The organism is Stenotrophomonas sp. YJH_SMC_65, from assembly GCF_059369475.1.
The window spans coordinates 1-57,671 of sequence record NZ_JCAFSR010000013.1 but is presented as its reverse complement, the minus strand read 5'-3'; the positions used below and the strand labels follow the sequence as shown (position 1 = coordinate 57,671).

Annotated in this window: 41 protein-coding genes and 1 pseudogene (1 of these 42 running past the window's edge); 29 read left to right on the top strand and 13 right to left on the bottom strand. The window is 68.1% G+C overall.

The features are described 5' to 3' along the window. The 6 genes from AC5P7A_RS19490 to AC5P7A_RS19465 form a co-directional block, all read left to right on the top strand. Positions 1-299, top strand: the 3' portion of a protein-coding gene (locus tag AC5P7A_RS19490) for a type II secretion system protein M (RefSeq protein WP_014647368.1). It extends 229 nt beyond the left edge of the window; only the last 299 of its 528 coding nucleotides appear in the window; the start codon falls outside the window, past its left edge; the stop codon is at positions 297-299. Continuing rightward, positions 296-2,677: a type II secretion system secretin GspD gene (gene gspD, locus AC5P7A_RS19485; protein ID WP_126412407.1), complete on the top strand. Its 2,382-nt coding sequence runs from the start codon at positions 296-298 to the stop codon at positions 2,675-2,677. The genes AC5P7A_RS19490 and gspD overlap by 4 nt, the downstream gene beginning before the upstream one ends. Then, entirely contained in the window at positions 2,674-4,107 is a 1,434-nt protein-coding gene (gene gspE / locus AC5P7A_RS19480) for a type II secretion system ATPase GspE (RefSeq protein WP_495220520.1), read from the top strand. Before gspD ends, gspE begins: the two co-directional genes overlap by 4 nt. Positions 4,108-4,114: 7 nt before the next feature. Further along, positions 4,115-5,314, top strand: a complete 1,200-nt coding sequence (gene gspF / locus AC5P7A_RS19475) for a type II secretion system inner membrane protein GspF (RefSeq protein ID WP_197621105.1) — start codon at positions 4,115-4,117, stop codon at positions 5,312-5,314. A gap of 311 nt (positions 5,315-5,625) precedes the next feature. Continuing rightward, a complete protein-coding gene (locus AC5P7A_RS19470) occupies positions 5,626-6,801 on the top strand; it encodes a substrate-binding domain-containing protein (protein WP_014647364.1) in 1,176 nt (391 codons plus the stop codon). A gap of 199 nt (positions 6,802-7,000) precedes the next feature. Then, a complete protein-coding gene (locus tag AC5P7A_RS19465) occupies positions 7,001-19,384 on the top strand; it encodes a putative filamentous hemagglutinin family protein (protein ID WP_495220519.1) in 12,384 nt (4,127 codons plus the stop codon). A gap of 343 nt (positions 19,385-19,727) precedes the next feature. Here AC5P7A_RS19465 and AC5P7A_RS19460 read toward each other — a convergent pair whose 3' ends face one another. Genes AC5P7A_RS19460 through gspH form a run of 3 tightly spaced genes read right to left on the bottom strand, consistent with a single transcriptional unit; the run spans position 19,728 to position 21,144 of the window. Next, the gene (locus tag AC5P7A_RS19460) at positions 19,728-20,342 is read right to left on the bottom strand and encodes a prepilin-type N-terminal cleavage/methylation domain-containing protein (protein WP_346601182.1); all 615 of its coding nucleotides are present in this window, start codon (positions 20,340-20,342) and stop codon (positions 19,728-19,730) included. Then, a complete protein-coding gene (gene gspI / locus AC5P7A_RS19455) occupies positions 20,339-20,689 on the bottom strand; it encodes a type II secretion system minor pseudopilin GspI (protein WP_153643303.1) in 351 nt (116 codons plus the stop codon). Before gspI ends, AC5P7A_RS19460 begins: the two co-directional genes overlap by 4 nt. 8 nt (positions 20,690-20,697) lie before the next feature. Further along, complete coding sequence (gene gspH, locus AC5P7A_RS19450; protein ID WP_046430958.1) at positions 20,698-21,144, bottom strand: type II secretion system minor pseudopilin GspH; 447 nt, start codon at positions 21,142-21,144, stop codon at positions 20,698-20,700. A gap of 103 nt (positions 21,145-21,247) precedes the next feature. On the opposite strand from gspH, the gene AC5P7A_RS19445 reads away from it, so the two are divergent. Continuing rightward, positions 21,248-21,724 carry a general secretion pathway protein gene (locus tag AC5P7A_RS19445; protein WP_014647359.1) on the top strand — a complete coding sequence of 159 codons (477 nt, stop codon included), beginning with the start codon at positions 21,248-21,250 and terminating at the stop codon, positions 21,722-21,724. A gap of 90 nt (positions 21,725-21,814) precedes the next feature. Here AC5P7A_RS19445 and AC5P7A_RS19440 read toward each other — a convergent pair whose 3' ends face one another. Beyond that, a complete protein-coding gene (locus AC5P7A_RS19440) occupies positions 21,815-22,150 on the bottom strand; it encodes a hypothetical protein (RefSeq protein WP_111207000.1) in 336 nt (111 codons plus the stop codon). A 201-nt stretch (positions 22,151-22,351) separates the two neighbouring features. On the opposite strand from AC5P7A_RS19440, the gene AC5P7A_RS19435 reads away from it, so the two are divergent. From AC5P7A_RS19435 to AC5P7A_RS19410, 6 genes are all read left to right on the top strand, one after another. Continuing rightward, positions 22,352-23,968, top strand: a complete 1,617-nt coding sequence (locus AC5P7A_RS19435) for a ShlB/FhaC/HecB family hemolysin secretion/activation protein (RefSeq protein ID WP_495220518.1) — start codon at positions 22,352-22,354, stop codon at positions 23,966-23,968. Between the two features lie 38 nt (positions 23,969-24,006). After that, positions 24,007-25,791, top strand: coding sequence for a DUF2341 domain-containing protein (locus tag AC5P7A_RS19430; protein ID WP_111207002.1), 1,785 nt, complete (start codon positions 24,007-24,009; stop codon positions 25,789-25,791). A 10-nt stretch (positions 25,792-25,801) separates the two neighbouring features. After that, the gene (locus AC5P7A_RS19425; RefSeq protein ID WP_005409874.1) at positions 25,802-26,215 is read left to right on the top strand and encodes an ExbD/TolR family protein; all 414 of its coding nucleotides are present in this window, start codon (positions 25,802-25,804) and stop codon (positions 26,213-26,215) included. A 39-nt stretch (positions 26,216-26,254) separates the two neighbouring features. Beyond that, positions 26,255-26,920 (top strand): cell envelope integrity protein TolA, encoded by a 666-nt coding sequence (gene tolA / locus AC5P7A_RS19420; protein WP_136191784.1) that lies wholly within the window; start codon positions 26,255-26,257, stop codon positions 26,918-26,920. A gap of 42 nt (positions 26,921-26,962) precedes the next feature. Beyond that, positions 26,963-28,708, top strand: coding sequence for a putative porin (locus AC5P7A_RS19415; protein ID WP_111207007.1), 1,746 nt, complete (start codon positions 26,963-26,965; stop codon positions 28,706-28,708). Between the two features lie 97 nt (positions 28,709-28,805). Then, on the top strand, positions 28,806-29,135 hold the full coding sequence (locus AC5P7A_RS19410) for a hypothetical protein (RefSeq protein ID WP_005409871.1): 330 nt from the start codon (positions 28,806-28,808) through the stop codon (positions 29,133-29,135). Positions 29,136-29,143: 8 nt separating this feature from the next. On the opposite strand, the gene AC5P7A_RS19405 is transcribed toward AC5P7A_RS19410, so the two are convergent. The 4 genes from AC5P7A_RS19405 to AC5P7A_RS19390 form a co-directional block, all read right to left on the bottom strand. After that, a complete protein-coding gene (locus AC5P7A_RS19405; RefSeq protein WP_014647353.1) occupies positions 29,144-29,542 on the bottom strand; it encodes an OsmC family protein in 399 nt (132 codons plus the stop codon). Between the two features lie 117 nt (positions 29,543-29,659). Further along, positions 29,660-30,301, bottom strand: a complete 642-nt coding sequence (locus AC5P7A_RS19400; RefSeq protein ID WP_032962577.1) for a hydrolase — start codon at positions 30,299-30,301, stop codon at positions 29,660-29,662. Positions 30,302-30,356: 55 nt separating this feature from the next. Then, a complete protein-coding gene (locus AC5P7A_RS19395) occupies positions 30,357-31,037 on the bottom strand; it encodes a hydrolase (protein WP_014647352.1) in 681 nt (226 codons plus the stop codon). 71 nt (positions 31,038-31,108) lie between these two features. Continuing rightward, positions 31,109-31,975 carry a pirin family protein gene (locus AC5P7A_RS19390; RefSeq protein WP_014647351.1) on the bottom strand — a complete coding sequence of 289 codons (867 nt, stop codon included), beginning with the start codon at positions 31,973-31,975 and terminating at the stop codon, positions 31,109-31,111. Between the two features lie 149 nt (positions 31,976-32,124). Between AC5P7A_RS19390 and AC5P7A_RS19385 the strand changes: the two genes are divergently transcribed. The 10 genes from AC5P7A_RS19385 (at position 32,125) to AC5P7A_RS19340 (ending at position 43,567) form a co-directional block, all read left to right on the top strand. Next, positions 32,125-33,051, top strand: a complete 927-nt coding sequence (locus AC5P7A_RS19385; protein ID WP_014647350.1) for a LysR family transcriptional regulator — start codon at positions 32,125-32,127, stop codon at positions 33,049-33,051. 130 nt (positions 33,052-33,181) lie between these two features. After that, entirely contained in the window at positions 33,182-33,685 is a 504-nt protein-coding gene (locus tag AC5P7A_RS19380; protein ID WP_014647349.1) for an RNA polymerase sigma factor, read from the top strand. 82 nt (positions 33,686-33,767) lie between these two features. Beyond that, entirely contained in the window at positions 33,768-34,724 is a 957-nt protein-coding gene (locus AC5P7A_RS19375; protein ID WP_495220517.1) for a FecR family protein, read from the top strand. Between the two features lie 183 nt (positions 34,725-34,907). Next, complete coding sequence (locus tag AC5P7A_RS19370; protein ID WP_495220516.1) at positions 34,908-38,024, top strand: TonB-dependent receptor; 3,117 nt, start codon at positions 34,908-34,910, stop codon at positions 38,022-38,024. 52 nt (positions 38,025-38,076) lie between these two features. After that, positions 38,077-38,841 carry a Slam-dependent surface lipoprotein gene (locus AC5P7A_RS19365; RefSeq protein WP_014647346.1) on the top strand — a complete coding sequence of 255 codons (765 nt, stop codon included), beginning with the start codon at positions 38,077-38,079 and terminating at the stop codon, positions 38,839-38,841. An 89-nt stretch (positions 38,842-38,930) separates the two neighbouring features. Continuing rightward, entirely contained in the window at positions 38,931-40,385 is a 1,455-nt protein-coding gene (locus AC5P7A_RS19360) for a surface lipoprotein assembly modifier (RefSeq protein ID WP_495220515.1), read from the top strand. A 136-nt stretch (positions 40,386-40,521) separates the two neighbouring features. Then, positions 40,522-40,926, top strand: a complete 405-nt coding sequence (locus tag AC5P7A_RS19355) for a response regulator (protein ID WP_014647345.1) — start codon at positions 40,522-40,524, stop codon at positions 40,924-40,926. Positions 40,927-40,935: 9 nt separating this feature from the next. Further along, a complete protein-coding gene (locus AC5P7A_RS19350) occupies positions 40,936-42,522 on the top strand; it encodes a sensor histidine kinase (RefSeq protein WP_329767871.1) in 1,587 nt (528 codons plus the stop codon). A 70-nt stretch (positions 42,523-42,592) separates the two neighbouring features. After that, positions 42,593-42,934: a type II toxin-antitoxin system prevent-host-death family antitoxin gene (locus AC5P7A_RS19345; RefSeq protein ID WP_014647343.1), complete on the top strand. Its 342-nt coding sequence runs from the start codon at positions 42,593-42,595 to the stop codon at positions 42,932-42,934. Positions 42,935-42,937: 3 nt separating this feature from the next. Continuing rightward, positions 42,938-43,567 (top strand): ATPase, encoded by a 630-nt coding sequence (locus AC5P7A_RS19340; protein WP_014647342.1) that lies wholly within the window; start codon positions 42,938-42,940, stop codon positions 43,565-43,567. A 72-nt stretch (positions 43,568-43,639) separates the two neighbouring features. On the opposite strand, the gene proP is transcribed toward AC5P7A_RS19340, so the two are convergent. Further along, the gene (gene proP / locus AC5P7A_RS19335; RefSeq protein WP_046430926.1) at positions 43,640-45,130 is read right to left on the bottom strand and encodes a glycine betaine/L-proline transporter ProP; all 1,491 of its coding nucleotides are present in this window, start codon (positions 45,128-45,130) and stop codon (positions 43,640-43,642) included. Between the two features lie 569 nt (positions 45,131-45,699). On the opposite strand from proP, the gene AC5P7A_RS19330 reads away from it, so the two are divergent. Continuing rightward, the gene (locus tag AC5P7A_RS19330) at positions 45,700-46,116 is read left to right on the top strand and encodes a host attachment family protein (RefSeq protein ID WP_014647339.1); all 417 of its coding nucleotides are present in this window, start codon (positions 45,700-45,702) and stop codon (positions 46,114-46,116) included. A gap of 5 nt (positions 46,117-46,121) precedes the next feature. Next, complete coding sequence (locus AC5P7A_RS19325; protein WP_134808940.1) at positions 46,122-46,445, top strand: thioredoxin family protein; 324 nt, start codon at positions 46,122-46,124, stop codon at positions 46,443-46,445. 59 nt (positions 46,446-46,504) lie between these two features. Here AC5P7A_RS19325 and AC5P7A_RS19320 read toward each other — a convergent pair whose 3' ends face one another. Next, complete coding sequence (locus AC5P7A_RS19320; RefSeq protein WP_014647337.1) at positions 46,505-46,750, bottom strand: hypothetical protein; 246 nt, start codon at positions 46,748-46,750, stop codon at positions 46,505-46,507. Positions 46,751-47,209: 459 nt separating this feature from the next. Here AC5P7A_RS19320 and AC5P7A_RS19315 point away from each other — a divergent pair, with 459 nt between their 5' ends. Beyond that, positions 47,210-49,561 carry a GH92 family glycosyl hydrolase gene (locus AC5P7A_RS19315; protein ID WP_495220514.1) on the top strand — a complete coding sequence of 784 codons (2,352 nt, stop codon included), beginning with the start codon at positions 47,210-47,212 and terminating at the stop codon, positions 49,559-49,561. Between the two features lie 143 nt (positions 49,562-49,704). Here AC5P7A_RS19315 and AC5P7A_RS19310 read toward each other — a convergent pair whose 3' ends face one another. Then, complete coding sequence (locus AC5P7A_RS19310; protein ID WP_014647335.1) at positions 49,705-51,078, bottom strand: sensor histidine kinase; 1,374 nt, start codon at positions 51,076-51,078, stop codon at positions 49,705-49,707. Beyond that, on the bottom strand, positions 51,071-51,745 hold the full coding sequence (locus AC5P7A_RS19305; RefSeq protein WP_495220513.1) for a response regulator: 675 nt from the start codon (positions 51,743-51,745) through the stop codon (positions 51,071-51,073). The genes AC5P7A_RS19310 and AC5P7A_RS19305 overlap by 8 nt, the downstream gene beginning before the upstream one ends. Before the next feature lie 62 nt (positions 51,746-51,807). Between AC5P7A_RS19305 and AC5P7A_RS19300 the strand changes: the two genes are divergently transcribed. The 3 genes from AC5P7A_RS19300 to AC5P7A_RS19290 are packed head-to-tail and all read left to right on the top strand — an operon-like array spanning position 51,808 to position 57,298. Next, positions 51,808-53,055, top strand: a complete 1,248-nt coding sequence (locus tag AC5P7A_RS19300) for a TolC family protein (protein WP_495220512.1) — start codon at positions 51,808-51,810, stop codon at positions 53,053-53,055. Then, the gene (locus AC5P7A_RS19295; protein WP_495220511.1) at positions 53,052-54,224 is read left to right on the top strand and encodes an efflux RND transporter periplasmic adaptor subunit; all 1,173 of its coding nucleotides are present in this window, start codon (positions 53,052-53,054) and stop codon (positions 54,222-54,224) included. The genes AC5P7A_RS19300 and AC5P7A_RS19295 overlap by 4 nt, the downstream gene beginning before the upstream one ends. Next, on the top strand, positions 54,221-57,298 hold the full coding sequence (locus AC5P7A_RS19290) for an efflux RND transporter permease subunit (RefSeq protein WP_495220510.1): 3,078 nt from the start codon (positions 54,221-54,223) through the stop codon (positions 57,296-57,298). Before AC5P7A_RS19295 ends, AC5P7A_RS19290 begins: the two co-directional genes overlap by 4 nt. Positions 57,299-57,415: 117 nt before the next feature. On the opposite strand, the pseudogene AC5P7A_RS19285 reads toward AC5P7A_RS19290, so the two are convergent. After that, positions 57,416-57,502, bottom strand: a pseudogene (locus AC5P7A_RS19285) (3-ketoacyl-ACP reductase); the annotation flags it as partial. Between the last annotated feature and the right edge of the window lie 169 nt (positions 57,503-57,671).

The following is a 57,671-nucleotide window of genomic DNA, read 5'->3' as shown; positions in this document are numbered from 1 at the left end:
TCCGTGAGCGCCAGCAGCTGGCGCAGGGCCAGCATCCGACACTTCCTGGGCTGCGCGATGGAATCAAGACCGCCGGCCTTGCCGACGGCCTGCATATCGAAGCGCGTGACGGGCGCTGGCACCTGCAGGTGCAGGCGGTGCCCGCCGATGCGCTATGGAACTGGCTGCTGCCGCTGCTGGCCGACCCGGCCATCGAGCTGCAGCAGCTGCAACTGACACGCACAGGGGACGCGAACATGCCGGCGGCACGGATTTCCGGAAACATCGTGATGGTGGCCACCGCGGGTGCCCATCCATGAGGGCGATGCGCAGCCTTGCCTGCAGTACTGCATTGGCCCTGATCGTGGGCATGGCCCACGTGCCGGCGCCGGTGGCAGCGCAGGACACACGCGATGAGCCGGTGCAGCTGAACCTGGTGGATACCGATATCGGTGGCGTGCTGCGGATGGCGGCACGGTTCACCGGCCGCCAGTTCCTGGTCGACCCACGGGTGACCGGCAAGATGACGGTGGTCTCCGATGGCCCGGTCAGCCGTACCCAGGCCTATCAGCTGCTGCTGGGCGCGCTGCGCATGCGCGGCTTCGCCGTGGTCGAGAATGGCGGCGTCAGCCGGGTGGTGCCGCAGGCCGACGCCAAGCTGCTCGGTGGCCGGGTGGGCAGTGGCGGTGCAGGAGGCGAGGTCGCCACGCGCACCTTTCCGCTGCGCTACGAGAACGCCGCCGCGCTGGTGGCGGTGCTGCGGCCGATGATCAGCCCGGACAATCCGATCACGGCGAACCCGGGCAACAACACTCTGGTGATCACCGACTATGCCGACAACCTGGAGCGCATCGCGCGGGTGATCGCCAGCGTCGACACGCCGGCCGGCATGGACACCGATGTGGTGAAGCTGCAGCAGGGCATCGCCGTAGACGTCGCGGCGATGGTCGCGCCGCTGCTGGATGCGCAGGGCGCAGAGCCCAGCCAGAAGGTGGTGGTGATGGCCGACCCGCGCAGCAACAGCGTGCTGCTGCGTTCCAGCAGTCCCGGGCGCACCCGTCTGGCCCGGCAGCTGGTGGAGAAGCTGGACCGCGCGCAGGACGAGTCCGGCAACCTGCATGTGGTCTACCTGCGCAATGCCCAGGCCAATCAGCTCGCCGGCGTGCTGCGCGGCGTGGTTGCGGGGCAGAGCGATGCGCCGGCAGTGGGCAGCAATGAAGGCATCACGCCACTGCCTGGCGATGCAAGCCGTTCCGCACCGGCGCAGCCGTCGCAGCCACAACAGGCCAGGACCGGCAGCAATGCGCTGGAATCGCAGCGGCTGGATCCGAACCGCCGCGACCCGATCGACGCCGGGAGCACCGGCTTCAGCCAGAACGGCATTTCGGTACAGGCGGACGTGGCCACCAACACGCTGTTGATCTCGGCGCCGGAACCGGTGTACCGCAACCTGCGCCGGGTGATCGACCAGCTTGACCAGCGCCGTGCACAGGTGCTGGTGGAAAGCCTGATCGTGGAGGTCAACCAGACCGACGCGGCCGAACTGGGCGTGCAGTGGATGCTGGGCAATGGCCGCACCTTCGGCGGCACCCACTTCGGCGGCACCAGCGGTGGCAGCGGGCTGAACACCACCGCGCGCACCACCCTGGACGTGCTGCCCAAGGATGGCCTGAAGATCGGGGTGATCGACGGCACCATCAACTTGCCCGGCGTCGGCCAGATCCTCAACATGAAGGCGCTGGCCAACGCGCTGCAGAGCAAGGGCGGTGCCAACATCCTGTCCACGCCGAACCTGATGACGCTGGACAACGAGGCGGCCAGCATCATGGTCGGGCAGACCGTGCCGTTTGTGAGCGGCCGCTACGTGACCGACGGTGGCGGCGGCAGCAACAATCCATTCCAGACCATCGTGCGCGAGGACGTGGGCCTGAAGCTGCGGGTACGCCCGCAGATTTCCGAGGGCGGCACGGTGAAGCTGGACATCTACCAGGAAGTCAGCAGCATCGATGCGCAGAGCGCGAACAGCACGGCCGGCATCATCACCAACAAGCGCGCACTGGATACCAGCGTGCTGCTGGACGATGGCCAGATCATGGTGCTGGGTGGCCTGCTGGAGGACAGCGTCAGCCAAGGCCGTGACGCGGTGCCGGGGCTGGGGAAGATTCCGGTGCTGGGTGCCTTGTTCCGCAGCGACACGCGCAGGCGCGCCAAGACCAACCTGATGGTGTTCCTGCGTCCGCACGTGGTGCGTGACCCGGCCGCCGGCCAGCGCCTGACCCGCGACCGCTATGACTACATGCGCAACGCGCAGGCTGGCGCGCAACCGGTGCAGAGCTGGGCATTGCCGGCGCTGTCGGCACCGCAGCTGCCGCCGCAGGACCTTTCTGTACTCGGCCAGGGCAATGCGCGCGATGGCCAGGGCCAGCCGCTGCAGAACACCAGCCTGGCAGTGTTGTATCCGGCCGGTGACGGCGATGCGCAGCTGGTGCAGTTCGCACAGGGGCTGGACCCGACCCGTGCCCGCCAGGGCGTGGCGCAGGTGCGGGCGCTGGGCCTGCAGGCCTATGCCGAGGCGACGCCGGGCGAGAGTGGCCAGCGCCTGCGGGTGCGGCTGCCACGCGACCCGGCGACGCTGGACCCGGCACTGCAGCAACTGCGCGGGCTGGGCTACACGCCGGAACTGGTGATCGGACCGTGAGCGCCGCCGCGCCACTGCCGTACGCCTGGGTGCGCAGCCATGGGGTGATGCTGTCCGAGGTTGGCGGTGAGCCTGTGCTGCTGGGTACCGTCGATACCGCAGCGTGGGCTGTGGCCGAACTGCGCCGCCGGCATGGACCATTGCCCTTCCAGGCACTGGATGCCACGACGTGGCAGCAGCGGTTGGCTGAGCAGTACCGTGACGGCGGCGACGCCGCTGCCGTGGTCGGTGCCGCCGAGAGCGAAGTCGATCTGGACCGGCTGATGCAGGACATGCCGGAAGTCACCGATCTGCTGGACGCGCAGGATGATGCGCCGGTGATCCGCATGATCAACGCGCTGCTGGCGCAGGCCGCACGTGATGGCGCCAGCGATCTGCACATCGAGCCGTTCGAGACCCATTCGGTGGTGCGCTACCGGGTGGACGGCACGCTGCGCGACATGGTGCAGCCACGGCGCGCACTGCACGCAGCGCTGGTATCGCGCATCAAGATCATGGCCCACCTGGACATCGCCGAGAAGCGCCTGCCGCAGGACGGGCGCATCGCGATCCGCGTGGGTGGGCGTCCGCTGGATATCCGAGTCTCCACGGTGCCGACCGGGCATGGCGAGCGCGCCGTGCTGCGACTGCTGGAGAAGGATGCCGGCCGTCTGCAGCTGCAGCGCCTGGGCATGGCCGATGACACCCTGGCCACGTTCACCGGATTGATCCGGCAGCCGCATGGCATCGTGCTGGTCACCGGCCCGACCGGTAGTGGCAAGACCACCTCGCTGTACGCCGCGTTGGGCCAGCTCGACAGCAGCACCAGCAACATCCTCACCGTGGAGGACCCGGTGGAGTACGACTTCGCCGGCATCGGCCAGATCCAGGTGAACGCGCGCATCGGCATGAGCTTCGGCACCGCGCTGCGCGCGATCCTGCGCCAGGACCCGGACACCATCATGATCGGCGAGATCCGCGACCTGGAGACCGCACAGATTGCGGTGCAGTCGTCGCTGACCGGCCATGGCGTGCTGGCGTCCCTGCATACCAACGACGCGATTTCGGCAGTGACGCGCCTGGCCGACATGGGGGTGGAACCGTTCCTGCTGGCCTCGTCGCTGCGCGGTGTGCTGGCGCAGCGGCTGGTGCGGCGGCTGTGCACCCACTGCCGGCGTGCCGAGGTGGATGGGGACGGCCGTACCGTATGGCGCGCGGTGGGTTGCGCGGCCTGTGCCAACAGCGGCTACCGGGGGCGTACCGGCATCCACGAGTTGTTCGTGGTGGACGATCGCGTGCGTACGCTGATCCATGAAGGGCAGGGTGAACCTGCACTGCGCGAGGCGGCGCGGCGTGCCGGCATGCGGACCTTGCGTCAGGACGGCCAGCGTTGGGTCGACAGCGGGGTGACCACGCTGGAAGAGATCCTGCGCGTCACCGGCGACGACTGAGGCTTGCATGGCGCTGTTCGACTACCAGGCCGCCAACGCGCAGGGCCGCATCGAGAAGGGCCAGCTGGACGCTGACAGCCCGCGCGGTGCGCGGCAGTTGCTGCGCGGTCGTGGGCTGACACCCGTGCAGGTCAGCGTGGCGCGCAGTGCCGGCAGTGGCTGGGCTGCCCGGCGGCTGTCTGCCAGCGAGCTGGCCTGGGCCACGCGCCAGCTGGCCAGCCTGCTGGCCGCCAGCCTGCCGTTGGAAGGCGCCTTGAGTGCGGTGATCGAGCAGGCCGAACGCCCGCACGTGGCCCAGGCGCTCACCGCAGTACGCGCCGACGTGCGTGCCGGCCAGCGCCTGACCGTGGCGCTGGCAGCGCGGCCGCGCGATTTCCCGCCGATCTATCGGGCGCTGGTGGGTGCAGGTGAGGATTCCGGCGATCTGGCACGGGTGATGGAGCGCCTGGCCGACTACATCGAAGAGCGCAATGCGCTGCAGGCCAAGGTACTGACCGCCTTCATCTACCCGGCGGCGATCAGCCTGGTATCAGTGGCGATCGTGATCTTCCTGCTCAGCTACGTGGTGCCGCAGGTGGTGACCGCGTTCGTTCAGGCACGGCAGACGCTGCCGATGCTGACCCAGGTGATGCTGGCCGCCAGCGCGTTCGTACGCAGCTGGGGCGTGTGGGCAGCGCTGGGCATGGCTGCGCTGGTGGTGGCCTGGCGGCTGGCATTGCGGCGGCCGGAACTGCGCCTGCGCTGGGACGCGATGCTGCTGCGGGTCCCGATGGTCGGGCGCTTCGTGCTGGGTGTGAACAGTGCGCGCTTTGCCTCGACGCTGGCGATCCTGCTGGACGCCGGTGTGCCGCTGCTGCGTGCGCTCGAAGCGGCGCGGCAGACGCTTGGCAATGCGTTGCTGGCGCGCTGTGCCGATGATGTGGCTGCTCGCGTACGCGAAGGTGCGGCACTGGGTGCTGCGTTGAAGGTACAGAAGGTCTATCCGCCGATCCTGGTGCATCTGGTGGCCAGCGGCGAGAAGACCGGTTCGCTGGCGCCACTGCTCGAACGCGCCGCGCAGACGATCTCGCGCGAGATCGAGCGTCGCGCGATGGCGCTGACCGCACTGCTGGAACCGACCATGATCCTGGTGATGGGCGGCGTGGTGCTGACGATCGTGCTGGCCGTGCTGATGCCGATCATGGAAATGAACCAGCTGGTGCAGTGATGCGCAACGCGCATCACGGGTGGAGTCGACTGTCAGTCGACTGCTTCCCAAGCACACTTCGACAGGACCAGCGCTCCGTGCACCAGTCGACGAACAGTCGACTCTACCCGGTCGCCGTCTTCGATTCTCCACACAATCCTCCACACCTTTTTCCGATCTTCCACAGGTTTCTTAAGCGGCCTGTCATCGGCGCGGACCAGCATGGACACGTCGCCGCAGAGTGGGCTGGGAGGCCCTCGGCGGCAGCAGGCGTGTAGTGACCGTTCCTCCCTTGGTGTTTCCCTTCGCAGTAAACCCTTCAGGAGAAGATCATGAACAAGTGCAAGACCCTGGCCGCGCTGGTTGCCACCGCGCTGCTCGCTACCGTGGGCGCCGCCTCGGCGCAGACCGTGACCGGCGGCGGTGCCTCGTTGCCGGCCGACCTCTACAAGGGTTCGTCCGACAGCATCCTGCCGGCGAACTTCAGCTACGCCGTGACCGGTTCGGGCACCGGCAAGAAGGCCTTCCTGGAAAACAACTCGCTGCTGTTCTCGACCACCGGCACCGTGCACTTCGCCGGCAGCGATTCGGTACTGAGCGGCACCGAGCTGAACACCTACACCACCAACTTCAACCAGCCGACCAATGCCAACCGCTACGGCGCGCTGATCCAGGTGCCGTCGGTGGCCACCTCGGTCACCATCCCGTTCAACAAGGCCGGTTCGGCGGTGAACCTGAGCGTGGCGCAGATCTGCGGCGTGTTCTCGGGCGCGATCAGCGACTGGTCGACCATCGATGCCAACCGCAGCGGCCCGATCCAGGTGGTGTACCGCGCGGAAAGCAGCGGCACCAGCGAAATGTTCAGCCGCTTCCTGACCGCGGCCTGTGCCGCTGAGAATGCTGACACCTCGAAGCTGGTGGGCGGCAAGTTCGCCATCAAGTCGACCTTCGCCGACCTGTACAAGCGCGATGCCAACGGCAACCTGCCGGCGTTCCTGGTGGCCGCCCCGGCCACCGGCGGCACCTCGCTGTACAACACTGTCTACGCGGCTGAAGGCCGCATCGGCTACGTTGGCCCGGACGTGATCCCGAACCTGACCGATGCGACCAAGGTCGCCAAGGTCAAGGGCTTCTCGCCGGACCAGGTGAGCGTGCAGGCCACCCTGGACACCGTCGCTCCGCCGACCGGCACCGATGCAGAGAACCCCGCCAACTGGGTGCCGGTGTTCGGCAACCCGTCGGCCGGCTATCCGATCGCCGGCTACACCAACCTGGTGATCGGCCAGTGCTACAAGGATTCGAGCGTCGCCACCAGCCTGCGCGGCTTCCTGGCGCGCCACTATCCGGCGACCTACACCGTCGCGTATGAGAAGTCGATCACCGACCACGGCTTCATCCCGCTGACCAAGGCCTGGCGCGATGCGATCCGCAACCGTTTCGTGCTGGCCAGCAGCACTGCCGGCCTGAACAACCCCAGCACCTGCGCCGGCATCGGCCGTCCGCTGTAATCCGCAGCACGGGTTGAATCCTGCTTGACCCGACGCCGGCCTCTGGGCCGGCGTCGCCATTTCCGCGACGGTGCCGCTGTTGCAGCGTTTGGCTGTCGGCTTCGTCTCGCGTGAACCGTCTATCAATGGCAGGGCATGCGTTGCGTGTGCCTCCCCGATCGTCGCCGCAGCTGCGGCCCACCAGGTTGATGAGGTTCCGATGTCGCACCCGCTCCCGTCCGCTGTTCATCCGACCGCGTCGATGCGCCGCAATCATCCGATGGCGTGGGCCATCGCGGTCGCACTGGGGAGCATGGTAGCCCCGGCCAGCCAGGCGCAGCAGGCGTTCACTCCGGGCTGGTTCGCCGAACGGGGTGCGGCCCAGGGCAGCGCGGCACAGAGTGGCCGGATGCCCAACGGCGTGCCGATCCAGTTCCAGTTGCCGGCCCAGCAGCAGGATGCGGCACGGCAGAAGCTGCAGCAGTCGATCGACAATCTTGGCACTGCGGCGCAGGCGATTGCCCTGCAGCAGCGCCTGCAGGAACAGGCCCGGCAGGCGCGCCGCGAGGCTGGCTTCATCGTCGCCGATGGCCTCGGCAAGGACGGCCTGAGCGTCGACCAGAACCCGCTGACCCGTGGCTGGCTCAATGCGCGCGACGCGATCCAGTCGCAGGGCAGCGACGGGAGGGTGCAGGTCACGGTAGAGCAGACCGCGGACAAGGCGATCCTGAACTGGGAGACCTTCAACATCGGCGGCAACACCACGCTGAATTTCCTGCAGAACCCTGACTGGGCCGTACTGAACCGCGTCAACGATCCGCAGGCGCGGCCCAGCCAGATCCTGGGCCAGCTGAAGGCCAGTGGCACGGTGTTCGTGGCCAACCGCAACGGCGTGGTGTTCGGCAACAACAGCCAGGTCAATGTACGCAATCTGCTGGCGGCTGCAGCACGGATCAGCGATGCGCAGTTCCGCGACAACGGCCTGTACAGCCCCGACGCCAGCAGCAGCGCGCTCAGCGATGCATTCGGCAAGGTCATGGTGGAGCGGGGCGCGCGCATCGCGACCCATGAGCCGACCAGTGCGACGCGCGGCGGTGGCTACGTGCTGCTGGCCGGGCACAGCGTGGACAATGCTGGCCAGATCGAAGCGCGCAAGGGCCAGGTGCAGCTCGCAGCAGGTGACAGTTTCGTGATCCGGCGCGGCGTGGGTACGGCCACCAACACCAGTTCCACCACCCGCGGCAATGAAATCGCGCCGCGCTTCATCGCTGGCAGCAGGGCTGGCAGCGTGCGCAATACCGGTCTGCTGCGCGCACTCGAGGGTGACGTGACCCTGGCCGGACGCAGCGTCGAGCAGGCCGGTGTGGCCGTGGCCAGCACCACGCTTGCACAGCGCGGCACCGTGCATCTTCTGGCCTCGGCCAGTGATGCAGGCAGCAGCGTCACGCTTGCTGACGGAGCCACCACGGCGGTGCTGATCGAGGACGATGGCAAGACCACGGTGCTGGATACGCAGCGCGACGCTCTAATCAAGGAATCGGCCGAGCAGGACGCGATCCGCGCTGGCGCGCGTTCGGCAACCTTCGACAATCTGTCCCAGCACAATGATCGCCGGGACCAGTCGCGGGTGGAGATCGTCTCGGGTGGCAACATCCATTTCAGCGCGGATTCGCTGACGGTTGCCACGGGCGGCCAGATCATTGCCGATGCGGCGGCCCGTAGCTACGTGGACGATGCCGCGCGCGTGGACGTGTCCGGCGCAGTGGGCGTGCAGGTGTCGATGGAGAGCAACAATGTCCAGGTCAAGGTGCAGGGCAACGAACTGCGCGATGCCCTGGACAACCGCGACAGCGGCAAGCTGACCAGCAGCGAAGTCTGGGTCGACCGCCGCAGGCTGGTCCACGTTCCGGCCGGTACCGGGGGCTACGAGGGTGAGCGCTGGTACGCCGCAGGCGGCTTGCTGGAAGTGGGGGGCTACCTCGACAACCAGGGTCACTCGATCGGCGAATGGGCTGCGCAGGGAGGCACCGTCCTGCTGGGCGGCAGGGAAGTGATCACGCAGGGTGGCTCACGCATCAACCTTGCCGGCGGCAGCCTGGATGTGCAGAGCGGCGTGGTCCGGCAGAGCTGGGTGCGCGGCGTTGATGGCCAGGTCTACCGTCTTGATGAGGCGCCAGCGGAGATGCTGTTCGATGGCCTGTACAGCGGCCATGAGGTGAAGCAGGAACGCTGGGGCATCACCGAGACCTTCCGTGATCCGATCGTATTCGCGGCGCAGCGGGTCGATAACGGGTACACGGTCGGCCGCGATGCAGGACGGCTGATCGTCTCCGCACCGACCGCGGTGCTGGATGGAAAGGTTGAGACTGCCACCTTCCAGGGCGCGCAGCAGAACCGCAGGCCGGATGCCGCGCTGGATGGCTATGCACAGGCGCAGACGGCGGTCGCGCGCAATGCACAGTTGTACCTGGGGCGCTACGACGGCCAGGGCCGCAGTGGTGTGTTCGGCTCGGATGTGCGCCTGGGTGACAAGGCTCCGACGAAGACGGCGTGGTCGCTGGCGGCTCCGGTCAACGAGGAGCGGCGTGACACGGTGTGGCTGGATATCGCAGAGCTGAGTGCCCAGCAGTGGGGGCGGATCGACCTGGCGACCGCCGATCGCATCCGCATCGACGGCAGCCTTCGGCTTCAGGCCGGCGGGCAGCTCAACCTGACCGGCAGCGAGGTGGAGCTGGCAGGCGACATCGGCATTGCCGGCGGCCAGTTGTCGGCGGGCAACCTGCTGGATGTCCAGGGCCGGCCGACGGCGCTGCTGCACGATGGCCGCGCCCGCACCGTCATTGCCGACGGCACGCGGATCGACCTCTCCGGCGAATGGAGCAACGCCTCACTGGCGATGCCGCGCGACGCGAGCGGTGCCTGGACGGATGGCGGCCGCCTGAGCCTGGGCAACAGTCATGACGTGGCCGTGGGCGCCAAGGCAACGGTTGAGGTCGAGGCCGGTGCTGCGCTGGACCTGCGCGGCAAGGCCCATATCGGCAAAGGCGGCAGCGTCAGCCTGCAGGCGAACAGCAGTACGGTGACGACCGACGGCAGTGGCCGGGTGCAACTGGGTGAGGGAAGCCGGTTCAGTGGTCGAGGACAGGGCGGTGGTTCTTTCTCGCTGGGGACCGGTGGCCAGGTGCGGGTGGGCGATGCGGACCTGGCGGGCGCGTCGCTGCGACTGGACCCCGGCCTGTTCGGCAGTGGCTTCGCGCAGTACGACATCAATGGCCACCACGGCGTGGAGGTGGCCGATGGCGCGCGGCTGGTCGCTGCCCTGCCAGGCCTGCGCCTGACCCAGGACGCGCGGATGGCGACCGACCGGGCGTCCGCACTGGCGGCGTGGGACGCGCCGCTGTACAGCGCCGATCCGTCGAGCGGGCGCGTCAGCCAGCGCGCGGGTGCGAGCATCAGCCTGCGTTCGGAGCGCAACAGCGTGGGCGGTGACCTGCGGGTCGGCAAGGATGCACTGGTGGCGGTCGATCCAGGGCAGACGATCTCGCTGCTTGGTGCGGGCAACATCGATGTTGAAGGCACGCTGCGCGCGAAGGGCGGACGCATCCTGATCGACGATGTGCGCCCGGAGAACGCGCTGTACGCCGGGCAGCGCACCGAACGCACCTGGCGTTTCGCCGAAGGCGCGCTGCTGGATGCCGATGCAGACGCGATTTCGCTGCCCGATTCCAGCGGCCGTCTGCGCGGGCAGGTGCGCGCGGGTGGACGCATCGAGATTGGCGGGGCGCTGGACTGGGAGACCACAGCGTTCGTCGACAACCGACCACCGGAAGCCTTCGTGGTGGTCGAACGCGGTGCGCGCCTGCAGGCGCGGGGCGCGTCGGCCGAGCTGGACGTCGACGGCCAGGGCCGCGTGCGCGTGGACAGCGATGGCGGGCAGATCGTGCTGCGCTCGGCCAATGCGCTGTACCTGGACGGCGGGATGGATGCGGCCGCCGGCGGTGCCGGCGCACGCGGCGGCACCCTGGGGCTGGCCTTTGGCGGCAGCATCCATGCACGTGGCGCCAGCGAGGAGGTACTGCGGTCACGTGCGATCACCCTCAGCCAGCACAGCGCACCGGGGCAGCCACTGCCGGCCACATTGGAGTATGGCCACGCCGCGTTGTCGGTCGAGCAGCTGCAGGCTGGCGGTTTCGACAATCTGTCCGTGTTCGGTGACATCCGCGCGGTCGGCGACGTCGACCTGCGCCTGGCCCAGAGCCTGCGCATCCACGGCCAGGGTACTTCGAGCCTGGGCATGGCCGTGGATGCCGGGCCATCGTCGGGGCTGCGACTGAGTGCGCCCTACGTTCGCCTGGCGCAGGCACGCTGGCGCCAGATGCCGGGCGAGAACCTGCAGGGCACCGCCGCGGTCGCTTCGTCCGGGCCGGAAGATCACGCGCTGGCGGTGCACGCCGGGCTGATCGACATCCGCGACGTCACCTGGCTGCCGGGTTTCAAGCATGTGGCGCTGGAAAGCCGCAGTGACGTGCGCCTGACCAACGGCATTGCCAGCAGTGGCAACACCAGCGCGTTGATGACGGCTGGTTCGATGGACGTGACCGCTGCGCGCCTGTATCCCACCACAGGCGCGGTCGGCACGCTGGTGGCCGGCGCGTCGGCGCAGACCGTGCAGACCGCTGATTACTGGTCCGATCCGGATGCCGTGCTGCGCATCCACGGCACCGGTGCGGACACGAAGCCGGCGCCGGAATCGGCGCTGGGTACGCTTCGCCTGGTGGCCGCCACGGTGCAGCAGGGCGGCAACGTACAGGCGCCGATGGGCACGCTGCAGCTGGGTGGCCTGATACAGAACGGAACCGTCGGCAGCCGGGTGGAACTGCTGCCAGGCAGCGTAACTTCGACCAGCGGCGCCGGCTTGTCGCTGCCCTATGGTGGCACCGTCGATGGTGTTGACTGGCGGGTCGGTACGCGCAGCCTGGGTTCGCTGACGCCGGCCGGCATCTCCTCGATGGGGGTGACACTGAAGGCCAACGAGATCGAGGTGGCGCCGGGGGCCCTGCTGGACATGTCCGGCGGTGGTGAGTTGACCGGCGCCGCCTTCGTGTCAGGACGCGGTGGCTCTGTCGACGTCCTGCGTACGGCGTTGGCCGACGCCAACCCGCGCTACGGGTTCAGTGCGTCGGGCAACCCGGTGTACGCGATCGTACCGGGACGCGCCGGGGCGTTCGCCCCCAGTGGCGAAGAAGGGTTCGCAACTCCGGCGGTGGGCCAGCAGATCACCGTGCCGGCTGGCGTGCCCGGCCTGGCGGCCGGCACCTACACGCTGATGCCGGCAAGCTATGCGCTGCAGCCCGGCGCATTCCGGGTGGAGCTGGGCGCCACCGGCACCTCCGGCATCGTGCAACCGATTGCGACCGGCACCGGCACCTGGCGTGTGTCCGGGCAGCAGCGCACGGCGCTGGGCGCGGCAATCTCGCCGTTGCTCACCGACATCCTGCTGACTCCCGCGGCCGTGGTACGCCGGCACTCGGGCTACAACGAAACCTCCTACAACAGCTTCGCGCAATCGGTAGCTGACCGCCGCGGCGAGTCGCGTGGCTGGCAGACCATCGATGCGCTCGGGTTGACCCTTGCGCTGGGCGAAGGTGCAGGTCGTGCAGACACGCCTGCCATCCACTTCGCCGGCACCGCGCGGTTCGCGGCTGCCACCGACAAGGGGCGTGGTGGCACGCTGGCAGCCACGTTGGCGAGCCCGGCGGTCGGTTCGCTGGAGATCGTCGATGGCAGCGCGCCATCGCAGGCGCGTGATCGCGGCGCCACCTTCAGCGACGACGCGCTCAATGCCTTCCTGCCGGCGCGGATGATGATCGGCGGGCAGTTCAACCAGGAGGCCTCGCAGGTTGCGGTGACCGGCCAGGCGCGCAGCGTGGCGATCCGTTCCGGCGTCACCTTGAACGCACCGGAAGTGCTGGTGGCAGCGGCCTCCGGTGGCAGTGGCGTGCTGGTCGAGGCCGGTGCGACCCTCGATACACTGCCGTTCGCATCCGCCAACGCGAATGCCAGCGCGACGCTGCCTTACCAGGTCTCCGGCGGCCTGCTGGCGGTGTCCAACCAGCGCCTGAACCTGATCACCGGCACCACCGGGGTGGAGGCCGGTCCGGTGGCGATCGACATCGGCGGATGCCAGGCGGCGTGCGACGGCCAGACGCGGCTGGTTTCCGATGGCAGCATCGCGGTAGCGACCGATGGCGCGCTGCAGATGCGCGACTCGGCCAGCTATGGCACCCGCCAGCTCGGCCTGAGCATGGCGGCGCTGAACCTCGGCAGTGCCGAAGCGATCGCCCAGGCCGCTGCGGCCGGGGCGCTGCCCAGTGGCATGACCATGAACCAGTCCGTGCTGCAACAACTGCTGCGCGGCAATGATGCGACCGGCGCGCCGGCGCTGGACACGTTGAGTCTGGTCGCGCGGGAGTCTGTCAACGTGTTCGGCAGCGTCGACCTGGATGCGCGCGACAGTGCCACCGGCCGCAGTGGCCTGCAGACGCTTGTGCTCGGTGCGCAGGCCATCCGCGGCTACGGTGCGGCGACCGACCGCGCGCGCATCCTGGTGGACACGCTGGTCTGGGACGGCTCATTGGCGGCGGGCCAGGCGCCGGGCAGCGACGCGACGGTGCCGCCGGCCGATCCGATGGTGGACCGGCTCGGGGCCGGGCAACTGGACATCGTCACCCGGCAGCTGCAGCTGGGGCGGGCGCCATTCAGCCGTCCCAGCTCTGAAGTACCTGCGAACCGGCAGGTGCTCGGCTTCAGTGCGCTGAACCTGAGGGCTTCGGAGCAGCTGTCGTTCTCCGCGCAGGGCACGCTGGACGTATTCCAGCAGCGTGGCGACTATCTGGCCGACAAGGGGTGGCAGTACAGCGGAGGCAACCTCGGTATCGATACACCGCTGTTGGCCGCCGATCCCGCCGCGCAGCTGCGCGTGCGCACCGGCGGCGACTTCCGCCTGCAGGGGGGCGCCGGCAGGGCGGGTGGCGATGCACTGGGCAGTGAGCTGAGCATCGACGCCAACCGGATCACGCTGGACAGCACGGTCGCGCTGGCGTCCGGACGGCTGTCGGCGAACGCACGCCAGGGCATCACGCTTGGCAGCCGGGCCGAGTTGGATCTGGCCGGACGCAAGGTCTCGCTGTACGACGTGGACAAGTTCAGCTGGGGCGGCGATATCCTGCTGTCCAGCGACACGGGTGACATCCGCGCCGATGCGGCCTCCCGCATCGATGTTTCCGCACGCAACAACCGCGGCGGACGCCTGACGGTCACCGCAATGGCCGGCCGAGCCGATCTGGCCGGTGTTCTGCAGGGTGCCGCCACTGGTCGTTACGATGCCGGTGGCACGCTGGTGCCCTATGACGGTGGCGAACTGGTGGTGCGGGCACGCCAGCTGCAGGACTTCGCCGGCCTCAACCAGCGATTGACTGCCGGCGGCGTCGTCGGCGGTCGCAGCTTCCAGATCGGTGAGGGCGATCTGCGGATCGGCGACGAAGTGAAGGCGCGCCGGGTCGATATCAGCGTCGATGCGGGCAGCCTGACCGTGGCCGGCCGCATCGATGCCAGCGGCGAGCAGGTCGGCAGCATCCGCCTGTACGCCCGCGATCAGTTGCAGGTGGACGGCACTTTGGACGCGCACGGTACCGGCCTGCGCGTGGACAGCCATGGCAAGATCATCGACAGTCCCAACCGGGCCATCATCACGCTGGGCAGCGTCGAAGGTGCCGTCGGCCTGGGCAGCGCGGCGCAGCTGGACCTGCGTGCGGGCAGCGACGTTGCCGTTGGTGGACGTCCTGGCCAGAACGATGGCACCCCGCGCGGCACGCTGAAGATCGATGTGCCGCGGCTGGGCAGCAACGACGCGGCGATTGCCGCGGCCACCGGCCTGCGCATCGATGGCGCGGCCGACATCCAGCTCAATGGTGTTCGCCGCTACGACGATGCGCCCCTGGCAACCACCGCTGACGTGCGCGGCAACCGCGCGCAGCTGGTCACCCAGCAGTGGCTGGACCGGGTGGTCGATCCGCACAGCGTGGCCTGGATCGATGGTGCGCTGGGCAACGCGGATCTGCAGCAGCGCACGCGGGCGCTGGGCGATGTCCGCCTTCGTCCCGGCGTGCAGGTGCTGGCGCGGCGCAGCGACGCCAACCCGGACGGCGACCTGACCATCGCCGGCGACATCGATCTGTCCGGCTACCGTTATGGCCCCGATGCCAACCGCGCCGATCCATCGCGGCGTGGCTTCGGCGAATCGGCCTCGCTGGTGCTGCGCGCCGAAGGCAACATCAACGTCTACGGCAGCATCAACGATGGGTTCGCAGCGCCGCCGTCCACGCCGGATGAGGGCGGCTGGCAGCTGTACGAGGGCCGCAATGGCAGCGCGGGGCACACCCCCTTTGGCGGTGGGCTGGTGGTGCCGGTGGACGGAGTGAAGCTGCAGCCCGGCACCGAGTTCCAGGCCGGCACCCGCCTGAACTATGACGTGCCGGTCGAATCGGTAACGCTTCCGGTCGGTACCGTGCTGCCCGCGCCGATGGTGATCTCGCAGAACCTGCGGCTGCCTGCAGGCACGGTGCTGGGTGCGGCGGTGACCACCGACTCCGGGCAGACGCTGGCCGCGGGCACCGTGCTGCAGGAGCCGCTGATGCTGGCGGCCGGTGCGCGGCTGGGAGCCGGCTTCCGCCTGCGCAGTGCGGTACAGATGGCGGCACAGGAGTGGCCCGCCGGCGCGGTGCTGCCGGTTGCGCTGCGCCTGGCACGCGAAGTCGCGCTCAAGGTGGGCGCGTACATCCCGTCGTTGACCAAGGTGGAGCTGCCCGGCGACGCGCCGGTGAATCTGAGGCCGGCCGATGCCGGCGGCAACCAGGGGCGCAACTGGGCGCTGGCGCCGATGCTGGCCGAGGGCACCACCTCCTGGGACCTGACCGTTGTTGCCGGCGCCGATGCCGGGGCAGCCGACCCACGCAGCCGGCGCTGGGGCAGCGATGGCAGCGTGGTGCTGGCCGATACCCACCAGGGCTCGATCGGCACGGTCAAGACGGAAATCATCTGGGTGGGGGATCGCGCGTTGACCGAGCAGGCATCGTTGGACTGGATCGGCGACACCTCCTATGCAGGCCGTCCGATCGCGGAGCTGGCCGACATGTTCGGCTTCACCGAAGACGAGTTCTGCGCGATGTCGGCCGACTACTGCGGCCCGGCACCCCGCCAGGTGGCCGCGCAGGGCTCGCTGGATTACTGGGGCGACGAGTCCTACGCAGGCACTCCTGCGAAGGACTTCGCCGCGATGTTTGGCATGACCGAAGACGAGTTCTGCAGCACCGCGCCCACCTACTGCGCCGGCGGCGGCACGCAGACCGAAGTGACCACTTACGGCAAGCGCGCAGGGACGCCGGCGTGGAGCGTACTGCGCACCGGCAGGGGCGACATGGAACTGCTCGCGGCCGGTGACGTCGTGATGAAGTCAGGCTATGGCGTCTACACCGCCGGCACTCCCGCCGCGCTGGGTGGGGGCCGCGACGCTGCCTTCAATTCGCCCCGTGCAGCGGCCCCTTGGAACACCGCAGTGCTGGGACCGAACCTGGTGCCGGGCAGCTATGACGCCGCGATGGCAAGCTACCAGGCCTGGTATCCGGATCATGGTGGCAACCTGCGCGTCGAAGCCGGGCGCGATATCGTCGGCGACGCCTGGACCGCGCGCGCAGAGTCGGGCAGCAGCGATCGCGACTGGGCGCTGTACTCCAGTGCCGCGGTCGGCAACTGGCTGTGGCGGCAGGGTACCGGCGGCACCACTGGGGTGGAGCCGGTGCCGACCAGCTGGTGGGTGAACTTTGGCGCCTACACCAACGTGTCCGCTGCCGCTGGCGCCTCTCCACGGATGGTTGGTTTCACCGGCTTCGGCACATTGGGCGGGGGCAACCTGACGCTGGAGGCCGGGCGTGACGCCGGCGTGCGCGATGCGATAGGTGACGCGTTGGTCTCGACGATCGCACCGCGCTCGGGTGCGATCATTGCTGCGGTGGGATCGACCGGCCGGGTCAGCGATGGCCAGCTGCACCTGACCGGCGGCGGCGACCTGCAGCTGCGTATCGGTGGCGCGCTGAATCCGAACCTGCAGGCGACGATCTCCAGCCTCAACCCCTCCAGGGCGGGACAGAATCTCGACCTCAACGGTACCTTCAGCAACCTGCGTGGGAGCCTGCAGCTCGATGCGGGGCGCATCGGTGCAATGGGCGTCACCCTGGAAAGCTACGCGACGCTGGGTAAGCAGCGGGCGGCAGACCTGTTTGCGCCTGACGCCGCCCGCGCGATGGGCGGGCCGGTGCTGGTGCTGGGCGACGCCGCCGCGCAGCTGCAGGCGCGGGGCGATGTGGTGCTCGGCGGCGTCGCCGATGCCGGCCGGGTTCCGCTGGCCAACTACAGCGCGGTGCTGCAGGATGACGGCGCGCGCGCTGCAGGCAGTACGTGGTTCTCCCTGTGGACCGCCAACACGGCCGTGGATCTGTTCAGTGCCGGTGGTGACCTCGCGCCAGGCCTCGCCGGGCCGGAAAACGTGACGGGCAGCAATCTGTGGCGGGAGCAGGTCCAGCTTGTTGTGCGTGGCGGCGATGATCTGCTGAATTACTGGCTCTATCCTTCGCGCTTCAGCGCCATTGCTGCGCAGGGTGACATCAAGCTGGACCGGATCAGCACCACGCCGGGGACGCAGGATGTGATTCTGCTGGCACCCTCGGCGACAGGACGGCTGGACGTCCTGGCCGGCGGAGGCATCTTCGCCCAGCCTGGCGCGACCCAGATCGCGCGCTCGGCCAGTGACGCGCGCCTGCCGGGACCCTTCGACCCGGCATTCATGGCCGAGCAGGGGGATTCCGCAGGCAATGTGACCCGCTCGCGGCACAACCTGTCCGTCGACGGCAACACGGCATCGCCGGCGGGGTCGCTTCCACTGTTCGCATTCGGTCCGAATACGCCGCTGTCCACTGTGTCTGCGGCACTGGCGCCGAGCCGCTTCTACGCGGTGCAGGGCGACATCATGGGTCTGGCCACCGGCGCCCAGCGCACGCTGAATGTCAACGCGGGGCAGCGCACGCAACTGAACTGGTTCGAGGCCGCCGGCGCCGTGCAACTGCGGGCAGGCCGGGACATCCTCGGGGTGTCGATGACCGCGTTGAACACCGCACCCAGCGACATCACGGTGGCGACGGCGGGCCGCGACATCGTGCATCTGAATGCGACCATTGCCGGCCCTGGCAACGTCGAGATCAGTGCCGGCCGCCAGCTGCGCCAGGAGGATGCGGGCAGCATCGCCAGCCTCGGTGGCATCGTGCAGGGCGACACCCGTCCCGGCGCCAGCATCGCGCTGACGGCCGGCAACCAGCAGATCGACTTCGCGGCCCTGCGTGCCCGTTATCTGCACCCTGCCAACCTTGCCGATCCCGCGCAATCGCTTGCATCGCAGCCGGGCAAGGCAGTCAAGGTCTACAACCAGGAGCTGAAGCAGTGGCTGCAGCAGCGCTTCGGCGTGGCGGCCGACGGCGACGGGGCGCTGGCCGCGTTCGATGCGCTGCCGCAGGAACAGCAGCGCATCTTCCTGCGCCAGGTCTATTACGCCGAGCTGCGCGAAGGTGGACGCGAGTATACCGATGCAGAAGGGCCCCGCTTCGGCTCCTACCTGCGTGGGCGCGAAGCCATCGCCACGCTGATGCCGGACAGGAATGCGGCCGGTGCGACGATCGACCGTACCGGCGATATCGTGGTGTACGGTGGCTCCGGCGTGCGTACCGAGGCGGGCGGCAACATCGAACTGATGGCACCGGGTGGGCAGATCGTGATCGGTGTGCAGGGCGTGGTGCCACCCGCCAGCGCCGGCCTTGTCACCCAGGGGCAAGGTGATATCCGGCTGTTCAGCCAGGACAGCGTGCTGCTCGGCCTGTCGCGGGTGATGACCACCTTCGGTGGCGACATCCTGGCGTGGTCGGAGCAGGGTGACATCAATGCCGGTCGTGGTTCGCGGACGACGTTGCTGTACACGCCACCGCGCCGCGTCTATGACGGCTGGGGCAATGTGATCCTGTCGCCGCAGGCCCCGGCCAGCGGTGCCGGCATCGCGACCTTGAACCCCATTGCCGAAGTACCGCCGGGCGACGTCGACCTGATCGCACCGCTGGGCACCATCGATGCGGGCGAGGCCGGTATCCGCGTCTCGGGCAACATCAACCTGGCGGCGCTGCAGGTGCTCAACGCGGCCAACATCCAGGTGCAGGGCGAGAGCAAGGGCCTGCCGGTGCTGGCATCGGTGAACGTCAATGCGCTGGCCTCGGCCAGTGCGGCAGCCAACAGCGCCAGCCAGGCGGCACAGGATGTGATGCGCAAGAGCCAGGACGAGGCACGGCGCAACCAGCCGTCGGTGATCAGCGTGCAGATTCTGGGCTTCGGCAGTGGTACCAGCGCCATCAATCCGCCGGCGCGTGGCAACACTGCCAACAGCGGTTATGACGCCAACAGTGCCTTCCAGTTCCCGCAGGCAAGGCGCGACGAGGGCACGCAGCGCCGATAGGTGCCGTCCTTGGTCGGCACACGTTGCTGCCCACCAAGGTCGGCAGTAGATCCACGCCATGCGTGGATGCGACCGGGCCAGCCGCCACGGAACGGCAGCGGCCCCAGCCAGGATGGCACGGACGGCAGGGAGCGGCCATCAGCGGTGAGGACCACCGACACGGCGCCGCCGGGCGCAGGAGCGCGCCCGGCGGCAGGCTCGGCAGTAGGTCCACGGCATGCGCAGATGCCCGGACCAGCCTCAGTGCCGACCAACGGTCGGCACCCACCAGGGCAGGCCGGGCAGTAGAAGCCGCTCGGCAGTAGATCCACGCCATGCGTGGATGCGGTGCCACGAACGAACCCTAAAGCTCCAGCACGCGCCGGTAGCTCAGCGGTCCACGCCCGTCACGCAGGCCCAGCCGCAGTTCCAGCCCGGTGGCCGGCAGCACCTCGCCCTCGCTCGGCAGCATCGCCCAGCCGGCCCCGGGCTGCCAGGCGCGCACCTCGAACCGCTGCACATCCTTTGCCACTGCAATGCCTTCCGAAGGAACCGGCGCGGGCAGGGGATAGCGGTCCGTCGCCGTACCGCTGGCGCGCCACAGCGTGTTGCCTTGCCGCCACCAGCGCACCCGCTGCCAGCGCAGCCCATCACTGTCGACGCTGCGGGTGATCTCCAGCGCAAAGCTGCCATCCGGATGCCGTTCGCTCACCAGCGAAGGCGGCAACAGTCGCTGCGCACGATCCGCCGGGCGCACAGCGCCGTTCATCAGCGCATCGTCGGCACGCATCTCGATATCGCGCTGGAACTGCTGCAGCACGCGCAGTGCCGTCGTGGTCTCGGCATCGGCCCGGCGCAGGCGCTGGTCGCTGCTGGCCACGCTGTCGAGCGCTCGCCAGCAGATCAGCGCCAGCACGCCCATGATGGTGATCGCGATCATCACCTCGATAAGGGTGAAGCCTGCGGCGGTACGCTTCATTGCGCCGCGGTCCACGGCAGCTGCATCCGCGCCAGCGACTGCCGCGGTGCATCTTCGGCAGCCACGCTGAGTTCCAGTTGCGGCTGTCCGTCACTCCCCGTGCCGATATGCTGCAGCACCAGGAAACTGCTTCGCCCCTGCACGCAGCGCAGTCGTGCATCCTGCGGCGGCTGCCCGGCCAGGCGCAGCTCCTGCCAGCGGTCCTGCGCACACAACAGCGCCAGGCGACGGTCGCGCAGGCGTGACTGATCGTCGGTGGCCACCGCGACCGAGCGCATGACCGCAGCCAGCGCAATCGAAACGATCGCCAGTGCGATCAGCACTTCGATCAAGGTGAATCCGCGCATGTTCCGCTTCACTGCACGACCTGCAACTGTCCGCTGCCATCGTCACGAAGACGCAGCTGGCGGCCCTGCAACGACAACGTCAGTTCCCATGCCACGCCGATCCACTCCGGGCTCAGTTCAACCGGGGTGGCCGGCTGCACCACGATGCCGGCCGGTTGCCATGACTGTGGGCGCAGCAGGTCGTCGCGTTGCACGTCCACCCAGCGGGTGCCTTCGCGCCTGCTGAACCGGTAGCCGGCGGCGTCGGCCTGCCAGCGCAGGGGGCGGCCATCGATGCGGGCCTCGTCGCGCGCCACCTGCAGGCGCTGCGCCAGTCGTTCGGCCTCCTGCCGCAGCTGGCGCGCGGGGTCGAGCAGGCCGCCCAGGCCCAGGCCGATGCCCGCCGTGCAGATGCCGATGATCACCAGCACCACCATCAGTTCCAGCAGGGTGAAACCACGCGGCACGTGCTGCATCGACGTTGCCTCCTGTCCAGGTCGATGCCTGCCAGCGTAGGCCCGCATGATGAAACAAAAGCGTCAGCGGCGGCTGCTAGCGTGGGCGGACACGAACGTGGCGATGGTGCGGAACATGGATGGCAGGCGCTGGGATCGCAATCGGATGTTGACCCTGCTGGCGGCCACCCTGCTGCTGGCGGTGGTGGCCTATTGGAGCGTCACCCTGTCTGCGGTGGCGCCTGCGGCGGCAGCCAGCGAAGCGCATGCCGATGCGCCGGCCCGGCCGCTGTTCGATGCGGTGGCCAGTCTGCCGCTGGTGCGGCTGCTGTCGCCCGGTGCGGTGCAGACCGAGGTGGTCGTGCTGGGTGTGATGGCGGGTGACCACGCGCCCCTGGCCCTGTTGTCGGTGGATGGACGCCCGCCGGAGGCTTACGCGCCCGGCCAGCGGCTTGGGCCCTGTACGGTGCTGGCCAGCATCAGCGCCAACGCGGTGGAACTGAACCAGGCTGGGCAATCGCGCAGCCTGCCGGTGCCCGCGCTGCCACCGGTGCCGAACGATGGCATCGTGCCGGCCGCTCCGCAGGGCGGCGCTCGGTAGAGCCGAGCCCGCGCTCGGCTGCCTCTGCATGGCCGTTGAAAGGTGTGCAGGCGCAGCCGGGCGTGGGCTCGGCTCTGCAGATGCATGGGTTCATCGCGCCGGACGCTGCGGTACCACGGACCGCCCGAAGGCATCGCCCATGCGTTGCCGCGTGCCTTCCAGGTTGTACTGCATCAGCTGGTTGCCGGGCTGCCGCATCAGGCGTTCGGCATCCGGCAGCGCCGCTGACTTCGCCGATTTCGGCGCCGGCGCCAGCCTGCGTTGCAGGCATTCCCACGCCGGGATGCGCTCGCCGTTGACCTGTACTTCGATGCACGGCGCAGCACCGTCCTGCTTCTTCGCCTCTCCGGCCCAGGCCGATGGCAACGCCAGCAACAAGGCAAGGGCGAGGGCAGGGCGAAGGCCCGTCTTCAATGGCTCACTCATCTCGAATCTCCTGCAACAACCGACGCTCTGCAATGAAGACGTGTGGCGAGGGCAGTCTACGCCGGCGAGTGCTCTGGCGCTGTCACAAGATGACAGTGCTGTCACAAAACTGGTGGCGGTTTTGACGCGACGTGCACGTCCTGTTGGTAGACCCACGCGCCGCTCCCTGGCCACTCCCTCCGATACGACGCGATGCCTTCGATGACTCCTGTTCCGTGCCGAGCCGTCCGCTTTCCGTTGCGCCTGCATCCGCTGGTGCTGGCGCTGGCCGCGATGCCGCTGCCATTGTTCGCGCAGGAGGCAGCGCCTGCGCCCAGCGTGAACATCAATGAATACATCGTGCGCGGCAACACCGTGCTCGATCCGCGTCAGATCGAACGGGCGGTAGAGCCGTTCCTCGGCCCGGGCAGGACCCTGGCCGATGTCGAGAAGGCGCGCGATGCGGTCCACGCGCTGTACCAGCAGGCGGGCTACCAGTCGGTCTACGTCGAACTCCCCGAGCAGCAGGTCAGTGGCGGCGTGGTGCTGCTGAAGGTGCAGCAGACGCCGATCGGCCAGCTGCGCGTGGTCGGCACCCGCCACGAATCGCCCGACCGCATACGCGATCGCGTACCGGCACTGGCCGAGGGCAAGGTGCCGGACTTCGACCAGGCCCAGAAGGAACTGACCGCACTGAACGAAGGCGGGCGTCGCCAGGTGATGCCGCTGGTGCGCGAAGGCCAGGTGCCGGGCACGATGGATGTGGACCTGCAGGTCGAGGAGAAGTCGCCGTGGCGTGCCAGCGCGTCACTCAACAACGACCACAGTGCCGACACCGAGAAGCTGCGCCTGAGTGCGTCGCTGGCCTACGACAACCTGTGGAAGCGCGGGCACAGCGCCAACATCGGCGTGTACCTGGCGCCGGAAGATACAAAGCAGGCCAAGGTGTTCTCGGCCTCGTACACGATGCCGTTCGAAGGCACGCCGTGGAGCCTGGAAGCCTCCGGCTACAGATCCGACAGCCGCGTGTTGAATGCAGGCGGGCAGGTCGGTACCGGCACCGGCACCAACGTGATCGGCAACGGCCATTCGATCGGCCTCAAGCTCAACTACCGCCTTGCCGGCAGCAGCCAGTGGTGGCGCCAGCTCAGTCTCGGTGTGGATTTCAAGGACACCGAGGAAGACACGCAGATGGGCAAGGACAGCCTGAAGACACCGTTGAAGTATGCGCCGATCACCCTGGCCTTCGTCGGCGTGCGCCAAGGCGAGCAGGATCAGCTGAGCATCAACACCCAGCTGGTGGCCGGTACCCGCCGCCTGTTCGGTTACGGCAGCGACGCCACCGCGTTCGGGCAGAAGCGCTACTGGGCTGATCCGAGCTTCGTGGCCGTCAAGGCCGACGTGGCCAACACCCACACCTTCAGCAATGACTGGCAGTGGTATGCGCGTGGCTCGCTGCAGGTAACCGATGCGCCACTGGTGTCGGCCGAGCAGTTCGCTGCTGGCGGCATGTACACCGTGCGTGGCTACCTGTCGGCCGAGGCGATCGGCGACTACGGCGGCCTGGCCAGCCTGGAATGGCGCACCCCGGCGTGGTCGCTGTGGAGCGGCACCGATCTGCGTGTCTACAGCTTCGCCGACGCGGCCTACCTGCGCCTGCGCCGGCCGCTGCCCGAGCAGCGTGACATGTACAACCTGGCCTCGGTCGGCCTGGGCACGCAGCTGCGCCTGGGTGAACACCTGCAACTGCGCCTGGACTACGCCTGGCCTTATGCCGATGGCCCGGTCACGCGCAAGGACGACCCGCGCCTGCATTTCAACATCAGCACCAGCTACTGACCCTTCCCTTGAACATGCGTTCTCCGGAGACCCTTCGCATGGACCGTTTGCTTTCCCGAGTATTGCTGCTGCTGGCCGCGCTGGTTGCGTTGCCGGCGGCTGCGGCCGATGCCAATTGGTGGCAGGCCGAATGGAAATACCGCAAGCCGATCACCGTCGACGCCGGCCCGCAGGGCGCGGGCCTGGCCGGTGACCCGGGCCGCACGCCACTGCTGCTGCGGCTGCATACCGGCAACTTCGGCTTCGACGGCACCCAGGATGCGGGCAACGACCTTCGCTTCGTCTCGGGTGATGGCCGTACCGTGCTGGCCCACCAGATCGAGCAGTTCGATCCCACGCTGGGCCTGGCCCTGGTCTGGGTGGACCTGCCGGCGGTCAGTGCCGCCGCGCCGCAGACCATCTGGATGTACTACGGCAATGAAAAAGCCCCGGCCAGCGGCAACGGCCAGCAGGTGTTCGATCCGGACTACACGCTGGTCTACCACTTTGCCGAGGCCAATGCGCCGGCACGCGACACCACCGCCTATGGCAACAATGCCGGTGCGGTGGTGCCGCCGTCGGAAGGCGCGGTGATCGGCCGCGGCGTGCAGCTGGGCGCCGGCCCGCTGCCGCTGCCGGCCAGCGCGTCGCTGGCGCAGGAAGCGGGCGCGCCGCTCACCGTTTCGGCCTGGATCAAGCCGGGCAGCAACAATGCGGCTCAAGCCATCTACGCCCGCCGTGATGGTGCTTCCGAACTGGTGCTGGGTATCGAGAACCGCGTGCCGTTCGTGCAGCTCAATGGCCAGCGCAGCACGCCGGCGCAACCGATTCCGGAAGGGCAGTGGGCGCATGTTGCACTGACGGCAGAGAAGGGCGCGTTGCAGCTGTACCTCAATGGGCGCGTAGCTGCCCAGCTGAGCGGGGCGCTGCCGGCGCTGGCCACCGCGCCGGTGGTCGGCGCCGATGCGCCGGGCGCGGCGCAGCCGCTGGCCAACTTCGAAGGTGCCCTGGACGAGTTGCGCATTTCGCGGGTGGCACGCCCGGCCGCGCTGCTGCTGGCCGACGCCACCGCTCAGGGCGCCGACTCGCGCCTGGTCAGCTACGGCGCCGACGAGCAGTCCGCCGGGCAGAGCCACTTCGCCTTCATCCTCAAGGCGATGCCGTTCGATGCCTGGGTGGTGGTCGCCATCCTCGGCCTGATGATGCTGCTGTCGTGGGCGATCATGATCGCCAAGAGCCGCCACTTCGGCCGTACCAGCAAGGCCAATGCGGTGTTCACCGAGAGCTTCGGCAAGCTGTCCGGCGTACCGCTGCGCACCCTGTCCGACATGGACCGCCAGGGCAAGGCGCCGACCGCCATGCACGATGGCTCGTTGTGGCGCATCTACCAGGTGGCCATCGATGAAATGCAGCAACGCCACCAGCGCGATGGCAACAGCGGCTACCTCAGTGGTGCCACCATCGCGGCGATCCGCGCCTCGATGGATGCGGTGATGGTGCGCGAGCAGGAAGCGATGGCGCGGCGCATGAACTGGCTGTCGACCACCATCGAAGGCGCGCCCTACGTGGGCCTGTTCGGCACCGTGATCGGCATCATGCTGGTGTTCGTGGTTGCGGCAATGGCCGGCGCGGTGGACATCAACTCGGTGGCACCGGGCATGGCCGCGGCGTTGCTGTGTACCGCCGCCGGCCTCGGCGTCGCGATCCCGGCGCTGTTCGGCTACAACTACCTGGGCGCGCGTGCCGAAGCGATCAGTGCGGACATGGCGGTGTTCATCGACGAATTCGCCGCGCGCCTGGCCGAAGAGCAGGACGGGCGCGGCCCGGCCGCGGTCCAGGGCTGAGGGGCGCGCCATGGGCCAGAAGGCGAAGTTCGGCATCAAGAAGCGCGAGAAGGGCATCAACGTGACGCCCTTCGTCGATGTGCTGCTGGTGGTGCTGGTGATCTTCATCCTGACCAGCAACGCTTCCATCCCCGGCATCGAGGTCAACCTGCCGAAGGCCAGCAACAGCGTTGCGCTGGAGAAGCCGAAGACCAAGGCGATCACCATCGACCCCAGCGGCCAGGTGTTCCTGGATGCCTACCCGGTGACGATGGCCGAGCTGGAAGACCGGTTGCGTACCGAGCGCGCGACCACGCCGGACTTCCCGGTGATCGTGCGCGGTGACGCGCAGGTGCAGTACGCCCGCGTGGTGGAGGTGCTGGACCTCCTGCGGCGCCTGGAGCTCGCCCAGGTCGGCCTGGTCACCGGCAAGGCGCAGGGCTGAGGCATGACGGCCCATCAACCCCCTCGGCCGGAGCCCGGCATGCGCGGTCGCCAGCTGCTGGTGACTGTCGCGCTGGTGCTGGCCGCGTTGCTGGTGCTCGGCATCGCCGTGTGGTGGATGCTGTTCAAGGACACCGCCAGCACCCGTCGGCCGGTGGTGCAGCCGCCGATGCTGGCGCTGCCGCCAGCGCCTCCGCCACCCCCGCCGCCGCCGGAAAAGCCGCCGGAGCCGGAAACGCCGCCGGAGGAGACGATGCCCGAACCGGAGCCGCTGGAGCAGCCGACGCCGGCTGAAGAGCCGGTACCGACTCCGGACAATGCCGATCCGGTGACGATGAACGCCGATGCGCAGGCCGGCGGTGACAACTTCGGCATCCAGTCCGGCAGTGGTGGCGGTTCGTCCGGCGTCGGTCGCGGCGGTGCCGGCAATGCCACCTATGGGCGCTACCTCGGCTACCTGATGCAGCAGGCGATCTCGCGCGACGACAGGGTCAAGCGCCTGGCGTTCCAGCTGCAGGTGAATGTGTGGCTGGCCAGCGATGGCCGCCTGGAAAAGGTCGAGCTGGTGCGTGGCAGTGGCAACGAGGAGGCCGACGCGGCCGTGCTCGATGCACTGCGTCGCATCGGCAAGGTCGACCAGGCACCCCCACCGTCGCTTGATTTCCCCGCCCGCGTCCTGATCCAGGGCCGCCGGCCCGGGGCCTGATTCCCGACCTCCGTGATTTCCCTTCTTTCGATGAGAACCGTGATGAACGACCACGTCCGCGCACGAACCGATTCCCGCCGCCCGCGGCCGGCCCGACGGGCGCTGCTGTGCTGCGCCGTGCTGCTCAGCCTGGCCGCCCCGGCCGGTGCGATGGCCGCCGAAACGACCATGGTCAAGCTGATCAAGGGCCTTATCGCCAGCGGCGCACTGAAACCAGAAGACGGCCAGGCATTGCTGGTGCAGGCCGAGGCCGAAGCGGCGGCCGCCCAGCGCAGCGCAGCCACCGCGACCTCGGCCGCCAGTGGCGGTGTCGCCCTGGAGGCCGGCGACGTGCGCGTGCCCTACGTGCCGCAGAGCGTGCGCGACGGCATCCGTGACGAAGTACGCCAGGACGTAATGGCGCAGGCCAGGTCCGAGGGCTGGGCGGCACCGAACGAAGTGGCTGAGTGGACCAAGCGCATCAAGGTCACCGGTGACATGCGCGTGCGCAGCGAATCGCGCTTCTTCTCCGAACGCAACAGCGATATCGTGAGCAACTGGTCGTCGATCAATTCCGGCAACGGCTTCGACACCAACACCAACACCAACCTGCAGCTGCCACCACTGCTGAACACCCGCCAGGACCGCCGCAACCTGTGGCGCATCCGCGCCCGCCTGGGCATCGAGGCGACCATCGGCCAGCACACCACGGCCGGTGTGCGCCTGGCCAGCGGCAGCAGCAATGGCCCGGTGTCGACCACCGAGCAGCTGGGTGGCGGCCTGAGCAAGAAGGATGTATGGCTGGACCAGGCATGGCTGGCCTACAGCCCGGCCGACTGGGTGACGGTGCGCGGCGGCCGCTTCGGCAATCCGTTCTGGACCAGCGACACGCTGTTCTCCAACGACCTCAACTTCGATGGCCTGGCCGCCAACCTGAAGTACGACTTCGACGGCGGCGACCTCGGCCTGTTCGGCAACCTGGCGGTGGTACCGCTGGAATACACCTCCGACAGCGCGCCCAGCCAGAGCCGGGTCAAGACCCCGAACGAGAACAAGTGGCTGTCCGGGGCGCAGGTGGGCGTGAACTGGCGCTTCAATGACGACAACGCGCTGCGCGCGGCACTGGGCTACTACGACTTCAAGAACATCAGCGGCCGCCTGTCCTCGCCGTGCGCGCTGTATGCGGGCGCGGTGGGCTGCGACACCGACTGGTCGCGTCCGGCGTTCATGCAGAAGGGCAACACCCTGATGCTGATCCGCGACATCGCGCGCAATCCGCTGGATCCGGCCAATACGCCCACCCCGCAGTATGTCGGCCTGGCCTCGGCATTCCGCCTGGCCACGCTGAACCTGCGCTGGGATACGCAGCTGGCCCAGGACGTCGGCCTGCGCCTTGAAGGCGACTACATCCGCAACCTGGCCTACGACAAGCAGGCGATGTTCAGTCGCGCCAACAACGGCATCGTCAACAACTACGGTGCCGGTGGTGCCGCCAGCATCGACACCTTCCGCAGCGGCGACACGGCATGGATGCTGCAGGCCACCTTCGGTGCCACCGAGCTGAAGGAGAAGGGCCAGTGGCAGGCGCTGCTGGGCTACAAGCACATCGAGGCCGATGCGCTGCCGGATGCCTACAACGATCCGAACTTCCACCTCGGCGGCACCAACGCCCGCGGCTACTACGTGGGCGGTGCCTACGCGCTGGATGCGCGCAGCTGGATCAGCGGCAAGTGGATGGCGGCCAAGGAAGTGTCCGGTGCGCCGCTGTCGATCGACGTGTTCCAGCTGGAGTTCAATACCGGCTTCTGAGTGACGGCGTGATGCGGATCACGTAGTGCGTGGCGGGGGCGCAGCGATGCGCCCGTCTAGGGAAAGGAGACCACGCGTTGTTCAAAAGGAGGAGTGGATGAGCCGTCGCAAGCTGTTCGAGAGTCCCGAACCGTCCAGCCAGATGCTGGGTGTTGGACCGGCCTATGTTTCCGTGGAGGGCCTGCGCCAGCACCTGGCCGAGTTCCTGCTGTACGCGGGCCGGCCGGTGGTGATCATGCGCGGGCGCAGCGAAGTGGGCTACTTCCTGCCGGCGCGCTGCTGGCGCCAGCGTGACGATGATCCGCTGGCGGCCGCGGCCGCCGACCAGCTGCTGGATGCCGCCGGGTTCCAGGCCGAAGACATCCAGCAGGTGGAGCAGGAATTCAACGCGATGCGCCAGCGCACGGTGCTGCATTCACGGCGCTGAGCCCTCTGTTACGCCGCCGCCCCACGCTCACTGGTGATGCGTGCACCTTCGCGCATCACCAGGGTCACCGGGGTCTTTTCCACCACCTCCAGCAATCGCTGCCACTGCGCATCGCTCAGCTCGGCACTGGCATGCAGCACGCGGTGCACGTGGAGGCGCCCGTCCTCATCACGTTCCGAGCGCAGCTCGGCATGGAACTCGCCCAGGTCCCAGCCCTTGCGCTGCGCGTACATGCGCAGGGTGATGGCGGTGCACGCCGCCAGCGAGGCCAGGTACAGGTCGAACGGCGCGAAGCCCTTGCCCTGGCCGCCCAACGAGGCGGGCTCGTCCGCATCCACATCGACGCTGCCATTGCTGATGTGGTGCAGGTAATTGTCGGCGGTCGAAACAATGCGTGCGTAGGCCATCACATTCTCCATCTATCCATGGCGTCGAGCCACGCTCGATTAAACACACTGTAGCGTCGAGCCATGCTCGACGGCTCCCCAAAGGCGGCGCCAGCCAGGACCGGCGCCGCCACCCGGTTACTCGGTACGATCGTACGAGAACTGGATGCCCGCCGTACCGCCGGTTTCAATGAAGAGGTTCATGAAGGCCGGCACCGTTTCCGAACGGGCCCAGTCGCGCTGCAGCTCGCAGAACAGCTGCGGCACGCTGATCAGCTGGCCGCCGGCCTGTTCGATGCGGCGCAGCGCGGCATCGTGCGCGGCCAGCGAGGTGCCGCCGACGGCGTCGACCACCACATACACCTCATAGCCTTCCTTCAACGCATCCAAGGCCGGGAAGGTCAGGCAGGCCTCGGTCCACAGCGCGGTCATGATCAGCTTGCGGCGGCCGGTGGCTTCCACCGCCCTGCGGAACTGGACGTCTTCCCAGGAATTGATGGTGGTGCGGTCGTAGGTCGGATAGTCACCCAGCACCTGGCGCAGCTGCGGAATCGGCGGCTTGTTCAGGCCGGTCTTGACGTTCACCGTCGAATGCACGATCGGCAGGCCATAAGCCACTGCGGCTTTGGCAGTGCCGACGATGTTGTTGACCAGCAACTGGCGGTCCATCGAAGCAATGGAGTTCACCTGCACCGGCTGGTAGTCGATGATGATGAACGCGGAGTTCTGCGGGGTCAGCAGATGATCGCTGGCCGGGTCGCGGATCGGTTCACTGGACATGATGGGTCTCCGGTTGAGAGGCGTGCCGACAGCGGGCCGGCACCCCGGGCGTAGGTCAGCTGCGCTGCGAATCCAGCGGCTCGTGGTTCTTCTGCACGTCCTGCGCCTTCAGGTAGCTTTCGATCAGCAGCTGGTAGTTCGGGAAGATCTTCGTGTAGACCTCGGCCCATTGCTGGGCATCGTCGCGGTTCCAGCTGCGCTGGATCTCCGAGGCCACCGCGGCGGTGTCCATCGGCACCACGCCGGCCTGCACCACCCGGGCCAGGGTGATCTCCTCGGCCATCTTCGAATAGGTGCCCGAGGCATCGATGACCGCGAACACCTGATAGCCATCGGCAACGGCGGCAATGGACGGGAAGGCCATGCACACGCTGGTGATGGTGCCGGCAATGATCAGCTGCCTGCGGCCGGTGGCCTTCACTGCGGCAACGAATTCCGGGTTGTCCCAGGCGTTGATCTCGCCCTTGCGCGCCACGTACCGGGCATGCGGGGCTGCGTCGTGGATCTCCGGGATCAGCGGGCCGTTCGGGCCCTGCGGAACAGAGGCAGTGGTGATCACCGGCATCTTTGCAAGCGTGGCCATCCTGGCCAGCGCGGTGGCGTGGGCGCGCACGCGGGTGAACGGCATGTCACCGATGGTCTGGAACAGGCCGCTCTGATGGTCGATCAGCAGCATCGCGGCGTTGTCCGGATCGATCACCGGGCGGGCACCGTTGAAGTTGGCGGGGGTACTCATGGTCAGTCTCCTGGAAAAAGCGGGCGATGGCCCGGAGGGTGCGGCGGGCCATCGCCCGCCGCTTGAAACGATCAGTGCGCGATCTGGCCGAAGCGGCCGCTGTTGAAATCGTTGACCGCCTGCGCGATCTCGGCCTGGCTGTTCATCACGAACGGGCCATAGCCCACCACCGGCTCGTCGATCGGCTCACCGCTGAGCAGCAGTACGGTGGCGTCGCTGTCGGCGTCGACGAACACGTCCTCGCCGCTGCGGTCGAAGGTGACCAGCTGCGCTTCGCCGACCGGCTGGCCGCCGTTGATCCGCACCGTGCCCTTCAGCACCACTAGCGCCAGCGTGCGGCCCTCGGCCACCGGCAGGTCGGTGTGGTGGCCCTGCTGCAGGCGGATGTCCCAGACATCCATCGGCGTGTGGGTGCGCGCCGGGCCGGCATGACCGTGGAAGCGGCCGGCGATGACCCGCACGCGGCCGGCGCCATCGGGCAGATCCACCGAGGGAATCTCTGCGTCGAGCAGGGTCTGGTAGCCCGGTGCGCCCATCTTGTCGCGCGCCGGCAGGTTCACCCACAGCTGGACCATGTCCAGCGTGCCGCCGCGCCTGCTGAATTCCGGCGTGTGGAATTCCTCGTGGAGGATGCCGGAGGCAGCCGTCATCCACTGCACGTCACCCGGGCCGATGGTGCCGCCGGCCCCGGTCGAATCGCGGTGTGCGACCTCACCCTCGTAGACGATGGTGACGGTCTCGAATCCGCGATGCGGATGCTGGCCGACGCCACGCGGCGTATTGCTGGGGGCGAAGGTGTACGGGCCGGCGTAATCCAGCAGCAGGAACGGGCTGAGGTGCTGGCCGTGGGTGTTGTAGGAAAACATCGAGCGGGCGGGGAATCCGTCGCCCACCCAGTGCGGGCGGGGGGCGCTGTAGGTACCGGTGACACGCTTCATGGCGATCTCCTGGCCGGGGCTGCCGGCCGCTGTTCTTCGTTGCGAAGACGATATCGCCGTGACAATAAGGCCGGTAGACGCCAGTATTTGCCGTCATAGTCCTATCTGGTGAACAATGTCTGCAGGCCGTGGCCGCAGGAGATCGCCCCGTGTTCATCGCAGATATCCGCCGTTGTGACCTCAACGACCTGTTCTACTTCGCCATGGTGGTCGAGCATGGCGGCTTCTCGCAGGCCGGCCGGGCGCTGGCGATGCCGAAGTCGAAACTGAGCCGGCGCATCGCGCTGCTGGAGGAACGGTTGGGCGTGCGCCTGATCCAGCGTTCGACCCGGCGTTTCTCGGTCACCGAGGTCGGCCAGGACTACTACCGCCACTGCAAGGCCATGCTGGTCGAAGCCGAAGCGGCCGAGGAAGCCATTGCGATGTCACGTGCCGAGCCGCGCGGCACAATCCGCCTGGCGTGCCCGATCGCGATCCTGCACGCGCGCATTGGCACGATGCTGGCCGATTTCCTGGCCCTGCACCCGCAGGTGACGGTGCAGCTGGACGCCACCAACCGGCGCGTCGATGTGGTGGGCGAGGGTGTGGACGTGGCGATCCGCGTGCGGCCGCCGCCGCTGGAGGACAGTGACCTGGTGGTACGCGTGCTGGCGCGCCGGGTCTGGTGCACCAGTGCCAGCCCGGCGCTGCTGCAGCGGCTGGGCACGCCGCAGGTGCCGGCCGACCTGGCGATGATGCCGACCGTGGATCTGGCATCGCCCAGCCAGCAGCATGCCTGGGAATACACCGGGCCGGGCGATGTGCTGGCCAGCGTGCACCATCGCCCGCGGCTGGTCAGCGATGACATGATCGCGTTGCGCACCGCCGCGGTGGCCGGGGTGGGCCTGCTGATGCTGCCGCGGATGATGATCAGCGACGAGCTGGCCAGTGGCGCGCTGGTGCCGGTACTGCCGGAGTGGGTGCCCAAGCACGGCATCGTGCACGCGGTGTTCCCGTCGCGACGCGGCCTGTTGCCTGCGGTGCGTGCGCTGATCGACTACCTCGCCGAACGCTTCGAGGCGCTGGAAGAACCGTAGATCCTCCATCCACGCCATGCGTCGATGATGCTTTCGTGGCGCGGCTTGCCGCCTGCGGCCCCGCAGCCCACAATCCACGTCCGGACCGTCGCCATCACGCCCATCATTCCCCGGTCCGGCCTTGGCACCTATGTCTCCCAATGCCCTGGCGCTGGTCGAGCTGCTGATCCGCGAGCGCCGTGCGTTGTCCCGCTTCGTCGCGCGCTACCTCGACCCGGCCAGCACCGAGGACACCCTGCAGAACCTCTACCTGAAGGCCAGCAGCGTGCCCGGCGATCCACCGATCCTGGAGCCGCGCGGTTATCTGTACCGGATGGCCTACCACCACGCGCTCAACCGCAGCCAGGCCGACGCCCGCGAGCGGCGCGCGATGGCCGAGTACGCCACCGGCATGGCCGAGGCAGGCCACGACGGCGAGGCGCAGGCGCTGGACCAGGCGCAGCTGCGCGAGATCACCCAGACCATCCTGGCCCTGCCGGCCCAGGTACGCGAGTGCTTCGTGCTCAACCGCTACCTGGGCCTGAGCGAACGCGAGATTGCCGCGCGCCTGGGGATCTCCAAGAGCCTGGTCGGCAAGCATGTGCTGCGCGCAGCGCTGCTGATCCAGCAACAGCAGCGGGGAATGGGCCGATGAGCGGCGATTGCCGTGGGCAGATCGTGCCCGCCGTTGTCACAACAGGAAAGCGCACCCATTCGCGGTGCGGCAGGCCACAACCATGACCACGTCCGAACCCTCGCCGCGTCAGGCCAGGCAGGCGTTGCGCTGGGTGATACGGTGCAGTGCAGGCCCGTTGCCGGAACGCCAGCAACGCACCCTGCAGCGCTGGCTGCAGTCCGATCCGCGCCATGCGCTGGCCTGGCGCCAGCAGCAGGCCTTCTGGCAGCGGTTGGACGCTGCTGGGCCCGAGGTGCTGGCCGCGCTGCCCGAGCTGACCGCCGACCGCCAGGGGCTGCGTCCGATCGCACCGCGCCGTCGCCTGCCGTGGCTGCTGGCATCGGCTGCGGCCGTGGTGCTGATGGTCGCGGCCGCTCCGCATGCGTTGCTGCTGGCGCGCAGTGATGTGCGCAGCAGCGATGCGCCACGAGTGGTGCAGCTGGCCGATGGCAGCACGGCGGTACTCGATGCCGGCACCGCGCTGGCACTTTCGTTCGATGACCGGCAGCGCCACCTGCGCCTGCTGCGCGGCCAGGCCTGGTTCCAGGTAGCGCACGAGGCTCGCCCGTTCCAGGTCGAGGCAGCGGGCGGCCTGGTCCGTGACATCGGCACTGCGTTCAGCGTGTCGATGCTGGATACCACGGTCACCACCCAGGTCAGCGCGGGTGTGGTCGATGTGCGCCCGGGTGATGGCAGCGTGCAGCGCCTGCATGCCGGACAGGCACGCGTGTTCCGTGACGGGCACTGGCTGCAGCCGGTGCAGCTGGAAGATCCGGAGAGCATGGCGCCGTGGCGGCGTGGCGAGGTAGTGATCGATGATCGGCCGGCCGCGCAGGCCATCGCCGACCTGGCGCGCTACCGTCGTGGCCCGGTCTGGGTACTGGGCGGGCAGGGCGCACGCGTACGGGTCAGTGGCCTGTTCCACCTGCAGCAACCGGACACGGCCATCGTCGCCGTGGCCGCGCAGGCGGGACTGCGCGTGCAGCGCTTGCCCGTTGGTGCGTTGCTGCTGTGGTGAAGCACCCTCGGAACATGGACGAACCGGTCGCATGAAAAAAACATGAAAAAACCGTGGGCAGTCGTCGCAGCCCGCTGTCTATAGAGGTATAGCCAGAGCGAAACAGCGTTTCTTCTCAAGCCAGACACACCACCGGGCACCGGACGTGTCCGTGGTCCCGCCCCGCTTGAGGAGTTCCTGTCCATGCCGTCCACGGCATCCGCCTGTCATCGTCGCGCCACCGCTCTGGCCCTGGCTGTTTCCACCGCATTGCTGCAGTTGGCCTGGGTGCCGGCCGGGCAGGCGCAACCGGCGGTCGTCGCGCCGCTGCGCCAGTACGCCATTCCGGAACAGCCCTTGGCCGACGCCGTGCGTGCCTTTGGCCGCCAGGCCGATGTGCAGGTGGTGTTCCGCAGTGACCTGGTGGAAGGCCGTCGCTCCAGCGCGGTGAGCGGCGAGTACAGCCAGATGCAGGCCCTGCAGCTGCTGCTGTGTGGCAGCGGCGTGCGCGCGCAGCGTGGCATGGACGGCACCTGGAGCCTGCGTACCGCAGCGGAGGCGGGTGAAGGGGAAGGGGTGCGGGTGACCGAGACACTGGACGTGGCCGGTCGCCTGCAGTCGGAAGGGGGCGAGGCCCGCGATCGGCGCGGCTACGATGATGTGTTCGCGCTGGACATGGCCACGGCGTATTCGGGGCGCGACCGGGTGGAGCGCTACCGCGGCTCCAATCCGGCCGACGTGGTCAAGGATCTGGTCGGTGTGTTCAGCGGCGATGCGCGCAACAGTGGCGCGCTGGACATCAACATCCGCGGCATCCAGGGGCCGGGGCGGGTGCCGGTCAGCATCGACGGCGGCGAGCAGGCACTTACGGTCTGGCGCGGCTACAACGGCGTCAGCAACCGCAACTACATCGATCCCAACCTGATAGGTGGCATCCAGGTCATCAAGGGGCCGGGGCTGGTGCGCGATGTGCACAGCGGGATCGGTGGCGCGCTGGTGATCAAGACCATCGACGTCGATGACATCGTGGAAGCGGGTGAGCGCTTCGGCGGGGAGCTGAAGATCGAAGGCAGCAGCAATGCGGTGGCGCCACGCCTGCCGCGGCTGCATACCGGCGAGGACTACCGCACGGTGCCCGGGTTCCCGCAGGGCTCGCCCTCGGCACCGTATGCCGACAGCACGCTGCTGGTGCCGGTGAAGTCGCGCGGTTCGGAAGCCAATGTGTTCGCCGGCGAGGACCAGGCCTGGCGGCTGGCGCTGGGCCTGCGCGGCGAACACGTGGACCTGATGGCCGCGTATGCCTGGCGCAAGCGCGGCAACTACTTCTCCGGCACCCAGGGCACGGCGTACTACGAGCAGGACCCGCGCGAGCAGTTCGAGTACAAGGGCCTGGACTACATCACCACGCTGGCGCGCTACTTCAAGCCCGGCGACGAGGTGCCCAACACCTCCAGCGAGCAGGAATCGTGGCTGCTGAAGGCGACCTGGCAGATCAACGATGACCAGCAGCTGCGCGCCACCTGGCGGCGTACGCTCTCCCACTACGGCGAGATCATGCCCTCGCGCATCCTGTCCGCGCCCGACTACGGTCGCATCCAGTGGCCGCTCAGCCGCGTCGATGCCGATGCCTGGAACCTGGAATACCACTGGCAGCCTGCCGGCAGCCGCTGGCTGGACCTGCGTGCCAACCTGTGGCGCACCGAAACCACCAGCGATACCTACACCGCTGGCGGCTTCCCCAATTTTGCCAGCAACCCCGACTGGAACCCCGGCAGCAGCCCGATCCTGCGCAATACCGCGCTGGCCAATGCCCGCAACGACCGCACCGGCCTGACCCTGAGCAACCGCTTCGCGCTGCATTCCACCCTGGACCTGACGGTGGGCGGCAACTGGCAGTTCGAGAAACTGCGCTCGGCGGACCCGTACTTTGGCGTCAGCGATGGCTGGCGCATGTACCCGCGCGCCGGGCGCCGCCAGGAAGGCGAGGGCTACCTGGTGCTGGACTGGCGGCCGGTGGATTTCCTCTCCCTGAGCGCCGGGGTGCGCTACGCGCGCTATTGGGCCATCGATGATTTCCTGCAGGAACACCCGGAGCTGATGACCACCTCTGTATTCCCCAAGGAGGCCCGCTACCGGGTCAACGAACTGCCCGAACGCCCGGCCAGCCTGCAGGGCGAGATCGACGCCATCGAGTCGCAGCGCGCGTTCTGGGACAGCATCGGCATGGGCTTCATCGTCGATGATCTGCTCAAGGGCCTGCTCAGCAGGTACGAGACGCCGGTGGCGGTGGAGCACAGCATTCCGTGGCTGCCGGATGCGGACGGCAACTACAGCCGTGCCAGCAACCCGTGCCTGAATGGTCAGGTGGCGGCCATTCCCGGGCTGTTGCCGGTGCAGGGCGCGCAGATCCTGTGCAGCATCCAGAGCGGGCGGTCGCAGACGGTGGCCGGCCGCAACGAGCGCAGGCGCGACCATGCCTGGCTGCCGACCTTCTCGGCCACCGCGCATTTCTCGCCCAATGCGCGCGCCTATGTGCGTTACAGCGAGGCGGTGCGTTTCCCCAGCATGTTCGAGAGCACCATCGCGTTCTCCAGCAGCCTGAACCCGCTGTACCCGCTCAAGCCCGAGCACGCCTATAACTACGAAGTGGGCTATGTGCACAACCTGTCCGCACTGTTCGGCAACACCGCCGATGCCGACGTGAAGCTGGCCTACTACGTGCACAAGACCCGCAACGTAATCGAGCGCGACGGCAATTTCCTGTTCGACAACCTGGACAAGCAGCGCATCCGCGGCCTGGAGTTGCAGGCGCGGTTCGACAACCGGCGCTTCTTCACCGACCTGGGCATCACCCGTACGCTGGAAAACAAGGTCTGCGACGAAAGCATGGCGGTGCAGCTCGATGCGCTGGCCGGCAAGGTGCCCAACTGCGTGCAGGACGGCTTCGTCAGTGGCTACCTGCTGACCCAGGCCATTCCCCGGTTGTCGGTGAACGTGTCGCTGGGCACCCGGCTGTTCGATGAGCGCCTGGAGCTGGGCAGCCGCATCGTGCATTACCAGCGCCACCAGAACCCGGACCTGCAGGCCTACCGTGACCGACTGTACGCCGGCAGCGGTGGCCTGATCTGGCAGAACGTGCCGTTCACCTGGGGAAACATCACCACCGTCGATGCCTACGCGCGCTGGCGCTTCAATGACCACGCCAGCGTCGAGCTGGTCGGCACCAACCTCGGCAACCGCTACTACGTCGACCCGGCCACGCGCTCCACGCTGCCGGCGCCGGGGCGCACGCTGAAGCTCGGTGTCACTGCACGCTTCTGATGACCTGCCTCGTTGTTGTACCCGTTGTTCCCTCAACCCAAGGAGTAGTTCCATGAAGATGATCTCCCGTTCCGTACTGGCCATGGCCGCCACCTTCGCCCTGGCCGGTGCCGCCCAGGCCGCCGACATCGTCGGTGCGGCCAGCCCGGCCACCGATTCGCAGCTGTACGTCAAGGTCGGTGCCTCCGAAGTCAACGGCGGCCCGCACAGCGCAGGCAAGGCCGGCATCGGCGTCGGCACCGTCTCCAATGGCAAGCCGGTCGACTTCCAGGGGCTGGCGGCCTACTCGGCCCCGACCACCGTCAACGGCGTTACCGTGCGTACCCTGGCCATGCCGATCACCGGTACGCCGGGCAGCCATTCCGGCATGGGCCACTTCAACTTCGTCAAGGTGGGCAGTGGCGATGTGTGGTTCGGTGAATGGTCCAAGGACGGCGCCGCAGGTGGCTTCAACAACCGCCAGGTGTACTTCGCTGGTGACCGCGCCGGCACCACCCTGCCCAGCGGTACCGCCACCTACGCGGTGGCCGGCCTGAACCGGTTCAATGGCAGCAACCTGCTCAGCGGTACCTTCGCGGCGAACTTCGGCACTGGCAAGCTGACCGGCGGCCTGACCGGTGGTGGCCAGACCCTGGCGATCAGCGCCAACATCAACAGCGCCGATGCATCCTTCGCCGGCACCGCCGTGGCCAACGGCTCGGTCACCGGCAACAGCCAGGGCCAGTTCTTCGGCGCCAATGCGGCCACGCTCGCCGGTATCGCCACGTTCGCCGGCAACAGCCAGTACGACACCGCCTTCGGCGGCAGCAAGAACTGATCGCCACGCCCCTGACGGGGCAGGGCAGGGACAAGCCGCGATCCGCCAGTCCCTGCTTCGGCCGCTGCATGCACCACCACGGATCGACCATGCGCCATTCCACCTTCCTTGTCGTACTGCTGTTGGCTGCCGCTGATGTGCGCGCCCAGCAGGACGATCTGCGCCGCGTGCTTGAACAGGGCAGCGAACTGCGCCACCAGCAGCAGGACCGGCAGCGCCTGCAACAGGCCGAGTCGGAGCGGCCGACCATCACCATCGACGGCAGGACGCTGCGCGTGGAGCGCACCGTTGACGATCTCGGCCAGGCCCTCTACCTGTCACTGCAGCATCAGCAATGGCGGGCCGCCGCGGCGTTCCTCGAGGAGTACATCGAACTGCCGGGGCATGACCCGCTGCTGCGCCATTACGCGCAGGGGGCGTTGGCCCGCGTGGCCGGCGACCATCGTCGCGCGGCGAAGGAGTACGAAGCGCTGCTGGCGGCGCAGCCGGAGTTCCTGCCGGCCCGTCTCGAGCTGGCACGTGTCTATGCGGAAGACCAGCGTGATCGCGATGCGGTCGCGCTGTTCACGGCCATCGCTGCAGGCATCAATGCTGATGATCCGGCCACGGCCGGCGTCCGCGCGCGCGTGGACGGGTACCTGGGTGCCCTGCAGGCGCGCCAGCGCTGGAAAGGCGCGCTGTCCGCCGGCCCCGCATGGAGTGACAACATCAACCGCAGCTCGGCCAGCCGCACCTGCCTGTTCGGCGTAGGCGACGCCTGCATCATCGAACGGAAACTGCCCGACGCCCAGCACGCAGGGGGCCTCGACTACGACGCCAGCCTGGAACGGCGCTGGGTCCTCGACGGGCATCATGGGCTGTACGTGCGCGGTCTCGCCTTCGGTCAGGCATGGCGCGGGCACCGTGCCTACAACGAGCTCAATGCCAATGTGCAGGCAGGTTACAGCTGGCGCAGTGCGCGGCAGACCGTGCTGCTTGCCCCCAGCTATGACGTCCAGGGCCTGGGCAACCGTGCGCTGCAGGGCGGCAGTGGCGTGCACGGCGAATGGCAGTACGCCCTGGATGCACGCAGCCTGCTCAAGCTGGAGGCCGACTGGAAGCGCCAGCGGTATCGCCAGCAGGGCCTGGCCAGCAATTATGACGGCGAGCTGGTATCGGTGTATGCCACCTGGTTCCGCGCGCTCAGTCCGCGCTGGACGGTCTTCGCCGGGCTGAATGTCACCGGCAGCAGCGCTGCCGACCCGGCCAACGGCTACCGCCAGCGCGGCTTGCGGCTGGGCGCGGCGCGGCAGTGGAGCGGCACCACGGCCACGGTGTTCGTGTCGCTGCGCCGCCGCGACTACGACGCCTGGAGTCCCTTGCTGGAGGCGCGCAGGCAGGACGACGAACAGAACCTGATCGCCATCGTGCGCAGCGAGCGGCTGGCGGTGGCCGGGCTGGTGCCCAGCCTGGGCCTGCGCTACGCCCGCATCGACAGCAACGTCGGCTGGCTGTACAGCCACGACCGCAGCCTGCTCAGCCTGAAATGGGAGCGTGCGTTCTGAACGGGCCGCTGCAATGCCTGGGTGAACGGGCCGTGGCGGCGATCTTCATCGATCATCACGCGCCCTTGTAGCCCGTTTCGCGCATCCTGCAGGCGTTGCGGCAGAGGTGCGCCGCGTGTATCGAGGAGCGCGGGTCGTGCTGGAAGCGGGCAACAAGCCAGAGGGCCTGAAAGGGCTGCGGGTGCTGGTGGCGGAAGATGAATTCGCCATCGCGATGTTCCTGGTGGACTATCTGGAACTGAAGGGCGCGCAGGTGGTGGGACCGGCCGGTGACCTGCAGGCGCTGGGGCGTCTGGTCGATGAGAACCCCATCGATGTCGCCCTGCTGGACATCAACCTGGGGGGTGAACTGGTCTACCCCTTGGCCGACCGCTTGGCGGACGCCGGCACGCCGTTCATGTTGACCTCCGGCTACGATGACAATCTGCCCAGCCGCTTCGCTGGCGCGCCCCGCTGTACCAAGCCCTATCACATCGAGGCACTGGTGCAGCAGCTGGCACGGCTGGTGGCAGGTCCGCAGGCTGCTGCGGGCATCGCCTGATTGCGCGGCATGTCACACCGCATTCAGGGTCTCCCGGCCGTTGAGCGCCCGGCGGGCATGCCGCCGCCGCTGCAGGCGCATGCACGCCATGACGGCATGGCCGCCCGTATTGCCCGCCACGACTGGTCAGGCACGCCACTGGGTGCGATCGAGCGATGGCCGCCGCACCTGCGCGCCACTGTCGACCTGATGCTGGCCCACGGCTTCCCGATGATCGTGCTGTGGGGCGAGCAGCTGGTGCAGCTCTACAACGATGGCTATGCCGAGATCCTCGCCGACAAGCATCCGGGCGGGCTTGGCCAGCCCACCCGCGAGTGCTGGCCTGAGGTCTGGCACATCAACGGCCCGATCTACCAGCGGGTGTGGCAGGGCGAGACCATCACCTATGAGGACAAGCTCTATCCGCTGGCGCGGCGGGGGCGGCTGGAGGATGTCTGGTTCACCATCACCTACAGCCCCATCCGCGGTGAGGAAGGGCGCATCAACGGCGTGCTTGTCACCATGTTCGAAACGACCGCCGCGCATGTCGCGCAGGCGGCCCGCGAGCGCGAGGAGCAGAAGCGCCGTGAGAGCGACCGGCGCCTGGCGCTGGCATTCAAGGTGCTGCCGGTGGGCGTCTGCATTGTCGATGCCGAAGGCCGACTGCAACTGTCCAATGACCGGATGCGGACCTATCTGCCCACCGGCAAGGTGCCGTCCACCGATCGTCCCAACCACTACCGCTGGCAGGGATGGCACCCCGACGGCTCGCGCATCGAGCCCCATGATTTCGCCATCGCCCGCGCCCTGCGGGGGGAGACGGTGGTCCCTGGCCTGGAGTTCCAGTTCATCCATGACGACGGGCGCGCCCGCTGGACACGCGTCGCCGCTGCGCCGCTGCGCGATGCAGACGGCGAGGTGACCGGGGTGTTCGCCATTGCGGTGGATATCGACGACCTCAAGCGCGCCACCGAGCGCCAGGCGGTGCTGCTGGCCGAACTGCAGCACCGGGTCCGCAACATCATGTCCACCATCCATGCCCTTGCCTGGCGGACGCGCAGTACCGTGGCCAGCGTGGACGAGTACGCCGAGCGGCTGTGCGGGCGGTTGATGTCGCTGGCGCGCACGCAGAGCCTGCTGACCCGCGGCGGCAATGCCGGGGTCTGCCTGCGCGGGATGATCGAAGAGGAAGTGTCGGCGCAGATGCCGGGCACGGGCCTGTGCGAGCTGCACGGTGAGGACGTGCTGCTGCCACCGAAAGCGGCCGAGGTGCTGTCGTTGGCCATCCATGAGCTGGCGAGCAACGCGCTGCGCTATGGCGCGGCCGCGCGCGCGGCGGGGCGGATCGAGGTGTCCTGGCATCTGCAGGTGCAGGACGCCGAACCGTGGCTGGGCCTGCACTGGTGCGAGCGCCATGCCGACGTGGAGGGCTGGGAAATGCCACGCCAGCGCGGCCTGGGCCGGGCGCTGATCGAGCAGCGCGTGCCCTACGAGCTGGCTGGCAGCGGCGAGCTGCACTTTGGCCCACAGGGGCTGGATGCGTGGATCCGCTTCCCGCTGCGCGAACGCGACAGCCTGCTGCAGACCGACGCTCCGGACACCGCGCCCCTGCGGTAAAAGGGGATTTATCCCCAATTTGGCCAAATTGGGTATAGTGTCGCTCATCCACCCCGCCTGGAGCCGTGCCATGACCCTGCCGCTGGATCTGCCTGGCCTCGAGAAGGCCCCGGCCTCGTCGGTGAAGACCCGGGGCTGGCCGAGCCTGATGCGCACCGTGCGCGAAAAGCAGGCGCTGGTCATCACCAACCACAACCACCCGGAAGCGGTGATCGTGGACATCCGCACCTACCAGGAACTGCTGGCCAAGGCCGCCGGCGGTGATGCCGGTGAGCGCAGCGAGGAGCTGCAGCGCCTGCGCAGCGAGTTCGACCAGACCCTGGCCGGGCTGCAGCGCGGGGAAGGGCTGGGCAAGGTGCTGGGCCAGCCGATCCGGCGCGGCCGCAAGGTCACCCTTGGCCGTCCGCTCTGATCGATGGGACGCATCCTGGCGTTGGCCGGTGTCAATGGCGCCGGCAAGAGTTCGCTGCTGGGCACCTGGCTGGACGCCGAAGGGCTGAGCTGGTTCAACCCGGACTCGTTCACCCGCCGCCTGGTCGACGCCGGCTGGCCGCTGCCGGACGCCAATGCCGAGGCCTGGCAGGAAGGCACCCGCCGCCTGCGCCAGGCCATGGCCGATGGCACCGACTTCGCCTTCGAGACCACGCTCGGTGGCAACACCATTCCGCGTCTGCTGCGTGAGGCCTGCGAGCGGCACCAGGTGGCGATCTGGTTCTGTGGGCTGGCCGATGTCGGGCTGCACGTCGCCCGTGTGGCCGCGCGGGTGGCCGCCGGTGGCCACGATATTCCGGTGGAGAAGATCCACGCGCGTTTCGATTCGGCGCGCGCAAATCTGCTGGAGCTGCTGCCGCACCTGGCCGAGCTGCATGTCTACGACAACAGCGCGCCGGCCGATGCCGACGGCTGCGTGGTGCCGCTGCCGGTATTGGCCATGGCTGCAGGCCAGCTGCATTACCCGGTCGCAGTGGCCGACCTGTTGCACACGCCGGGCTGGGCCAAGCCCATCGTGATGCGCGCGATGGAATTGGACACCCCGGGTGATTGATGCCGCACGGGGTGCGGAGTCGAACCCATGCTCGGCTGATCCCCTGGAAGTCAGCCGAGCACGGGCTCGGCTCTACAACGCCGGCTTCGCCTGCTCGGGCTCGGCAACGTCCGGCAGCGGCGGCAAGGTCGGGTCCACCGTCACCGGCACATCGCTCTTCAACAGCGCGGCTGCTTCCTTGTCGCTGCCAACCGCTGGCGGTGAACCGCGCAGCGGCAGGCCGGCGGTTTCCTTCACGAACAGCATGGTTACCAGGCCGATCACCGCCGCGCCCATCAGGTAATAGGCCGGCACCAGCGGGTCGCCGGTACGCTCCACCAGCCACGCGGTCACCAGCGGCGTGGTGCCACCGAACAGCGACACCGAAACATTGAACGCGATCGACAGCGCGCTGTAGCGCACCGGGGTGTAGAACAACGCCGGCAGCGTGGACGGCATCGAGCTGGTGAAGCACACCAGCGCCAGCCCCAGCAGCATCAGGCCGAGGAAGATCAGCCCGTCGTTGCCGCTACCGACCAGCAGCAGGCACGGAATGGCCAGCACCAGCAGCGCGATGCACGCACCGATGATCATCGGGCGCCGGCCCAGCCTGTCACTGAACAACCCGCCGACGATGTTCAGCGGCATCATCACCAGCATCACGATGATGATCAGCAGCAGGCCCTTGCTCTCGGCATAGCCCATCGTGACGCTGAGGTAGCTGGGCATGTAGGTCAGCAGCATGTAATCGGTCACGTTGAACACCAGCACCAGGCCCATGCACACCAGCAGCTGGCGGCCATGCACCTGGAACAGCGCGCCCAGCCCCGGCCGCTCGTGCTCGCGCTTCTCGGCTTCCTCGGCGAAGGCGCGGAACGCCGGGGTTTCCTCCAGCTTCATGCGCATGTACAGGCCGAGCAGGCCCAGCGGGCCGGCCACCAGGAACGGAATGCGCCAGCCCCAGTCCAGCATCTGCTCGCTGCTCAGCAGCATGTGCAGCGCGGTGACGGTGCCGGCGCCGGCGATGTAGCCGCCCAGCGTGCCGAACTCCAGCCAGCTGCCCATCAGGCCGCGGTTGCGGTCGGTGGAATACTCGGCGATGAAGGTGGCCGCGCCCCCGTATTCGCCGCCGGTGGAGAAGCCCTGCACCACGCGCGCCAGCAGCAACAGCACCGGTGCCCAGATGCCGATGCGCTCGTAGGCGGGAATCAGGCCGATGGCAAACGTGCCCAGCGCCATCAGGATCATGGTGAACGCCAGCACTTTCTGGCGGCCGTAGCGATCACCCAGGGGGCCGAATACCAGGCCGCCCAGTGGCCGCACCAGGAACGCCACGGTGAAGGTGGCGAACGCAGCGATCACCTGGGCGGTGGGGTTGCTGGAGGGGAAGAACACCTGGCCGATGGTGACGGCCAGATAGCCGTAGACACCGAAGTCGAACCACTCCATGGCATTGCCGAGTGCGGCCGCGCCGACGGCGCGCTTGAGCATGGGCTTGTCGACGACGGTGATCTCATCGACCTTCAGGTGGCGGCGGCGTTTGAACCAGCCGAAATGGGCATGTGCATCGGGGGTGTCCTGCATGGGGGCTCCCTTGTAGGCAGAAGAGGGGAAATGAGCGGTGAGGTAGGTCCCGGAAATCGGAAACGGCGATGCAGGCGCAGGTGGCGCAGGGGCATCGGTGAGTGGCGTGGGGGCCGGGGAACGTGTGCAGGCACGACGCCACGCGCACGGCAAAGCACCGCCGCAATGGCGGAAACGCAGCAACGGAATCACAGCGGTCGCGCAATCAGCGGCCGGCGGTCACAGCAGCGTGGGGAGTGCAGGCCGAGGGCCTGCGGGCGTCATCCGCCAGGATCCAGCGCGAGGCGGTGGAACGGCAGGGCGGGAGCCATCGTGGCAAGCGAAGCGCCGGTCGGCAGTGCTTCCCACGTAACAGGTGCGCCCGTCACGTAGTGGGTCGTGTCGATCATTCGTTCATCATAGCGGCATCGGCGTGAGCATGCAGCGAAGCGGACTGATCTGCACGCTGTGTTCCATCGCGCCTGTTCATCCGCGCGGCATGCAATGACAAGTGTTGAACGAACTCTGGCCGCAGCGCTCACGCGACGCTGTCTACGGTAGCGCTGGACGCAATCGAGAAGGAGCATCGCATGACCCGTCGCATTCCCGAAGGCACGTTGATCATCGTCGCCGATGGCGGTTCGGCCCGCGTGTTCACCAACGTCGGCAGCGAACATCAGCTGGCGTTGAAGCAGGAAGGTGAGCTGCGCCTGCAGGACATCAGCGAGCAGGGCGTCTCTGGTCAGGGCCCGGCCGGCGCGGTGCCGAAGGACATGTCCATTGCGCAGCTCAACGAGGCGACGTTCGCCAAGCAGGTGGCGGAGCAGTTGAACGAAGATGCGCTCAACAACCGCTATGCACACCTGGTGCTGGTGGCAGACCCGACCACGCTGGGCCGTATCCGCCCGCTGCTGCACAAGGAGGTCCAGGCGCGTCTGCTGGGCGATATCGCCAAGGACCTGACCAACGCCCCGCTGGCGGATATCCAGAAAGCGCTGGCGGCGTAACCGGCATGCCGTTCATGCGTGACTACCCGGCGGCGGAGCCAGCAGGCGCGGACGTGGAAGCTCAGGCGGGCTGGCAGCTGCTGGAGTTCGGTGCACCCTGGTGTGGCCATTGCCAGGCCGCGCAGCCCGCACTCCAGGCGTTTGTGGACGCCCACGATCTTGTGCATTGGAAGATCGAGGATGGCAAGGGAAAGCCGCTGGGGCGTGCGTTCGAGGTAAAACTGTGGCCCACCGTGGTGCTGCTGCATGACGGCCAGGAAGTGGCGCGCGTGGTGAGGCCGGTCGACAGCGCCGACCTCGCCACCTTGCAGGGCGCATTGCCAGATTGAGGGCAGCAATCACTGCGTGCGGTGCGCACGGCGCCGAGCGGGCTCGGCTGCAGGGCGGGCTAGTGATAGGTCACCTTTTCCGCCTCCGCACGCAGCTTCTGCAACAACGACCGGCCATGCTGGCTCAGCATGACCATCGCATTGGCGATCTCTCTGGCGTTGTAGCCCATCGGTGCGGGCGGCTTCGGCTCGGGGCCGTACTGTTCACCGATGAGGATGGCCATGCCTTCTGCACTGTTGAGGGCGTGTTCGATGCGCTGGAAGAGCGACTCCATGGCCGGGCTGAGCGGACGCGTGTGTTTCATGCGGGAACTCCTTGGGTGCGAGGGCCACCGCAAGGGTGGCGGGCGATGCGTGCTTGGAACCCGGAGAGACTGAAGAAGAACTCCGATGGCCAGACGGCCACACGCAGCGCCCGCCATAGTCATGACAGGCAGATCTTCAGTTTCATCCGGGGGTTCCAATCCCGGCAGCGGGATGTCCGCTGCGGCGCAATCCTGGGCAGATCGAGGCGCTGCGCACCAATTGATGGTTTGTCTCGCTTTGTCCCGTTCGGAAGGCGCGGTCTTTCAGAAGTGCATGTCTGGACATCCATTGCCGTATCGGCACCGATCGGGACGCGGGAGACCGGAAGGCTATGAGGTGATTCGTCGCGCGGCCATGCAATTACGTGCAAAGCATCGTGCCGGTTCCGGCGGCCGCACTGCAGCATGCGACAGGGCAGGGCCGGTGCTAGGATCCGACTACCACCTGAATCGATCCAAATGCCGATGCCCACGCTGGACCGTCGTCTCCTGATCGCTTTCGTCGCTACCGCCATGCTTGCCTCCGGGGCGGTGCTGGCGGCTCCGTCGAAATCCGCCGCCGAACGCGCCTATGGCTCGGTCGACCCGTTCATCGGTACCGGCGGGGAAGGCCATACCTACCCGGGGGCGACGGTGCCGTTCGGTATGGTCCAGCTCAGCCCGGACACGCGCATCCAGCCGCGCGAAAAGGCCTATGGCTGGGCAGCGGGCTACCGTTACGACGACAGCAGCATCGTCGGTTTCTCGCACACGCATTTTTCCGGCACCGGTCATTCGGACCTGGGCGACATCCTGCTGATGCCGTTCACCGGCAACCCCGGGCTGGAGCGCGGCGATCCGGAGAAGCCGCGCAGCGGTTACGCCTCACGGTTCCGCCACGCTGACGAGAAGGCCGAGCCGGGCTACTACGCGGTCACCCTGGACGACTACAAGGTGCGTGCCGAGCTGACCACCAGTGCGCGCGTGGGCGTGCATCGCTACGCCTTCCCCAGAGGCACCGACGCCAAGGTGCTGCTGGACATGCGTACCAGCATGTACGACTACCCTGGCAAGGTGCTGTGGTCGCGGGTGCGGGTGCGCGCCGATGGCACGGTGACCGGCTTCCGCGAGACGCGCGGCTGGGCGCCGGGTCGCCAGCTGTATTTCGCGATGCGTTTCTCGCGGCCGCTGGCCGGCCATGAGCTGCACAACACCGAGCAGGACATCGTCTACAAGGGCTTCCCGCCGCCGGGCGAGAAGGATCCGGCCCAGCGCGCCCAGATCGAAGGCCGGCAGCTGGTCGGCACCTTCAACTTCGGCAAGCTGGACGCACCGCTGGTGGTGAAGGTAGCCATCTCGCCGGTCAGTGAGGCCGGTGCCATCGCCAACCTCGACGCTGAAGTGGCCGACTTCGACTTCGATCGGGTGCGTGCGCAGGCGAAGCAGGACTGGACGCAGGCACTGTCCGTGCTCGATATCGATGCCCCCGAGCATGCGCGGCGCAGTGCCTATACCGCGCTGTACCACACGATGCTGGGGCCGACGCTGTTCATGGACGCCGATGGCCAGTACCGCGGTTCGGACAACGCGGTGCACAAGGCCGACGGCTTCACGCACTATTCGACGTTCTCGCTGTGGGACACCTACCGCGCGCTGCACCCGTTGCTGACGCTGGTGCAGCCGGAGAAGCGCAACAGCGACTTCGTCAATTCGATGCTGGCCCACCATGAGCACAGTCCGTACGGCATGCTGCCGGTGTGGTCGTTCCATGGCCTGGAAGACTGGTGCATGATCGGCTACCACGCCGTGCCGGTGATCGCCGATGCCTACGTGAAGGGCATTCGTGGCTTCGACGCCGACAAGGCATTGAAGGCGATGGTCGAGACCGCCAACTACGGCCCGTATGACGGTATCGCGCAGTACCGTGAGCTGGGCTATGTGCCGATCGACGAGGAAGGCGAAGCGGCCAGCAAGACGCTGGAGTACGCCTTTGATGACTGGACCATCGCACGCATGGCGCAGGCGATGGGCAAGGCCGATATCGCGGCCACCTTCGACAAACGCGCGGGTAACTGGCGCAACGCGTTCGACAAGGACACCGGCTTCATGCGCGCGCGCAAGCGCGACGGCAGCTTCCGTACGCCGTTCGACCCCAGCGCCAGCGGCTACGGCACCGACTACACCGAGGGCAACGCCTGGCAGTACTCGTGGTACGTGCCGCAGGACGTTGCCGGCCTGGCGGCAGCCCACGGTGGCAGCGACAAGCTGCTCGCGCGCCTGGACGAGGTGTTCAACGCCAAGGTGGATCCATCGATCTTCGAGCACATGGAAGACATCACCGGCCTGATCGGCTGGTACGCGCACGGCAACGAGCCCAGCCACCACGTGGCCTACCTCTATTCGTACGCGGGCCAGCCATGGCGCACCCAGGCGCGGCTGAAGCAGATCATGGACACCCAGTATGCCGACCGCCCCGATGGCCTGGCCGGCAATGATGACGTTGGCCAGATGTCGGCCTGGTATGTGTTCACCGCGCTGGGCTTCTACCCGGTGGCGCCGGGCTCGGGCGAGTACATCCTGGGCCGTCCGTTCCTGCCGAAGACCGCGATGCGTCTTCCGAACGGCAAGACGTTCACCATCGTGGCCGAGGGCCTGGATGACAAGCACACCTATGTGGGCCGCGTGAGCCTCAACGGCAAGCCGCTGCAGCGCACCTTCCTGCGCCATGACGAGATCCTGGCTGGCGGCGAACTGCGCTTCAGCATGCAGGCCGAGCCGAACAAGGACTGGCCGGGGCAGGACGCGCAGGCGCCGTATTCGATGAGCCGGTGATGCGCACGTGGTAGGTGCCGACCTTGGCCGGCACGCTTCACGGGTGACCTGGAACCTGTAGAGCCGAGCCCATGCTCGGCTGCTTTTGGCACGGTGCCTTAGCCGAGCATGGGCTCGGCTCTACAAGGGCAATTCGACAAAGGTCAACGGAAACGCAACCCGACGCGCGCGCCACCGAGCGGCGCCGTTTCGATCATCAATATCGCGCCATGCCGCTGCGCGATCTCGGCCACGATCGCCAGCCCCAGCCCGCAGCCATCTCCCTCGCTGCTGGCCCGGTAGAACCGTTCCGTGACGCGCGCGCGCTCGGCTTCGGCGATACCTGTACCGTCATCGTCCACCCACACCTGCACGCCCTCGGCATCCCGCTGTAGTCCCAGGGTGATCACACCGGGCACGGCGCCGTAGCGCAGCGCGTTGTCCAGCAGGTTGCCCAGCGCCTCGCGCAGCAACTGCGGATCACCCTGTACCTTCACGCCGTCGTCGGGTCCGTCGTAACCCAGGTCCACGCCCGCCACCAACGCACGGTCGGCGTAGCGCTCGACCACGCCCCGTGCCAACGCGGCCAGATCCAGCGGCTGCAGCGGCAGTGCGCTGCCCTGTGGATCTTCCGAGCGGCTGAGCATCAGCAGCTGGTTGACCAGGTGCTGCAGCCGTGCCAGCCCGGCCAGCGTGCCGGACAGCGCCAGCTGCTGGGCCTGCGGATCCTGTTGGCGGAGTGAGCTCTCCAGCTCCACCTGCATTGCCGCCAGCGGCGTGCGCAGCTGGTGCGCCGCATTGCTGACGAAGCGCCGTTGCGCGGCCTGCATCGCGTCCAGCCGTTGCAGCAGTGCGTTGTAGGCTTCGACCGCCGGCCACAGTTCGCGTGGGGCTTCCTGCGCGGGCTCCAGTGGCGCCAGCGGGTCCGGACGCGGGCTGGCCAGCCGCCGCGCCACCTGGTTGGCATGGCGTGCAGCCGCGCCGGTACCGGACCAGGCCAGCCACGCGGCCAGCGCCAGGATCGCGGCCTGGAACGGGATGCTGGCCAGCAGCAGCTTGCGCTCCAGCCGGTGCCGCTTGCGCAGCGTCTCGGCCACGCGCAGGCGGATATCGTGGCCCGGCCCAGCGCTGACCACGACCTCGACCATGCGCACCGGCTGCCCACGCAGGCGCGCGTCGTAGTAGACGGCATCGTCGCTGCCGGCAGCGATCGCGGGGCGGGGCAGCGCTTCGGGCAGGTCCCCATACAGGCGCCCGCCGGCAGCGTCGACCACTTCGCCATGCACTTCGTCAGCGGTATCCCAGGTGAACATGCGCGACACCGCGGGCGTGATCTCGATCGAGGCACGCCCGTCCTGCACCTTCACCAGCTCGGACAACGACATCGCCGAGTCCAGCAACCAGCGGTCATAGACCTGGCCGGCATAGAAGCGGGCCAACGCGAATGAACCGATCGCGCTGCACAGCAGCAGCACCAGCAGGGGCAGCCACAGGCGGCGCAGCAGCAGGCCACGCAGGCTGTGCACACGCTCAGTCACTACCGGCTTCCAGCCGATAGCCCAGGCCACGCAGCATGCGGATGCCGACGCCGGCGCGCGCCTGTTCCAGCTTGCGGCGCAGGCGGCTGACATGCACTTCGATCACTGACAGGTTGGCCTCGTGATCCCAGCTGTACAGCGCGTCGAACAGGCGCTGCTTGGTGACGGTGCGGCCAGGATGCTGCATCAGTGCCTCGACCAGCGACAGCTCGCGCGCGGTCAGTTCGATGCGCTGGCCTTCCACCTGCACTTCATTGCGGATGCTGTCGAAGCACAACCGGCCCAACCGCTTCTGCGCCGGTGCGTCGCTGCGGCGACGCGACAGCGCACGCAGGCGGGCTTCCAGCTCACCGAGTGCAAACGGCTTGGCGAGATAGTCGTCGCCACCGCGGTCAAGGCCGAGGATGCGGTCCTCCACGCCATCGCGCGCCGTGAGGATCAGCACCGGCAGTGTGACGCCGTCGTTGCGCAGGCGCGAGAGCAGGTCGAGGCCATCGACGTCGGGCAATGAAAGATCGAGCACCATCACGTCATACGGCGCGCTGGCCAGTGCAGCCGGCGCGTGCAGCCCGCGCGAAAGGTGGTCGCACAGATGGCCGGCGCCCTGCAGGGCGCGGATCAGTCCATCGGCCAGGGCGGCGTCGTCTTCGATCAGCAGGATTCGCATTGCAAGCTTCGTGCAAGGTTGGGGCAAGTTTGGCGCAAGTGCGTCACCTTACCGTGACGTGCATGAATTTCTCCCGTCGTCTTGCGGCCCTGCTGGCCGCCCTTTCGTGCGCGCCTGCGGCTTCGGCGCTGTCCTTGCAGGATGCACAGCGTGCAATGGAAGCGCACAACCCGGACCTGCGCGCGGCGGCATTGGAACTGCGTGGGGTGCAGGGCGATGCGCTGACCGCTGCGTTGCGGCCAGCGGCCGAGCTGTCGATCGGCAGCAGCAAGATCAGCCCGAAGCACGGCATCGGCCCGGGGCGCTGGCAGGACAAGCGGGTGGACAGCACGCTGGGCCTGGGCTGGACCTGGGAGCGCGGTGGCAAGCGCGCATTGCGCATCCGCCAGGCGGACGCGCTGCTGGAAGTGGCCGGGCTGGACATGCTCGATACCCGGCGCCGGCAGCAGGTGGCACTGCATGAAGCCTATTTCGGCCTGAAGGGCGCGCAGGAGCGGGCGCAGATTGCCGAGGCCAACCGCCAGAGTTCGGCCGAACAGATGGCGGCGGCCGACAAGCAGGTGGCCACCGGGGCGATGGCGCCGGTGAATCGCGCGCGGATGGCGGTGGACCATCTGGCGGTGGCCGATGCGGCGCGCGAGGCGGCCCTGGATCTGCGTGACGCGCGGCATGCGCTGGGCCTGCTGCTCGGCAGCGATGACAGCCGCGACCTCAGTGCCGATGACCCCTGGCCGGATGCCAGCAGCGTGGCCAGGGTGCGCGCGTTCGATCCGCAGCAGCGTGCCGATCTGCGCGCGGCACGCTCGCGCCTGGCCGCCGCCGACGCTGGCGTGGCCCTGGCACGTAGCGAGCGCCACCGCGACATCCAGCTGGGTGTGGAGGCCGAGCGCGAGCCCACCGATATCAGCGGTGTCACCTGGGGCGTGTCGTTGACCATTCCGCTGGGCGGCCCGTCGCGCGCACGCGGCGCGATCCAGCGTGCCGAGGCCGACCGGGACAGCGCCGCGCTGGAACTGCAGCTGCTGCAGCGCGAAGCACACGCTGAACTGGACCAGCTGCAGGCCAGCGTGCAGTCCGCCGCGCAGCGCCGCAGCGACTACGAGGGGCTGCAGTCCGACGCTGCGCGCAAGGCGGTGGAGGGCATCGAACTGGCCTATCGCCGTGGCGCCGCCAGCCTGACCGATCTGCTCGACGCGCGCCGCAGCTGGCGCGAGTTCGAGGCCGCGCTGATTGATGCGCGTGCCGACCATGCCATTGCCTTGGCGCGCTGGGAAGCGGCCACATCCGTTGCTGAAGGAGAGTCCCGATGAAGTCCACCGTCGCCCATCGCCCGCGGGCGCGACATGCCATGCTGCCGGCCCTGCTGGCGCTGGCCCTGCTGGGCGGCTGCGGTCGCGAACCGGCGTCGTATACCGAGGATGCGCCGCAGGTCAGTGCCGGCCAGATCCTGTTTCCGGCCGGCAGCCGCCAGCTGGATATGCTGCGCAGCGAGCTGGTGACCGCCGGTGCCAGCGCCAGCCTGCAGCTGCCGGGCCGGGTGGTCTGGGACGAGACCCGCTCCAGCGCGCTGCGCACCCCGCTGGCGGGGCAGGTGGCGCGCATCGAGGCACAACCGGGGCAGAAGGTGAAGGCCGGCCAGGTGATCGCCTGGATCACCTCGCCCGAGTTCGGCCAGGCGCAGGCGGAGGGCGTGCGTGGCCGTGCCGAGCTGCAGCTGGCACGCCGGGAACTGGACCGCACCCGCGAACTGCACGCGGCAGGGGTGGCGTCGGGCCGTGAACTGGACGAGGCCGAGGCCAGCTTCGCCGGCAGCCAGGCCGATCACGCGCGCGCGACCGCCTTCGCCAGGACGTATGGCAACGGCCAGCACGTCGACCAACGGCTGCCGCTGCGCGCACCCATTGATGGCGTGCTGGTGGAGCGGCGGATGAGCCCGGGCATGGCAGTCAGCCCCGACAGCGAACAGCCGCTGGCGGTGATTGGCGATCCTGACCGCCTATGGTTGCTGCTGGATGTACCGGAGAGCCTGGCCGGACGCTTGAAGGCGGGCATGCAGGTGAGCGTGCCCGGCGCCGATGGGCAGCCGCAGCAGGCGACCCTGCAGCACGTGGATGACTTCGTCGACAGCGAACGCCGCGTGGTGCAGGCGCGCGCCGAACTGGACAACCATGCGCGCGGTTTCAAGGCGGGCCAGTACGTGCGTGCGCAGGTGGCAGTGCCGGCCGGGGGCGGTGTCTCGCTGCCCGATGCTGCGGTACTGCTCATCGACGGCAAGCAGGTGGTGTTCGTGGAGGAGGCCAAGGGCCGCTTCGCGCGCCGCGCCGTGCGTGCCGAGGAACTGGGCGATGGCCGCCTGTGGGTGCGCGAGGGCCTGGCCCAGGGCGCCAGGGTGGTGGTCGAAGGGGGCCTGTTGCTGCAGCAGCTGGTCGACAGTGCGCCCGCAGCCGCCAGCACCGGGACGGGGCATGCCGCGCCATGATCGATCGCCTGATTGCCTATTGCCTGCGCCAGCCGCTGATGGTGATGCTGGCGCTGCTGCTGTTCATCGGCGCTGGCATTGCCGCGTTCCGCGTGCTGCCGGTGGAAGCCTTTCCGGATGTGTCCGACACCCAGGTGACGGTGGTATCGCTGCACCCGGGCCGGGCCGCGGAGGAGGTGGAGCGCGAGGTGACGATGCCGCTGGAAGTGGCACTGTCCGGCATCCCGCATTCGGTGCGGGTGTTCTCGCATACGCAATTCGGCCTGTCGATGATCATCCTGACCTTCGACGACAAGGCCGACGATTACTTCGCGCGCCAGCAGGTGCTGGAACGCCTGCAGGGCGTGGAGCTGCCCGAAGGGGTGACGCCGGAGCTGGAGGCGATGAGCTCGGCGGTGGGCGAGATCTACCGGTACGTGCTGAAAGGCTCACACCTGACGCCGACCCAGCTGCGCACCGTGCAGGAATGGACGATGGAGCGCAGCCTGCGCACTGTGCCGGGCGTAGCCGATGTGATCAGTTTCGGTGGCTTCGCGCGTACTTTCCAGGTCAAGCCGGACCTGGACAAGCTGCGTGACCGCGGCATCAGCCTGGCTGAGTTCGCCGAGGCGCTGGAGAAGGGCAGCTCGAACGCAGGCGGCGGCTACGTGGAACGTGGCCAGCAGCAGTTCCTGATCCGCGGCGTGGGACTGATGCGCTCGCCGGCCGACATCGGCAACGTGGTCGTGGCGCAGCGCAGTGGCACACCGATCCTGGTGCGCGACCTGGCTGGCATCGCCGATACCGGCCTGCCCCGGCAGGGCCTGGTCGGCCAGGATGACAACGACGATGCGGTGTTCGGCATGGTGCTGATGCGCAAGGGCGAGAACCCGTCCGACGTGCTCGACGCCCTGCATGCGCGCATCGCCGAGATCGAAGCGAACCAGCTGCCGGCCGGGGTCAGCATCGAGCCGTTCTACGACCGCTCGTGGCTGGTCTCGACCACACTGAAAACCGTCTTCAGCAACCTGCTGGAAGGCGCGGTGCTGGTGTTCCTGGTGCTGTGGCTGTTCCTGTACAACGCCCGTGCCGCGCTGATCGTGGCGGCGATGATGCCGCTTGCGCTGCTGTCGACCTTTCTTGGCCTGCATCTGTGGGGCGTGCCGGCCAACCTGCTGTCGTTGGGTGCGATGGACTTCGGCATCATCATCGATGGCGCGGTGATCGTGACCGAGCACATCGTCTCGCGATTGTCGAAGCTGCCACCTGCGGCCGATCGTAAGACACGGTTCTCGACCATTCTTTCGGCAGCGTCGGAAGTGGGCCGGCCGACGTTCTTCTCGATGCTGATCATCATCGCCGCGCATATCCCGATCTTCACCCTGCAGCGCCAGGAGGGCCGCATGTTCGCGCCGATGGCGTACTCGGTAACCTCGGCATTGATCGGCGCGCTGCTCCTGGCGCTGACCGTGGTGCCGTTGTTCTGTTACTGGTGGCTGCGGCGCGACCGCATGCGCGACGGCAATCCGCTGATGGACCGCCTGACCGGCTGGTACCGGCCGGTCCTGGAGCGCGCACTGGCCCGCCCGCGTGCGGTAGTGCTGACCGCGATTGCGCTGCTGGTCGGCACGCTGGCATTGGGCACGCGGCTGGGTTCGGAGTTCCTGCCCGAGCTGGACGAAGGATCGATCTGGCTGACGGCCACGCTCGACCCGAGCACCAGCCTGGGCGAAGCGCAGCAGCAGTCGCGGCGCATCCGTGAGCTGGTCGGCAGCTTTCCGCAGGTATCGACGGTGGTGGCCAAGCTGGGACGCCCGGAAGACGGCTCCGATGCCAAGGGCGCCAACCAGATCGAGGCGCTGGTGGCGTTGAAGCCGGAGAAGGAATGGCCGAAAGGCGTGGGCAAGCGACAGCTGGTGAGCGACCTGCAGCGCACGCTGGAGCAGCGCATTCCGGGCCCCGAGTTCTCGATTTCGCAGCCCGTGCGCGACAACATCCTGGAGAGCATCTCGCAGATCAAGGGCCAGGTGGTGATCAAGGTCAGCGGCTCGGATCTGGACGTGTTGAACCAGCAGGCGCAGGCGATCCTCGGCCAGGTACGCGGCGTGGAGGGCGTGGAGAGCGCCTTCATCGACCGCGACGGGTCATTGCCGCAGCTGCAGATCGAGATCGACCGCGACCGCGCCGCGCGCTATGGCCTGAACGTACGCGACGTCGACGAAGTGATCGAGACCGCACTGGGCGGGCGCCAGGTCGGCGAGCTGTGGGAGGGTGACCGCAGGTTCCCCATCACCCTGCGCCTGGACGATGCCGATCGTGACCTGCAGCGGCTGCGTACGGTGCCGGTTGGCATCGGCGATGGCCACACGGTGACGCTGTCCGACGTGGCCGACTTCCGCATGGCCAGCGGCGCGATCAACATCTCGCGCGAGAACGCACAGCGGGTGAAGGCGGTGAGCATCTTCATCGCCGGCCGCGACATGGGCAGCGTGGTGGCTGACATGCGCAAGCGCGTGGATGCCAGCGTACAGCTGCCGGAAGGCTATCGGCTGGAGTGGTCCGGCGAGTTCGAGAACCAGCAGCGTGCGATGAAGCGGCTGGGCTGGGTGATTCCGCTGTCGGTGCTGATCATCTTCGTGCTGCTGTTCGATGCCTTCAAGGACATCAGCAGCGCCGCGCTGATCCTGGCCAACGTGCCACTGGCGATGATCGGCGGCATCCTGGCCCTGTGGCTGACCGGCATTCCGCTGTCGGTGTCGGCGGCAATCGGCTTCATTGCATTGTTCGGGCAAGCGGTGCTGAACGGCGTGGTGATGCTCAGCCGCTTCGCCCAGTTGCGCGAGCAGGGCATGGACCTGCTGCAGTCGGTGGTGCAGGGTTCGCTGCAGCGCCTGCGCACGGTGCTGATGACCGCACTACTGGCGATGTTCGGCCTGCTGCCGATGGCCACCTCGCATGCGATCGGTGCCGAGACCCAGAAGCCGCTGGCGGTGGTGGTGATCGGTGGTCTGCTGTCGGCGATGCTGCTGACCCTGCTGGTGTTGCCGACGCTGTACTACTGGGTGCATCGCCGCCGCGAGGCGCGGATCGCCTGACCTACCTGTAGAGCCGAGCCCACGCTCGGCTGCTTCTGGCCTTTGCGCGAAGAGCAGCCGAGCATGGGCTCGGCTCTACAAGGGCGTCGCGCCATGCGTGGATGCCACCTGTGCGATCTACACCATTCCGCCGTTGGCGCGCAGCACCTGGCCGTTGATCCATCCGCCATCGGCACCTGCCAGGAACCCCACCGCACCGGCGATGTACTACTGGGTGCATCGCCGCCGCGAGGCGCGCATCGCCTGACCTACCTGTAGAGCCGAGCCCACGCTCGGCTGCTTCTGGCCTTTGCGCGAAGAGCAGCCGAGCATGGGCTCGGCTCTACAAGGGCGTCGCGCCATGCGTGGATGCCACCTGTGCGATCTACACCAT

Bases quoted from the DNA above. Each gene is read 5' to 3' on its own strand.
- AC5P7A_RS19320 (WP_014647337.1), bottom strand. From the start codon at position 46,750: ATGAAACACACGCGTCCGCTCAGCCCGGCCATGGAGTCGCTCTTCCAG.
- gspH (WP_046430958.1), bottom strand. From the start codon at position 21,144: ATGCAGCACGTGCCGCGTGGTTTCACCCTGCTGGAACTGATGGTGGTG.
- AC5P7A_RS19460 (WP_346601182.1), bottom strand. From the start codon at position 20,342: ATGAAGCGTACCGCCGCAGGCTTCACCCTTATCGAGGTGATGATCGCG.
- AC5P7A_RS19405 (WP_014647353.1), bottom strand. From the start codon at position 29,542: ATGGCCTACGCACGCATTGTTTCGACCGCCGACAATTACCTGCACCAC.
- gspF (WP_197621105.1), top strand. From the start codon at position 4,115: ATGGCGCTGTTCGACTACCAGGCCGCCAACGCGCAGGGCCGCATCGAG.
- tolA (WP_136191784.1), top strand. From the start codon at position 26,255: ATGCGCGGTCGCCAGCTGCTGGTGACTGTCGCGCTGGTGCTGGCCGCG.
- AC5P7A_RS19440 (WP_111207000.1), bottom strand. From the start codon at position 22,150: ATGAGTGAGCCATTGAAGACGGGCCTTCGCCCTGCCCTCGCCCTTGCC.
- AC5P7A_RS19395 (WP_014647352.1), bottom strand. From the start codon at position 31,037: ATGAGTACCCCCGCCAACTTCAACGGTGCCCGCCCGGTGATCGATCCG.
- gspD (WP_126412407.1), top strand. From the start codon at position 296: ATGAGGGCGATGCGCAGCCTTGCCTGCAGTACTGCATTGGCCCTGATC.
- proP (WP_046430926.1), bottom strand. From the start codon at position 45,130: ATGCAGGACACCCCCGATGCACATGCCCATTTCGGCTGGTTCAAACGC.
- AC5P7A_RS19410 (WP_005409871.1), top strand. From the start codon at position 28,806: ATGAGCCGTCGCAAGCTGTTCGAGAGTCCCGAACCGTCCAGCCAGATG.
- AC5P7A_RS19315 (WP_495220514.1), top strand. From the start codon at position 47,210: ATGCCGATGCCCACGCTGGACCGTCGTCTCCTGATCGCTTTCGTCGCT.
- AC5P7A_RS19415 (WP_111207007.1), top strand. From the start codon at position 26,963: ATGAACGACCACGTCCGCGCACGAACCGATTCCCGCCGCCCGCGGCCG.
- AC5P7A_RS19425 (WP_005409874.1), top strand. From the start codon at position 25,802: ATGGGCCAGAAGGCGAAGTTCGGCATCAAGAAGCGCGAGAAGGGCATC.
- AC5P7A_RS19330 (WP_014647339.1), top strand. From the start codon at position 45,700: ATGACCCGTCGCATTCCCGAAGGCACGTTGATCATCGTCGCCGATGGC.
- AC5P7A_RS19350 (WP_329767871.1), top strand. From the start codon at position 40,936: ATGTCACACCGCATTCAGGGTCTCCCGGCCGTTGAGCGCCCGGCGGGC.
- AC5P7A_RS19435 (WP_495220518.1), top strand. From the start codon at position 22,352: ATGACTCCTGTTCCGTGCCGAGCCGTCCGCTTTCCGTTGCGCCTGCAT.
- gspI (WP_153643303.1), bottom strand. From the start codon at position 20,689: ATGCGCGGATTCACCTTGATCGAAGTGCTGATCGCACTGGCGATCGTT.
- AC5P7A_RS19375 (WP_495220517.1), top strand. From the start codon at position 33,768: ATGACCACGTCCGAACCCTCGCCGCGTCAGGCCAGGCAGGCGTTGCGC.
- AC5P7A_RS19305 (WP_495220513.1), bottom strand. From the start codon at position 51,745: ATGCGAATCCTGCTGATCGAAGACGACGCCGCCCTGGCCGATGGACTG.
- AC5P7A_RS19290 (WP_495220510.1), top strand. From the start codon at position 54,221: ATGATCGATCGCCTGATTGCCTATTGCCTGCGCCAGCCGCTGATGGTG.
- AC5P7A_RS19295 (WP_495220511.1), top strand. From the start codon at position 53,052: ATGAAGTCCACCGTCGCCCATCGCCCGCGGGCGCGACATGCCATGCTG.
- AC5P7A_RS19430 (WP_111207002.1), top strand. From the start codon at position 24,007: ATGGACCGTTTGCTTTCCCGAGTATTGCTGCTGCTGGCCGCGCTGGTT.
- AC5P7A_RS19365 (WP_014647346.1), top strand. From the start codon at position 38,077: ATGAAGATGATCTCCCGTTCCGTACTGGCCATGGCCGCCACCTTCGCC.
- AC5P7A_RS19380 (WP_014647349.1), top strand. From the start codon at position 33,182: ATGTCTCCCAATGCCCTGGCGCTGGTCGAGCTGCTGATCCGCGAGCGC.
- AC5P7A_RS19345 (WP_014647343.1), top strand. From the start codon at position 42,593: ATGACCCTGCCGCTGGATCTGCCTGGCCTCGAGAAGGCCCCGGCCTCG.
- AC5P7A_RS19400 (WP_032962577.1), bottom strand. From the start codon at position 30,301: ATGTCCAGTGAACCGATCCGCGACCCGGCCAGCGATCATCTGCTGACC.
- AC5P7A_RS19360 (WP_495220515.1), top strand. From the start codon at position 38,931: ATGCGCCATTCCACCTTCCTTGTCGTACTGCTGTTGGCTGCCGCTGAT.
- AC5P7A_RS19445 (WP_014647359.1), top strand. From the start codon at position 21,248: ATGGTGCGGAACATGGATGGCAGGCGCTGGGATCGCAATCGGATGTTG.
- AC5P7A_RS19300 (WP_495220512.1), top strand. From the start codon at position 51,808: ATGAATTTCTCCCGTCGTCTTGCGGCCCTGCTGGCCGCCCTTTCGTGC.
- AC5P7A_RS19340 (WP_014647342.1), top strand. From the start codon at position 42,938: ATGGGACGCATCCTGGCGTTGGCCGGTGTCAATGGCGCCGGCAAGAGT.
- AC5P7A_RS19390 (WP_014647351.1), bottom strand. From the start codon at position 31,975: ATGAAGCGTGTCACCGGTACCTACAGCGCCCCCCGCCCGCACTGGGTG.
- AC5P7A_RS19370 (WP_495220516.1), top strand. From the start codon at position 34,908: ATGCCGTCCACGGCATCCGCCTGTCATCGTCGCGCCACCGCTCTGGCC.
- AC5P7A_RS19470 (WP_014647364.1), top strand. From the start codon at position 5,626: ATGAACAAGTGCAAGACCCTGGCCGCGCTGGTTGCCACCGCGCTGCTC.
- AC5P7A_RS19465 (WP_495220519.1), top strand. From the start codon at position 7,001: ATGTCGCACCCGCTCCCGTCCGCTGTTCATCCGACCGCGTCGATGCGC.
- AC5P7A_RS19325 (WP_134808940.1), top strand. From the start codon at position 46,122: ATGCCGTTCATGCGTGACTACCCGGCGGCGGAGCCAGCAGGCGCGGAC.